The organism is Streptomyces sp. NPDC015125 (assembly GCF_043080045.1).
GTDB lineage: Bacteria > Actinomycetota > Actinomycetes > Streptomycetales > Streptomycetaceae > Streptomyces.
Genome location: NZ_JBIBVF010000026.1, coordinates 57,672 through 114,202 on the forward strand (window position 1 = coordinate 57,672; position 56,531 = coordinate 114,202).

At 71.4% G+C, this 56,531-nt stretch carries 45 protein-coding genes and 2 pseudogenes (2 of these 47 cut by a window edge); 29 read left to right on the plus strand and 18 right to left on the minus strand.

All coding sequences use genetic code 11. The features are described 5' to 3' along the window. Together ACF088_RS35660 and ACF088_RS35665 are read left to right on the plus strand one after the other, a co-directional pair. Nucleotides 1-920, plus strand: the 3' portion of a protein-coding gene (locus ACF088_RS35660) for a hypothetical protein (protein ID WP_392380052.1). Its footprint begins 58 nt before the window's first position; 920 of the gene's 978 nt are visible here — the last part of the coding sequence; its start codon lies beyond the left edge, outside the window; the stop codon is at nucleotides 918-920. Between the two features lie 72 nt (nucleotides 921-992). Continuing rightward, entirely contained in the window at nucleotides 993-2,033 is a 1,041-nt protein-coding gene (locus tag ACF088_RS35665) for a helix-turn-helix transcriptional regulator (protein WP_392380053.1), read from the plus strand. Here ACF088_RS35665 and ctaD read toward each other — a convergent pair. Further along, nucleotides 1,918-3,603, minus strand: coding sequence for a cytochrome c oxidase subunit I (ctaD, locus tag ACF088_RS35670; protein WP_392380054.1), 1,686 nt, complete (start codon nucleotides 3,601-3,603; stop codon nucleotides 1,918-1,920). The two genes, ACF088_RS35665 and ctaD, sit on opposite strands and share 116 nt — an antisense overlap. Before the next feature lie 510 nt (nucleotides 3,604-4,113). Here ctaD and ACF088_RS35675 point away from each other — a divergent pair. Then, nucleotides 4,114-4,329: an I78 family peptidase inhibitor gene (locus tag ACF088_RS35675; RefSeq protein ID WP_392380055.1), complete on the plus strand. Its 216-nt coding sequence runs from the start codon at nucleotides 4,114-4,116 to the stop codon at nucleotides 4,327-4,329. Nucleotides 4,330-4,432: 103 nt separating this feature from the next. Here the strand turns inward: ACF088_RS35675 and ACF088_RS35680 are convergent, their stop codons facing one another. Next, nucleotides 4,433-5,467 carry a phosphatase PAP2 family protein gene (locus ACF088_RS35680; protein WP_392380056.1) on the minus strand — a complete coding sequence of 345 codons (1,035 nt, stop codon included), beginning with the start codon at nucleotides 5,465-5,467 and terminating at the stop codon, nucleotides 4,433-4,435. Nucleotides 5,468-5,749: 282 nt separating this feature from the next. Beyond that, complete coding sequence (locus tag ACF088_RS35685; protein WP_392380058.1) at nucleotides 5,750-6,943, minus strand: hypothetical protein; 1,194 nt, start codon at nucleotides 6,941-6,943, stop codon at nucleotides 5,750-5,752. A gap of 211 nt (nucleotides 6,944-7,154) precedes the next feature. Here ACF088_RS35685 and ACF088_RS35690 point away from each other — a divergent pair, with 211 nt between their 5' ends. Together ACF088_RS35690 and ACF088_RS35695 are read left to right on the plus strand one after the other, a co-directional pair. Then, nucleotides 7,155-8,807 (plus strand): MFS transporter, encoded by a 1,653-nt coding sequence (locus tag ACF088_RS35690; protein WP_392380059.1) that lies wholly within the window; start codon nucleotides 7,155-7,157, stop codon nucleotides 8,805-8,807. A gap of 183 nt (nucleotides 8,808-8,990) precedes the next feature. Further along, on the plus strand, nucleotides 8,991-10,223 hold the full coding sequence (locus tag ACF088_RS35695) for an acyl-CoA dehydrogenase family protein (RefSeq protein WP_392380060.1): 1,233 nt from the start codon (nucleotides 8,991-8,993) through the stop codon (nucleotides 10,221-10,223). A gap of 106 nt (nucleotides 10,224-10,329) precedes the next feature. Here ACF088_RS35695 and ACF088_RS35700 read toward each other — a convergent pair whose 3' ends face one another. From ACF088_RS35700 to ACF088_RS35710, 3 genes are all read right to left on the minus strand, one after another. After that, nucleotides 10,330-10,779, minus strand: coding sequence for a cell division protein SepF (locus ACF088_RS35700; protein ID WP_392380061.1), 450 nt, complete (start codon nucleotides 10,777-10,779; stop codon nucleotides 10,330-10,332). 293 nt (nucleotides 10,780-11,072) lie between these two features. Further along, nucleotides 11,073-12,062 (minus strand): ABC transporter substrate-binding protein, encoded by a 990-nt coding sequence (locus tag ACF088_RS35705; protein WP_392380062.1) that lies wholly within the window; start codon nucleotides 12,060-12,062, stop codon nucleotides 11,073-11,075. Next, nucleotides 12,059-12,565 (minus strand): GNAT family N-acetyltransferase, encoded by a 507-nt coding sequence (locus ACF088_RS35710; RefSeq protein WP_392380063.1) that lies wholly within the window; start codon nucleotides 12,563-12,565, stop codon nucleotides 12,059-12,061. Before ACF088_RS35710 ends, ACF088_RS35705 begins: the two co-directional genes overlap by 4 nt. 650 nt (nucleotides 12,566-13,215) lie before the next feature. Between ACF088_RS35710 and ACF088_RS35715 the strand changes: the two genes are divergently transcribed. The 10 genes from ACF088_RS35715 to ACF088_RS35760 all read left to right on the plus strand — a co-directional run bounded on the left by ACF088_RS35715 (nucleotide 13,216) and on the right by ACF088_RS35760 (nucleotide 25,306). Next, on the plus strand, nucleotides 13,216-14,082 hold the full coding sequence (locus ACF088_RS35715) for an amino acid ABC transporter permease (protein WP_392380064.1): 867 nt from the start codon (nucleotides 13,216-13,218) through the stop codon (nucleotides 14,080-14,082). Then, nucleotides 14,079-16,085 (plus strand): FAD/NAD(P)-binding protein, encoded by a 2,007-nt coding sequence (locus ACF088_RS35720; RefSeq protein ID WP_392380065.1) that lies wholly within the window; start codon nucleotides 14,079-14,081, stop codon nucleotides 16,083-16,085. Before ACF088_RS35715 ends, ACF088_RS35720 begins: the two co-directional genes overlap by 4 nt. Further along, on the plus strand, nucleotides 16,069-16,998 hold the full coding sequence (locus ACF088_RS35725) for an ABC transporter permease subunit (protein ID WP_392380066.1): 930 nt from the start codon (nucleotides 16,069-16,071) through the stop codon (nucleotides 16,996-16,998). Before ACF088_RS35720 ends, ACF088_RS35725 begins: the two co-directional genes overlap by 17 nt. Beyond that, nucleotides 16,995-17,813: an amino acid ABC transporter ATP-binding protein gene (locus tag ACF088_RS35730; protein WP_392380067.1), complete on the plus strand. Its 819-nt coding sequence runs from the start codon at nucleotides 16,995-16,997 to the stop codon at nucleotides 17,811-17,813. Before ACF088_RS35725 ends, ACF088_RS35730 begins: the two co-directional genes overlap by 4 nt. A gap of 2 nt (nucleotides 17,814-17,815) precedes the next feature. Continuing rightward, complete coding sequence (locus tag ACF088_RS35735) at nucleotides 17,816-18,808, plus strand: ABC transporter substrate-binding protein (protein ID WP_392380068.1); 993 nt, start codon at nucleotides 17,816-17,818, stop codon at nucleotides 18,806-18,808. Between the two features lie 32 nt (nucleotides 18,809-18,840). Beyond that, nucleotides 18,841-19,905: an LLM class flavin-dependent oxidoreductase gene (locus tag ACF088_RS35740; protein ID WP_392380069.1), complete on the plus strand. Its 1,065-nt coding sequence runs from the start codon at nucleotides 18,841-18,843 to the stop codon at nucleotides 19,903-19,905. Further along, nucleotides 19,905-21,242: an NtaA/DmoA family FMN-dependent monooxygenase gene (locus tag ACF088_RS35745; RefSeq protein ID WP_392380070.1), complete on the plus strand. Its 1,338-nt coding sequence runs from the start codon at nucleotides 19,905-19,907 to the stop codon at nucleotides 21,240-21,242. The genes ACF088_RS35740 and ACF088_RS35745 overlap by 1 nt, the downstream gene beginning before the upstream one ends. A gap of 382 nt (nucleotides 21,243-21,624) precedes the next feature. Next, nucleotides 21,625-22,524 (plus strand): S1 family peptidase, encoded by a 900-nt coding sequence (locus tag ACF088_RS35750; RefSeq protein WP_392380071.1) that lies wholly within the window; start codon nucleotides 21,625-21,627, stop codon nucleotides 22,522-22,524. A 303-nt stretch (nucleotides 22,525-22,827) separates the two neighbouring features. Further along, on the plus strand, nucleotides 22,828-23,751 hold the full coding sequence (locus tag ACF088_RS35755) for a slipin family protein (RefSeq protein WP_392380072.1): 924 nt from the start codon (nucleotides 22,828-22,830) through the stop codon (nucleotides 23,749-23,751). Between the two features lie 478 nt (nucleotides 23,752-24,229). Then, nucleotides 24,230-25,306 (plus strand): S1 family peptidase, encoded by a 1,077-nt coding sequence (locus ACF088_RS35760; RefSeq protein WP_392380073.1) that lies wholly within the window; start codon nucleotides 24,230-24,232, stop codon nucleotides 25,304-25,306. 204 nt (nucleotides 25,307-25,510) lie between these two features. Here the strand turns inward: ACF088_RS35760 and ACF088_RS35765 are convergent, their stop codons facing one another. Further along, nucleotides 25,511-25,948 (minus strand): subtilase-type protease inhibitor, encoded by a 438-nt coding sequence (locus tag ACF088_RS35765; RefSeq protein ID WP_392380074.1) that lies wholly within the window; start codon nucleotides 25,946-25,948, stop codon nucleotides 25,511-25,513. 492 nt (nucleotides 25,949-26,440) lie between these two features. Continuing rightward, nucleotides 26,441-27,184, minus strand: coding sequence for a TetR/AcrR family transcriptional regulator (locus ACF088_RS35770; protein WP_392380075.1), 744 nt, complete (start codon nucleotides 27,182-27,184; stop codon nucleotides 26,441-26,443). A gap of 108 nt (nucleotides 27,185-27,292) precedes the next feature. Between ACF088_RS35770 and ACF088_RS35775 the strand changes: the two genes are divergently transcribed. After that, nucleotides 27,293-28,063: an SDR family NAD(P)-dependent oxidoreductase gene (locus ACF088_RS35775; RefSeq protein ID WP_392380076.1), complete on the plus strand. Its 771-nt coding sequence runs from the start codon at nucleotides 27,293-27,295 to the stop codon at nucleotides 28,061-28,063. Nucleotides 28,064-28,090: 27 nt separating this feature from the next. Here ACF088_RS35775 and ACF088_RS35780 read toward each other — a convergent pair whose 3' ends face one another. Next, the gene (locus tag ACF088_RS35780) at nucleotides 28,091-28,306 is read right to left on the minus strand and encodes a 4-oxalocrotonate tautomerase family protein (RefSeq protein ID WP_392380078.1); all 216 of its coding nucleotides are present in this window, start codon (nucleotides 28,304-28,306) and stop codon (nucleotides 28,091-28,093) included. A 542-nt stretch (nucleotides 28,307-28,848) separates the two neighbouring features. Here ACF088_RS35780 and ACF088_RS35785 point away from each other — a divergent pair. Then, complete coding sequence (locus ACF088_RS35785) at nucleotides 28,849-29,775, plus strand: phosphotransferase family protein (RefSeq protein ID WP_392380080.1); 927 nt, start codon at nucleotides 28,849-28,851, stop codon at nucleotides 29,773-29,775. An 8-nt stretch (nucleotides 29,776-29,783) separates the two neighbouring features. Here the strand turns inward: ACF088_RS35785 and ACF088_RS35790 are convergent. Continuing rightward, nucleotides 29,784-30,158 (minus strand): annotated as a pseudogene (locus tag ACF088_RS35790) (hypothetical protein); the annotation flags it as partial. Nucleotides 30,159-31,496: 1,338 nt separating this feature from the next. Between ACF088_RS35790 and ACF088_RS35795 the strand changes: the two are divergent. Continuing rightward, a complete protein-coding gene (locus tag ACF088_RS35795; protein WP_392380081.1) occupies nucleotides 31,497-31,682 on the plus strand; it encodes a hypothetical protein in 186 nt (61 codons plus the stop codon). A 981-nt stretch (nucleotides 31,683-32,663) separates the two neighbouring features. Here the strand turns inward: ACF088_RS35795 and ACF088_RS35800 are convergent. Beyond that, on the minus strand, nucleotides 32,664-32,987 hold the full coding sequence (locus ACF088_RS35800; RefSeq protein ID WP_392380082.1) for a nuclear transport factor 2 family protein: 324 nt from the start codon (nucleotides 32,985-32,987) through the stop codon (nucleotides 32,664-32,666). Next, nucleotides 32,984-34,019 (minus strand): annotated as a pseudogene (locus ACF088_RS35805) (DUF3533 domain-containing protein). Before ACF088_RS35805 ends, ACF088_RS35800 begins: the two are co-directional and overlap by 4 nt. 343 nt (nucleotides 34,020-34,362) lie before the next feature. Between ACF088_RS35805 and ACF088_RS35810 the strand changes: the two are divergent. Together ACF088_RS35810 and ACF088_RS35815 are read left to right on the plus strand one after the other, a co-directional pair. Next, a complete protein-coding gene (locus ACF088_RS35810; RefSeq protein ID WP_392380084.1) occupies nucleotides 34,363-37,998 on the plus strand; it encodes a DNA polymerase III subunit alpha in 3,636 nt (1,211 codons plus the stop codon). After that, nucleotides 37,995-39,149 carry a helix-hairpin-helix domain-containing protein gene (locus tag ACF088_RS35815; RefSeq protein ID WP_392380085.1) on the plus strand — a complete coding sequence of 385 codons (1,155 nt, stop codon included), beginning with the start codon at nucleotides 37,995-37,997 and terminating at the stop codon, nucleotides 39,147-39,149. The genes ACF088_RS35810 and ACF088_RS35815 overlap by 4 nt, the downstream gene beginning before the upstream one ends. A gap of 35 nt (nucleotides 39,150-39,184) precedes the next feature. Here ACF088_RS35815 and ACF088_RS35820 read toward each other — a convergent pair whose 3' ends face one another. Then, nucleotides 39,185-39,832, minus strand: coding sequence for a pyridoxamine 5'-phosphate oxidase family protein (locus ACF088_RS35820; RefSeq protein ID WP_392380086.1), 648 nt, complete (start codon nucleotides 39,830-39,832; stop codon nucleotides 39,185-39,187). Between the two features lie 308 nt (nucleotides 39,833-40,140). Here ACF088_RS35820 and ACF088_RS35825 point away from each other — a divergent pair, with 308 nt between their 5' ends. Beyond that, nucleotides 40,141-41,043: an esterase/lipase family protein gene (locus tag ACF088_RS35825; RefSeq protein ID WP_392380087.1), complete on the plus strand. Its 903-nt coding sequence runs from the start codon at nucleotides 40,141-40,143 to the stop codon at nucleotides 41,041-41,043. A 114-nt stretch (nucleotides 41,044-41,157) separates the two neighbouring features. Here the strand turns inward: ACF088_RS35825 and ACF088_RS35830 are convergent, their stop codons facing one another. The 3 genes from ACF088_RS35830 to ACF088_RS35840 form a co-directional block, all read right to left on the minus strand. Beyond that, nucleotides 41,158-41,745 carry a TetR/AcrR family transcriptional regulator gene (locus tag ACF088_RS35830; RefSeq protein WP_392380088.1) on the minus strand — a complete coding sequence of 196 codons (588 nt, stop codon included), beginning with the start codon at nucleotides 41,743-41,745 and terminating at the stop codon, nucleotides 41,158-41,160. Between the two features lie 160 nt (nucleotides 41,746-41,905). Beyond that, nucleotides 41,906-42,949 (minus strand): lytic polysaccharide monooxygenase, encoded by a 1,044-nt coding sequence (locus ACF088_RS35835; RefSeq protein ID WP_392380089.1) that lies wholly within the window; start codon nucleotides 42,947-42,949, stop codon nucleotides 41,906-41,908. Between the two features lie 305 nt (nucleotides 42,950-43,254). Beyond that, entirely contained in the window at nucleotides 43,255-45,771 is a 2,517-nt protein-coding gene (locus tag ACF088_RS35840; RefSeq protein WP_392380090.1) for a SpoIIE family protein phosphatase, read from the minus strand. A 195-nt stretch (nucleotides 45,772-45,966) separates the two neighbouring features. Here ACF088_RS35840 and ACF088_RS35845 point away from each other — a divergent pair, with 195 nt between their 5' ends. Further along, nucleotides 45,967-46,662 (plus strand): class I SAM-dependent methyltransferase, encoded by a 696-nt coding sequence (locus tag ACF088_RS35845; protein ID WP_392380091.1) that lies wholly within the window; start codon nucleotides 45,967-45,969, stop codon nucleotides 46,660-46,662. 27 nt (nucleotides 46,663-46,689) lie between these two features. Here ACF088_RS35845 and ACF088_RS35850 read toward each other — a convergent pair whose 3' ends face one another. Further along, nucleotides 46,690-47,619 (minus strand): GNAT family N-acetyltransferase, encoded by a 930-nt coding sequence (locus ACF088_RS35850; protein ID WP_392380092.1) that lies wholly within the window; start codon nucleotides 47,617-47,619, stop codon nucleotides 46,690-46,692. A 454-nt stretch (nucleotides 47,620-48,073) separates the two neighbouring features. Here ACF088_RS35850 and ACF088_RS35855 point away from each other — a divergent pair, with 454 nt between their 5' ends. From ACF088_RS35855 to ACF088_RS35885, 7 genes are all read left to right on the plus strand, one after another. Further along, nucleotides 48,074-48,460 carry a GntR family transcriptional regulator gene (locus ACF088_RS35855; RefSeq protein WP_392380093.1) on the plus strand — a complete coding sequence of 129 codons (387 nt, stop codon included), beginning with the start codon at nucleotides 48,074-48,076 and terminating at the stop codon, nucleotides 48,458-48,460. A gap of 35 nt (nucleotides 48,461-48,495) precedes the next feature. Further along, nucleotides 48,496-49,272 (plus strand): dimethylargininase, encoded by a 777-nt coding sequence (gene ddaH / locus ACF088_RS35860; RefSeq protein WP_392380094.1) that lies wholly within the window; start codon nucleotides 48,496-48,498, stop codon nucleotides 49,270-49,272. A 70-nt stretch (nucleotides 49,273-49,342) separates the two neighbouring features. Further along, nucleotides 49,343-50,305: a pirin family protein gene (locus ACF088_RS35865; protein ID WP_392380095.1), complete on the plus strand. Its 963-nt coding sequence runs from the start codon at nucleotides 49,343-49,345 to the stop codon at nucleotides 50,303-50,305. A 324-nt stretch (nucleotides 50,306-50,629) separates the two neighbouring features. Beyond that, nucleotides 50,630-52,087: a phage tail sheath family protein gene (locus ACF088_RS35870; RefSeq protein ID WP_392380096.1), complete on the plus strand. Its 1,458-nt coding sequence runs from the start codon at nucleotides 50,630-50,632 to the stop codon at nucleotides 52,085-52,087. 26 nt (nucleotides 52,088-52,113) lie between these two features. Further along, nucleotides 52,114-52,554, plus strand: coding sequence for a phage tail protein (locus ACF088_RS35875; RefSeq protein ID WP_392380097.1), 441 nt, complete (start codon nucleotides 52,114-52,116; stop codon nucleotides 52,552-52,554). A 36-nt stretch (nucleotides 52,555-52,590) separates the two neighbouring features. Further along, the gene (locus ACF088_RS35880; RefSeq protein WP_392380098.1) at nucleotides 52,591-53,916 is read left to right on the plus strand and encodes a phage tail sheath family protein; all 1,326 of its coding nucleotides are present in this window, start codon (nucleotides 52,591-52,593) and stop codon (nucleotides 53,914-53,916) included. Between the two features lie 6 nt (nucleotides 53,917-53,922). Further along, nucleotides 53,923-54,357, plus strand: a complete 435-nt coding sequence (locus ACF088_RS35885; protein WP_392380099.1) for a hypothetical protein — start codon at nucleotides 53,923-53,925, stop codon at nucleotides 54,355-54,357. 31 nt (nucleotides 54,358-54,388) lie between these two features. Here the strand turns inward: ACF088_RS35885 and ACF088_RS35890 are convergent, their stop codons facing one another. Beyond that, nucleotides 54,389-56,531: the 3' portion of an ATP-binding protein gene (locus ACF088_RS35890; protein WP_392380100.1), read on the minus strand. It continues 8 nt past the right edge of the window; the window shows 2,143 of its 2,151 coding nt (coding positions 9-2,151); its start codon lies off the right edge, out of view — the gene reads right to left on this strand; the stop codon is at nucleotides 54,389-54,391.

Genomic DNA, 56,531 nt, shown 5'->3' on the forward strand with positions numbered 1-56,531 from the left:
TCGACCAGGAACCCATGGTTCCGGCGAGCGCGGGAACCCACGGCCCCGAACGGACGGGGGAGCGGGAGACGGAGGCGGAGCCGGTGGAACTGCGTGCCGACTGCATCGCGGACTCCGCGGGCGGCCTCACCTTCGACCTGAACGTCCCCCAGGACACCCCCACCGCTTGGAGTGCGGCGCTGGTGCTGCGGCTGCGCGGCGGCGACGGTGCGGACGACGAGGTTCGGCTGCCGCTCGGCCCGAACGGCGCCGGGTGCCTGCGCGCCGTGCTGCCCAGCACCGTCCCCCTCGCCGAGGGCCGCTGGAACGCCTACGCCGACCTCGGCGACGGCCGGGACCCGCGACGCCTGCTGCCGGGCCTCAACGACCTGCGGTCACTGGTCGACCGCAGGCCGCTGGCGGGCATCGGCCGGCTCGGTGTGCGCATCCCGTACGCGACCAAGTTCGGCAACCTCGCGCTGCGCAGCTGGCTGCGCGGACCGCACGCCGAAGCCGGTGACATCCTTGTCACGCCCGACGGCATGACGGTCTCCGGCCGGCTCTACGGCACCTTGCCGGGCTCCGGTGCCCGTGCCGAGGCACGGTCGCGCCGCGCCCCGGTCTCCCCGGACGCCGCACCGGCCACGGTCACCGTCCCGCTGACCGTGGAGGGCCCCGAGTTCACCTTCACGCTGCCCTACGAGGAACTGGTCGGCCGGTGGCAGCAGGGCAGCGAGCCCTGGGATCTGTGGCTGTGCCCCGCCGAGGGCGCCCGGCCGGTGCGCATCGCCCGTCTCCTGGACGATGTCGCCGACAAGAAGCAGGTCTTCAGCTACCCCGCGCTGCCGGTGCCGACCGCGGCGGAACCGTTGCGGATCGGCCCGTATTACACGCTCGACAACGACCTGGCCGTCCGGGTCGCGGGACCTGCCGAGAACTGAGGGAGCGGCGGCTGCGGTCCCGGTGACGCATCGAGGACCGCGGCTGTCCGCAAAGGCTGCAAGACTCGGGCCATGTTGGAGACCTCGGCACGTCTGCTCCGCCTGCTCTCGCTGCTGCAGGCGCACCGGGAGTGGTCCGGCGCGGAGCTCGCCGACCGGCTCGACGTCACCCCGCGCACGGTGCGCCGGGACATCGACCGGCTGCGCGAGCTGGGCTACCCCGTCCACTCCGCGCCGGGGACGGCCGGCGGCTACCGGCTCGGCGCCGGTGCCGAACTCCCGCCGCTGCTGCTGGACGACGAGGAGGCGGTGGCGGTCGCGGTCGGGCTGCGTACCGCCGCGGTGGGCGGTGTCGAGGGCATCGAGGAGTCCTCCGTGCGCGCGCTGGCCAAGCTGGAGCAGGTGCTGCCGCACCGGCTGCAGCGCCAGGTCGGCGCGCTGAATGCCTTCACGGTCCCGCTGTCCGGCGGCGGCGGCCCCCGGGTGGACCCGACCCTCCTCACCGAGCTCGCGCACGCCTGCCGGGACTGCCGGCGGTTCCGCTTCGACTACACCACCCACGACGGCACTCCCTCCCGCCGCCTCGTGGAGCCGCACCGTCTCGTCTGCGCCCGGCGTCACTGGTATCTGGTCGCCTGGGACGTGGACCGCGCGGACTGGCGCACCTACCGGGTCGACCGCCTCACCCCCACCCCGCCGCACGGGCCGCGCTTCACGCCCCGCCCACCGCCGGCCCGGGACCTCGCCGCGTACGTCTCCCGGGGCATCTCCACCGGGGTCTACGCACGTCAGGCCACCGTGCTGCTGCACGCCCCGCTGGAGCGGGCCGCGGAGCGCATCGGCCCGGCCGCCGGGACGCTCGAAGCCGTCGACGAGCAGTCCTGTCTGCTGCGTACGGGGGCGCACAGCCTGGAGTTGATGGTGCTCCACATCGTGCTGACGGGTTTCGACTTCGAGGTCCGCGAGCCGCCGGAGCTGCAGAGCCGCATCCGGGAGATCAGGGACCGGCTCTCCCGGGCACTGGCGGCGGCGCCGCCACCGGCTGCTTCCCCACCTCCGGATGGTGCAGATCGAAGGCGGGGGACTCGGAACGGATCTTCGGAAGCGTCGTGAAGTTGTGCCGCGGCGGCGGCGAGGAGGTCGCCCACTCCAGGGAGCGGCCGAAGCCCCAGGGGTCGTCCGTGGTGATCCGGGAGCCGTGGCGGGTGGTCTTCCAGACGTTGTAGAGGAACGGCAGCGTGGACAGGCCGAGCAGGAAGGAGCCGATGGTGGAGAGGGTGTTCAGGGCCGTGAAGCCGTCGGCGGCCAGATAGTCGGCGTAGCGCCGCGGCATGCCTTCCACACCCAGCCAGTGCTGGACGAGAAAGGTGGTGTGGAAGCCGATGAACAATGTCCAGAAGTGGATCTTTCCCAGCCGCTCGTCGAGCATCTTGCCGGTGAATTTCGGCCACCAGAAGTAGAAGCCCGCATACGTGGCGAAGACGACCGTCCCGAAGACGACGTAGTGGAAGTGGCCGACGACGAAGTAGGAGTCGGTGACATGGAAGTCCATCGGCGGGGAGGCGAGGATGACGCCGGTCAGCCCGCCGAACAGAAAGCTCACCAGGAACCCGATCGACCACAGCATCGGCGTCTCGAAGGACACCGAGCCGCGCCACATGGTGCCGATCCAGTTGAAGAACTTCACCCCGGTCGGCGCCGCGATCAGGAACGACATGAGCGAGAAGAACGGCAGCAGCACCGCCCCCGTCACGAACATATGGTGCGCCCAGACCATCACCGACAGGGCCGTGATGGCCATCGTCGCGCCGACCAGCATGACGTAGCCGAAGATCGGCTTGCGGGAGAAGACCGGGATGATCTCCGTGATGATGCCGAAGAACGGCAGCGCGATGATGTAGACCTCGGGATGGCCGAAGAACCAGAACAGGTGCTGCCACAGCAGCGCACCGCCCCACTGCGCCTCGAACACCACCGACCCGAACTGCCGGTCCGCCTCCAGCACCAGCAGCGCCGCCGCCAGGACGGGGAACGCCATCAGCACCAGGATCGAGGTGAAGAGGATGTTCCAGGTGAACACCGGCATCCGGAACATCGTCATCCCGGGCGCCCGCAGCGCGATGATCGTGGTGATGAAGTTGACGGCACCGAGGATGGTGCCGAAGCCGGCCAGCGCCAGCCCCATGATCCACATATCGGCGCCGACGCCGGGGGAGCGGACCATCGAGTTCAGCGGGGCGTAGGCCGTCCACCCGAAGGCCGGGCCGCCGAACGGCGTGAGGAAGCTGCCCAGCACGATCAGGCCACCGAAGAGGAAGAGCCAGTACGAGAACATGTTCAGCCGCGGGAAGGCCACATCGGGCGAACCGATCTGCAACGGCATGATCTCGTTGGCGAAGCCGGCGAATGCGGGGGTGGCGAACAGCAGCAGCATGATCGTGCCGTGCATGGTCACCGCCTGGTTGAACTGCTCCGCGTCGATGATCTGCAGCCCCGGACGGGCCAGTTCGGCGCGCATCACCAGCGCCAGCAGACCGCCCACCAGGAAGAATCCGAACGCGGTGATCAGATAGAGGTGCCCGATCTTCTTGTGGTCGGTGGTCGTCAGCCAGTCGACCAGCACCGACCCGCGGCGCCGCGCCCTGGGGGGCCGGAGATCCGCCTGGCCGGTGTCCGTAACCATCCGCTGCACCTCGTTCGTCGAAGGTGTACTGGGCCCGGCACATGATGCTCGCGCGCGGGACGCAGAGCGAGGTGGCGCTCCGGTCCGTTCCGGTGGCATCAGGTGGGCCGGTGGTCGGGCCGGCGGACGGGGCCGGGGAGGGCGCGGGGGCGGCAAGCGGGGCGATGTGCGGGAAATGTGTGCGGAGTGTGTCTCGTTGGACAATTTCCCGGCGGCCGATAAAGGGCGTCGGATACCGGGAATCGGAAACTTGCGGGGATTATTTTCGGACGGCTTGCCGCGATGCGCCGAGTGAGCAATCCCGTTTCGCGTTTGATCAAGGCGGAATTCCGGCTGCTTAATTTTCCACCCGATTGCACCATCGCGCGGCGCGTACGGGTGACGGAAGTCCTGGCAAACGCACCAGTGTTCGCTGTGACACAAGTGTGACCAATGCCGGACCGGGAGGTCACCGAGGTGTGCGACGGCCGGGCCTTCCGCGGGCCGCCCCGGACGCCTACGGTGGCTGTCATGGCTGACGTACCGAATCTTCCGGACAACCCTCAGGACGACATCGAGGCGTATGTCGGCCTTGCCCGGCAGGACGCCGAAGAGCAGGCCGGAGAGCGCGGCTGGACGACAGTCCGGGCACTGCCCCCGGGCGCGATCATCACCATGGAGTACCTGGCCGGCCGGCTCAATTTCGAGGTCAAGGACGGCACGGTGCACCGCACCTGGCAGGGCTGAGCGCCGCACCTGCGACGAAGGCCCCGGCCGCTCCGTGGGGAGCGGCCGGGGCCTTCACTGCGGGGTGGGGGTGTGCGTACCGGCCCCGCTGCCTGCGCCGGGCTCAGCCGTTCGCGTTGCGGCCGCGCCCGGAGATCGGGCTGAGCGGCGTGGTGCGCGAACGGTCCGCGTGCGGGGGTCGCCGGCTGCCCGCCGGGGTGACCGGGGCGCGCTCCGAACGGATGGTGTACGGGCGCGACGGGTGGTGCGGCCAGCCGTCCGGGTTGTGGGCGGCGGACCGGCCGCCCGTACCGGCGGAGATCGTCTCGCGGACGAGCACCTCGCCATCGGGGGCGATGCGTTGCCGGGACACCCCGGGAGCCAGCGAGCCGACCGGCAGCGGGCCGCGCAGCGAATCGGGGCGCAGCCGCAGCCACAGCCGCAGCAGGATGCCCATGAGGCGGTCCTCGAACCAGGTGATCCCGGGCTCCAGCCAGGGCATCGCCAGCAGTACCAGCAGCCCCGCGGCCCAGCCGAGCAGCACATCGCTGACCCAGTGGGTGCCGAGGTAGACGGTGGTCATGCCGACACCCAGCGCGCCCAGCGCGGCGATCACCGACAGCGAGCGGCGGCGCAGCGAGGTGGTCGCCAGGTAGGCCAGCACACCCCAGGTGACCACGGCGTTCGCGGTGTGACCCGAGGGGAATATGTCGCCCCCGAGTCCCATCTCGTTGGCGCCGACCACGGTCGCGTAGTGCGGGCCGAGCCGCCCCATGCCGAGCTTGGCGGCGCCCACGGTGATGTTCAGCAGCAGCAGCGAGGCGCCGAGCACCAGCAGCGGGTGGAGGTTGCGCTGGCGCCAGCAGCGCCAGCCCAGCCACGCCGCCACCGCCACCGCGGTCGGTCCGCGCTGCCCCAGTACAACGAAGTAGTCGAGGAAGGCATGGATCTCAGGCCACTGCTTGTAGGGCCTGAAGAACATGACTTGCCAGTCGAACGTGACCAGCCATGAAGTGGCCAGCACCCCGGCCACGATCGCGAGGTACACCGCCAGCGTTCCCCAGAACAGCCACAGGCGGGTCCGGGTCATGCGGGGCGGTCGGACGCGATCGGTCGGGCGCTGCTCCTCCATCTGGTCGAGCTTGTCATCGGTACGCACTCAATCGACGTTACCGCGTGTGATGTAGGTGCTTGGTCAAACTGTGCGCTTTGTAATGACGATGTGATGTGGAATGTGTCTCAATCGAGGCTTCGGAGCTGGGATTTGGCGGGGAATTCCCGGCGATTCTCAATCGCATCCCGGGGCCCGCGTGTCGTCACCATGAGCGCCTTATCTGCTTTTCCCGGCAGAGTTTATCCGCCCGTCGCCCGGGGCGCGCGAAGTTCCCCCGGAAGAGGGGTCACGGAAGGTGTTCGTTCGATCGCGGGGAGTCTCCGGGGCTCACGGCGGGCCCGAACCGTTCAGCCAGCACGCCCCGTATGCCGCGGAGCCGGCCGCCACCAGGCCGACGACCAGCCAGGACCGGACCGGGTGCCGGTGCGCGAGCCCGGCCGCCAGCGGCAGCAGCAGCGGGTAGGCCGGCAGCATCAGCCGCGGCTTGGACCCGAAGTAGCCCTTGGCGGTCAGCGCGAGCAGCAGCACCGCTCCGCCGTAGACCGCCAGGGGCAGCGGCTGGCCCTGCCGTACACCGCACAGATACAGCCAGATCACCAGCCCGACCCCGAGGAGCAGCCCGATTCCGGCCGCGAACGAGGGCCCCGACAACCGGTCCCCGATGAAGGCGCCGAAGGCGATGCCCCCGTCGAAGCCGTTGCCCCAGCCCTCCTGGACGTCCAGATAACCGGTGAACGAGCCCTGGCGCCCCGCCACCCACAGGAAGTAGCCGCACCAGCCGAGCGGGGCGAGCAGCACACCGGGCAGCAGGCCCGGCTGCGCCCGCAGCGCCGCGCGCCCCCGTATGCCGCCGGCCCGCTGCCGCCACAGCGTCACCGCCGCGGTGACCCACACCGCCGCGACCACCGCCGCACCCACCGGCCGGGTCAGCCCGGCCAGCGAGGCCAGCACCCCCGCCCAGACCCAGCGCCCGGTCAGCACGGCATACAGGGCCCAGGCCGCGAGCGCGGTGAACAGCGACTCCGAGTACGCCATCGACTGCACGATCCCGACCGGCAGCGCGGCCCACAGCGCCGCCAGGGCGACCCCGGCCCGTTGCCCGTGCAGCCGCTCGCCGGTCGCGTACAGCGCCCAGGCGGCGGCCATCGAAGCCAGCCAGGACACCGCAAGTCCCGCGTCGGCGGGCGACAGCGGGGCAAGGGCCGACAGCCCCCGCTCCAGACACGGCAGCAGCGGGAAGAACGCCAGGTCGGAGTGCACAGCGCCGTGCGGCAGCTGCACGGTGTAGCCATAGCCCTGCTCGGCGACCCGGGTGTACCAGAGCGCATCCCAGCGGGCGGTCAGCAGCGTGTGCCAGTCCTTGCCGTTGGCCGTGGACCAGACCCCGAGGACGACGAGACCCAGCAGCCGGATCGCTGCGAAGGCCGCCAGCGCGGGCGCGGCCCGGCGCAGCGCGGCCCGTGCGGCGGGCACGTCGCACAGAGGCCGGCCGGGAACGGCCGCGGAGGCAAGATCGTTCATCCGGAAGATTATCCAGGTGGCCGAAGAACGATTGCCGACGGCGGGGTGGGGAACGCACGGCGCTGCGATGAGCGTCTCATCGTGAGGTGAGCCACGCGGCACCCACCGGGACTCGCGTAGTCTGACGTCTCTACTCGCTTGTGCCGCCGGTTCCACCGGGGCGTTTTCGCGCCCTGATCCATGGCCGCGAGAGCATGACTGGAGGTGCTGCATGTCCGGGACGACCGCGTCCGGCAGTGGACGGACGGCTGGTGTTCCCCGGCTCACAGGCGGCGGCGCGAACCGCTGGACCGTGCTGATCGTGCTCTGCGTCAGTTTGCTCTTCGTCGCACTGGACACCACGATCCTGTACGTCGCCGTGCCCTCCGTCACCGAGGACCTGCGACCGGGCCCGGTGGAACTCCTCTGGATCGTCGACGTCTACCCGCTGATGGCGGCCTCGCTGCTGATCCTCTTCGGCACCCTCGGCGACCGTGTCGGCCGCCGCCGCATCCTCCTTCTCGGCTACGGCCTCTTCGGCCTGGCCTCGGCCGCCGCCGCGCTCGCGCCCAACCCGCAGATCCTGATGGTGGCCCGCGCCCTGCTCGGTATCGGCGGCGCCATGATCATGCCGGCCACGCTGTCGATCCTGCGGCAGGTCTTCCCCGACCGGCGCGAGCGCGCGGTGGCCATCGGCGTGTGGAGCGCGGTGGCCGCGGTCGGCGCCGCGGTCGGTCCGGTCCTCGGCGGCTTCCTCGTCGAGAACTTCTGGTGGGGCTCGGTCTTCCTCATCAACATCCCGATGATGGCCGCGATGCTGCTGATAGGCCGGTGGCTGCTGCCGGAGTCGCGCGGGGAGCGCAACGGCCCCTGGGATGTGATCGGCGCGATCGTCGCGGCGCTCGGTGTGCTGGGCATCGTCCTCGGCGTCAAGCGGATCGGCAGCGGCGAGGCCGTGGTGGGGCTGACCACGCTCCTGCCCATCGTCCTCGGCGTGCTGCTGCTGGTGCTGTTCGTACGCCGCCAGCGCCGGCGGAAGCACCCGCTGATCGATATGCGGCTGTTCGCCAGGCCCGCTTTCGGCACCTCCGTCTGCTGCATCGTGCTGGCCATGCTGGCCCTGGTGGGCCTGCAGTTGATCGCCGTCCAGTACCTCCAGCTCGTCCTCGGACTGAGCCCGCTGCAGACCGGTCTGCGGATGCTGCCGCTGGTCTTCGCCGCGATGGCCGCCGGCCTGACCGGGTCGAAGATGCTGCAGGCCCTCGGCCCGCGCGCGATGGTGTCCCTCGGCTTCGTGCTGACCGCCGTCGCGGTGCTCTGTCTGACCGCGATGAGCAGTCAGGACCGCCCCTGGCTGCTGTCCACCGGCTTCGTCCTGCTCGGCTTCGGCTTCCAGTCCACGCTGTTCGGGGCGTACGAGTCGATGCTCAGCGAGGCGCCCGCCGAACAGTCGGGCGGGGCCGCCGCGATCGGGGAGACCTCCTACCAACTCGGCGCGGGTATCGGTGTCGCCCTGCTCGGCAGCGTCATGAACGCTGCCTACGCCCCCGGCCTGTCGCATGTGGAGGGCGTTCCCGGCCGGGCCTCCGCCTCGGCCGCGCACTCCCTCGGCGAGGCCTACAAGGTGGCCGCCGGTCTGGGCGAGGGCGCCAAGGCGGCGCTGCGTGAGGCGGCCCGGGAGTCCTTCGTCCGCGGGCTGCACGTCACCCTCGTCGCCAGCGCCGTGCTGCTGCTGGTCGGTGCGGGGATCGCGCTGCGGCTGCCGCGCCGGGCGGCGGACTCCACGGAGCGGGCGGAAGCGGACGGGGAGCCTGCTCCCGGCGACGGCACGGCCGGTGCCGGCCGCGGCAGTGGCGAGCCCGCCCCGGCGAGTTCCGGCCGCTGACCGGCGCCCCTCTCTTCCTGCGGGGCCCTGCCCCGTGCCTGTGGGTCCCTGCCCCGTCGTGTGGGTCACCCGCCCCGCCGCGCGGCGGGGACCCTTGCCGCGCGGCACCGCGGGCCGTACCGTCGGAAGCGAATAACTACCGCTGCTAGTTTTTCGCGCGCCGAACCCGTCGGAGGCCCCGCCATGCCCGCAAAGCCGCCCGCAGAGTCTGCAGAGTCCGCAGTGTCCTCGGCGGCTCCACCGTTCGACCCCGGCGACCCGCTGGGCCTCGACGATCTGCTGACCGACGAGGACCGTGCCGTCCGGGACACCGTCCGGGGATGGGCCGCCGACCGCGTCCTGCCGCAGATCGCCGACTGGTACGAGCGCGGCGAACTGCCCGGCATCCGTGAACTCGCCCGCGAGCTCGGCTCCCTCGGCGCCCTCGGGATGTCCCTGACCGGCTACGGCTGTGCGGGCGCCTCCGCCGTCCAATACGGCCTGACCTGCCTGGAGCTGGAGGCCGCCGACTCCGGTATCCGCTCCCTGGTCTCCGTCCAGGGCTCGCTCGCCATGTACGCGATCCGGCGTTTCGGCTCCGAGGAGCAGAAGCAGCAGTGGCTGCCCCCGATGGCGGCCGGCGAGATCATCGGCTGCTTCGGGCTGACCGAGCCGGACATCGGCTCCGACCCCGCCGCGATGCGGACGCACGCCAAGCGCGAGGGCGGGAGCGGCGGAGACTGGGTGCTCAACGGGCGCAAGATGTGGATCACCAATGGCTCGGTGGCCGGCGTCGCGGTGGTCTGGGCCCGTACCGACGACGGCATCCGCGGCTTCCTGGTCCCCACGGACACCCCGGGGTTCTCGGCCCCCGAGATCAAGCACAAGTGGTCCCTGCGGGCCTCGGTGACCAGCGAACTCGTCATGGACGACGTACGGCTGCCGGCCGGTGCGGTGCTCCCCGGCGCCACCGGGCTGCGCGGTCCGCTCGGCTGTCTCAGCCATGCCCGCTACGGCATCATCTGGGGCTCCATGGGGGCCGCCCGCACCAGCTTCGAGGCGGCGCTGGACTACGCGAAGACGCGGGAGCAGTTCGGCAAGCCCATCGGCGGCTTCCAGCTCACCCAGGCCAAGCTCGCCGACATGGCCGTCGAACTGCACAAGGGGATCCTGCTGGCCCATCATCTGGGGCGGCGGATGGATGCGGGGCGGCTGCGCCCCGAGCAGATCAGCTTCGGGAAGCTGAACAACGTACGGGAGGCGATCGAGATCTGCCGTACGGCCCGGACGATCCTCGGTGCCAACGGGATCTCGCTGGAGTACCCCGTCATGCGGCATGCGACCAACCTGGAATCGGTGCTCACCTACGAGGGCACCGTCGAGATGCACCAGCTGGTGCTCGGCAAGGCGCTCACCGGTCTGGACGCCTTCCGGTGAGCGGCCTCGCCCGTTGACGCCGGTCGCTGCGTGATCCGGGGGCCCGCACAACGGCGGCTGCCGCCGCGAGCCCCCGGACCCCCGGCCGGAAACACGCGGGTCGCGCTCAACTCTGGTTGAAGAAGCCGCCGTTGCGGTGGGCGCGGGCCTCGCCGCTGACGACCTGGTAGTCGGCGGGGGTCAGCAGGAACACCCGGGTGGCGACCCGCTCGATCGAACCGCGCAGACCGAACGTCAGGCCGGCCGCGAAGTCCACCACCCGCTTGGCGTCGGAGGGCTCCATGGCCGTCAGGTTGACGATCACCGGGACGCCGTCCCGGAAGAGTTCGCCGATGCCGCGGGCGTCCCGGAAGCTCTCCGGGGTGACCGTGGCGATGCGGGTGCCCTGGTCCTGGGCGGCCTCGTCGGCCACCCGGACCCGGGGGTCGGTGACCCAGGGGCTGTTGCCCGAGTCGCCGGCATCGGGTCCCTCGGCGTAGTCGTCGTCGTAGTAGCGCTCGTCATCACTGTCGTCGACGAGGCCAAGCCAGGCGCTCGCCTTGCGCACCGATCCCATTGACGCCTCCTCTCACCCGCGGTGTCTGTGTGTGTACCCCTATCGTCGTCCATCAGGCCGACAGTGTGCCAAGTGGATAGCCGCCGCACGGGGGGTTCGTGACACATCTGGTGCAAAGAGGGTGGCGCGTCATCACCTTATGCGCCCCGTAAGGAAACTGACAGTATGAAGAACCTCACGGTCGGTACCTGACCCTCCGTTGACGGGAAGCGGTCAGCGGAAGGCGGACCGGACCGGCGGGTAGGTTCATGCGCGGGACCAGCACACATGCCTCGTCGTGCGAAGGCCCCGGGTCAGCGGATCTCCGGCGGATTGATCCGCGATGCGGCCAGGGCCGAGGCCCCGGTGCCCCACTTCTTGAGGATCCGGTCGTAGGTGCCGTCCTTCTTCAGCCGGTTCACCGCGGCCCGGACGGCGGGTGTCAGCGGGGTGCCTTTCCTGAACGCGAAGCCGACGTCCAGCCGCTTGAACTCGTTGAGGAACCGCAGGCCCGGCTGCTGCCGTACGGCGTAGTGCAGCCCGTTGACGGTGCTCATCACCACATCGGTGCGGCCCTGCTGGAGCGAGATCCACAGTGCGCCCTGCTCGGCATAGGTCTTGACGTCGTAGGGCTTCTTGCCCGCCCGTGTGCACCGGTGCCGGTGCTCCTCCAGCGTCGCCTCGAAGGTGGTGCCGGCGCCGGTGGCGACCGTCAGCCCGCACAGCTGCTGCAGCGAGCCGACCTTCTTCAGCGGGCTGTCCTTGCGGACCGCGAAGCCCTGGCCGTCGTTGATGTACGTCACGAAGTCGATGGTCTTGCGGCGCTCGTCGGTCACGCCGAAGTTGCCGGTGCCCACGTCGTATTTGCCGCTGCCGAGGGCCGGCAGGATCGCCTCGAAGCTCGCCACCTCGCGGTCGATCTTCAGGCCGAGGACCTTGCCCACCGCGTCCGCGAAGTCGATGTCCTGGCCTGCCAGGGTCTTGCCGTCGGCCAGATAGGTCGCGCCGGGCAGGGTGCCGACGCTGGTGGCGAGGGAGAGGCTGCCCCGTGCGCGGACGTCCGGGGGGAGCAGTTTCGCCGCGGCCGGGTCCTTCCGTACGGCCGAGACCACGTCCGTGGTGGGGATCGTGTCGTCGGCGGCCGACGGACCCGCGGCCCCGGCCCCGGCCGCGCCGGGCGGGCCGCCCGCACCGCAGGCGGTGAGCGACAGGGCAGCGGCGGCCAGGACCGCGGCGGTGCGCAGTGCGGCGGTGCGCAGTGTGGTAGTGCGCAGTGGGGTGGTGCGGGGCGTGGCCAGGCTCATGGGTGCGGGCTCTCCAGGTGCTTTTCGAACGGCAGCGGGCCGATCGACTCCGGGGCGGCGGACAGATCGAACAGGGGGCGGTAACCCGCCGCGAGATAGAGGCCCTTGGCCTCCGGCTGGCGGGGGCCGGTCGTCAGGAAGATGCGGGTGTAGCCCCGGTCGGCGGCATCCCGCTCCAGGGCGTCCAGGACCCGCCGGGCCAGCCCGCGCCTGCGGTGCGCGGAGTGCGTCCAGATCCGTTTGAACTCGGCGGTGTGTGCGTCATAGCGGCGGTAGGCGCCCCCGGCGACCGGGCTGCCGTCCGCCAGGAGCAGCAGGAACGCGCCACCGGGCGGGGCGAACTCCTCGGCCGGGTACTCCAGGCTCAGATCGACGGGTTTCTCGTACCGGGTGCGGTATTCGTGGGTCAGCTCGTCCAGCAGGGGACGGGCCAGCGGATCGTGGACGGTGGTGTGCCGGACCGTCGGGCGGGTGGTCGGTGGCGGACCGGGGGCGGCGCTCACCGGGCCGCCGCCGTGCCGGGCCGTGGCACCGGGGTCGCGGCGGCGGACCGCGCGTCCGGGACGTGGTCGATCGGAGTCGTGACGCCGAAGCGCATACTGCGCCCTTCTTCGAGCATGCCGAAGGAACAACCGGACGGGGACAGGACAGGGGAACAGACAGGGGGCAGACAGGGGACAGGCGGCGGACAGGCGGCGGACAGGGCAGGGGAGGTGACAGGGGCTGCGGCGAAGGGGACTGCTGCGAAAGGGAATTGCGGGTGTGCGAGGGGAGGGGTGCGCCGGGCGGCGGCGCGAGGTGTGAAGGCGCGCGGTTGACGGAAGAGAAAGAACCGCGGAACGGCCCGGCCTTAGCGGCGACGGGCTTCAGGGCAGGGCGTCAGCTCAACAGGACGACGACCACACACGACCGAAGTCGATGTGGTCGCGGGTGACCAGCCGCTGCCAGAGATACATGCGAGTAAGTGGAACAGGCATCCGTTTCCGCGTCAACCATGAAGTGATCCACGGCTCACAGTCCGGACGGCCTTGACAGCGAGGCGTGTTCACCCCATAGCCTCAAGGGCCGGTCGTGCTGAGGGGCACGGCCCGTTTCCGCCTGTGTGAAGGCGCTCCACTCCCGTGCTCGCGCTCGGCATCCACGGAGCCTTCGCATGCCTTCTCGCACCCTTGCCACCCACTCCGGATCCACCACGGCTCCCCCCGATGGCCCGGACCGCCCCGACCCCCGGATCGTGCCGCGCCGCCGCACCGGCCAGTGGGTCGCGGCCGCCGCCGTCCTGGTCCTGCTGGCGCTGGCCCTCCGGTCCGTCGTACGCAACGACGCCTTCCAGTGGGCCGTCGTCGCCGACTACTTCCTGACCCCCGCCGTACTGCGCGGCCTGGGCCTCACCCTCTGGCTGACCGCAGCCGTCATGGCACTGGGCTTTGTGCTGGGCACCCTGCTCGCGACGATGCGGCTGTCCGCCAACCCCGTGCTGCGCGGCGTCAGTTGGGGATACGTCTGGCTCTTCCGGTCGATGCCGGTCCTGGTGCAACTGCTGTTCTGGTTCAACATCGGGGCGCTGTACCCGACGATCCTCGGCATCAAGACCGTCCAGCTCCTCGGCCCGCTCACCGTCGCCCTGATCGGCCTGACCCTGCACGAGGCCGCCTACGCCGCCGAGGTGGTCCGCGGCGGCATCCTCTCCGTCGACAAGGGGCAGTTGGAGGCGGCGCAGTCGCTGGGGCTCGGCGCCTGGCGGCGGCTGCGCCGCATCGTGCTGCCGCAGGCGATGCGCTCCATCGTGCCGCCGGCCGGCAACATGCTGATCGGCACCCTCAAGGGCACCTCCATCGTCAGCGTCCTCGCCGTCCAGGACCTGCTCTACTCCGTCCAGCTGGTCTACCACCGCACCTACCAGGTCATCCCGCTGCTGCTGGTCGCCACCCTCTGGTACATCGCGGTCACCTCCGTGCTCGGCGTCGGCCAGTACTACCTGGAGCGGCACTACGCCCGCGGTGCGGCCGGTGCCCGATGAGCCGGTCCGCGAACCCCTCCGTCCGGCCGTCCGTGGTGATCGTGGGAGCCGGGCCGCGCGGCACCGGGCTGATCGAGCGGATCGCCGCCAACGCCCCCGAGCTGTACGGCGACGCGGCCCTCGACCTGCATCTCGTCGATCCCCACCCGCCCGGCGGCGGCCGTATCTGGCGCGCCGACCAGTCGCCCCTGCTGTGGATGAACTCCACGGCCGAGGACGTCACCATGTTCACCGACGAGAGTGCCGAACTGGACGGGCCGGTGCGGCCGGGGCCCTCGCTCGCCGAGTGGGCCCGCGCGGTGCGCGACGGCGAGATCCCCGTCGCGCCCGGCCTGGCCGACGCCCTCGCGGCACTCGGGCCCCGCGACTTCGCCGGCCGGCGGCTGCAGAGCGCCTATCTGAGCTGGGTGTACGAGCGGTCGGTGGCCGCACTGCCGCCGTCCGTCGCCGTCCATGAGCACCGGCAGCGGGCGGTACGGGTCTCGGGCCCGCGCGACGGCCGGCAGCAGGTGCATCTGGCGGGCCGCCCCACACCGCTCCCGGCCGACCTCGTGGTGCTCACGCTAGGGCATCTGGAGTCCGAACTCGCGCCGGATGAACAGGAGTTGTCGGACTTCGCGGCCCGGCACGGTCTGACGTACCTGCCGCCGGCATTCACCGCGGACAGCGAGCCGAGTGCCCTCCGGCCCGGTGAACCGGTGCTCGTGCGCGGCTTCGGGCTGGCCTTCGTCGATCTGATGGTGCTGCTGACCGAGGGCCGCGGCGGCACCTACACGACCGGCGCCGACGGACAGCCGGTCTACCGGCCCTCGGGGCGTGAGCCCGTCCTGCACGTCGGGTCACGGCGCGGAGTGCCCTACCACTCCAAGATCGGTTACACGATGGACGGCGAACGGCCGCCGCTGCCCCGCTTCTTCGGGCCCGAGCAGGTCGACGCGCTGCTCGCCAGGACCGACGGGTTCGACTTCCGGCGGGACGTCCGGCCGCTGATCGACAAGGAACTGGGATTCGCCCACTACCACCGGCTGTTCACCGCCCATCCCGCCCGCACCCGGATGAACTGGCCGGACTTCGAGGAGAAGTACGCCGCCGCCGGCCCGGACGGCGCCGCCCTCCGGGCCCTGGTCGGCGCCGCGGTCCCGGACCCCGCCGACCGTCTCGACCTCGATGCCCTGGACCATCCGCTGGACGGCCTGCGCTACCCCGACGCCGAGGCGCTGCAAGACGGGCTGCGCCGCTGGATCGAGGCCGACCTGGCCCGCCGTCACGACCCCGCGCACAGCCCCGACCTGGCGGTTTTCCTTGCGCTGCTGTCGGTCTACGGCCAGCTGGTACGGATCGGCGACCACGGCCCCTGGTGGCACGGGTTCTTCAGCTATCTCGCCTCCGGCCCGCCCGGACCCCGGCTACGGCAGCTGCTCGCCCTCTCCCGGGCCGGGGTGGTGCGCTTCCTCGGCGCCGGCACCACCGTCACCGCCGATGCGCGGCGCGGGGTGTTCCGCGCCGAGAGCGCCAGTGTGCCGGGGGAGTCGGTCGAGGCCCGGGCACTGGTGGAGGCGCGGCTGCCGGAGGCGACCGTCGAGCGCACCCGGGACGCCCTGCTGCGTGCCCTGTACGCCGACGGCGCGGCCACGACTCCCACCGGGCTGCTGGCGGTGGACCCCGTCGACGGCCGGATCCTGGACCGGACCGGCCTCCCCCGAGTTCTCGCCTCCTCCCCCACTCCCGGCTTCGCTCGACCGGGGGGACCCCCATGCACAGGGGGGGACCCCCGTCACCCGCGCCGCTTCGCCCTCGGCCCGCACACCGACGCCCGCTCCGGCGGCGCCTTCGCCCGGCCCCGTACCAACGCACCCGCCTTCCGGCAGAACGACGCCACCGCACGGGCGCTGCTCACCTTCCTGCGGGACCGGGCCGCCCTGCCCCCGGCCGCGCCCCGGCCCGCCGTCGCCCTCGTCCGCCCCGCTCCCACCCCCGAGGACTCCCATGCCGCTGACCAGTGACCCACCCGTCGAACAGGCCGTACCCCAGCCGGCCGTACCCCAGCCGGCCGCTCCCCAGCAGGCCGGACCAGCGCCGGCGGACGACCCGGCGGCCCTGAAGGTCGTGCCCGTACGCCATCCCTGGCGCTGGGCGGCGATCGTGGTGACGGCGGTGCTGATCGCCCAGTTCGTGCACGGTCTGGTCACCAACCCCGCCTGGGAATGGGAGGTGTTCGCCCAGTTCTTCACCGCACGGACCGTGCTCAAGGCGGTCTGGGTCACCCTGCAGCTCACCGTCTACGGCACCGCCCTCGGCTTTGCGCTGGGCATCGTGCTGGCCTTCATGCGGCTGTCCGCGAGCACCTTCCTGCGCTGGGTCGCCTTCGGCTACATCTGGGCCTTCCGCTCCATCCCGCTGATCGTCCAGCTGCTGTTCTGGTTCAACCTCTCCTATCTCTACAAGCGCCTGGACTTCGGTATCCCCTTCGGTCCCGGCTTCGTCCACGTCGACACCATGGGACTGGTCGGGGCGATGGGCGCGGCGGTGCTCGGGCTGGCGCTGCACCAGGCCGCGTACGCCGCCGAGATCGTGCGCGGCGGGGTGCTGGCCGTGGACGGCGGGCAGTTGGAGGCGGCCGCCGCGCTCGGCATCCCCCGGCTGCGGCAGCTGCGCCGGATCGTGCTGCCGCAGGCGGCCCGCTCGATCCTGCCGAACGCCACCAACGAGGTCATCTCCCTCTTCAAGGGCACCTCGATCGTCTCGGTCATGGCGATCGGCGAACTCTTCTACCAGGTCCAGGTCATCTATGGACGCAACGGCCGGGTCGTGCCCCTGCTGATGGTCGCCACCGCCTGGTACGTCCTGTTGACCACGGTGCTCTCCGTCCTCCAGCACTACGTCGAACGCCACTTCGCCAAGGGAGCCACCCGATGAGCGTGCAGAGCGCCATGGTCGACATCCGCGCGGTCCACAAGAGCTTCGGCCCGCTCCAGGTGCTGAGCGGGGTGGACCTCCAGGTCCGGGCCGGCGAGGTCACCGTCATCCTCGGCCCGTCCGGTTCCGGGAAGTCCACCCTGCTGCGCACCATCAACCACCTGGAGAAGGTCGACAGCGGCTCGGTGAGTGTGAACGGCGCGCTGGTGGGCTACCGGCGCGATGACAGGGCGGCGGCCCGGAGGGCCTTCGGCAAGGGTGCGGGGCGACGGGCGGGCAGGCTCTACGAGCTGCGCGAACGCGAGATCCTCAAGCAGCGCACGGAGATCGGCTTCGTCTTCCAGAACTTCCACCTCTTCCCGCATCTGACCGTGCTGGAGAACATCACCGAGGCACCCGTCGCCGCGCTGGGCCGCCCGAAGAAGGAGGCCGCCGAGTCCGCACGGGCGCTGCTCGCCCGGGTCGGGCTCGCCGGCAAGGCGGACGCCTACCCCAGGACGCTCTCCGGCGGCCAGCAGCAGCGCGTCGCCATCGCCCGTGCGCTCGCCCTGGAGCCCAAGCTGCTGCTCTTCGACGAGCCGACCTCCGCGCTCGATCCGGAGCTGGTCGGCGAAGTCCTGGAGGTCATCAAGGACTTGGCGCACCAGGGCACCACGATGATCGTCGTCACCCATGAGATCGGCTTCGCCCGGGAGGTGGCCGACACCGTCGTCTTCATGGACGGCGGACGGATCGTCGAACAGGGCCCGCCCGGCGAGGTGCTCGACCGTCCGCGCCATGAGCGCACCACGTCCTTTCTCTCCAAGGTCCTTTGAGCATGAGGAGTCATCCGTTGACCCGCCGCCGTACCCTGACCGCAGCCCTGCTCGCCGCCGGCTCCGTAGCGCTCACCGCCTGCGGCGGCACCGCGGCGTCGGGCGACAACAGCGTGCCGGCCGCCGCCGGAGGCCGGGGACCGAAGATCAATATCGGCCCCGACCAGCACCGCATCCCTGGCGCCAAGGACCCGAAGAGCGCCGCACTGGTGCCCGCCCGGGTCCGGAAGGCCGGTGTCCTGCGGATCGGTGTGGGCGCCGAGTCCAGCCCGCCGCTGAGCTTCTACGCCACCGACGACCAGACCCTCATCGGCGTCGAGGAGGACATCGCCACCCTCGTCGCCGACACCCTCGGCCTCAAGCCCCGCTTCGACCCGCTGTCCTGGGAGAACCTCTTCGTGGGCCTGGACAGCGGCAAGCTCGACGCGGTCTTCGCCAATGTCACGGTCACCGAGGAGCGCAAGGAGAAGTACGACTTCGCCACCTACCGGCTCGACCAGCTGGCCATGGAGGCGAAGAAGGGCAGCGGCTGGAAGGTACGGGGCGCCAAGGACGTCGCGGGGAAGACCATCGCGGTGGGCACCGGCACCAACCAGGAGAAGATCCTGGTCGACTGGAGCAAGGAGAACGAGAAGGCCGGCCGCACACCGGTCGACATCAAGTACTTCCAGAAGCCCTCCGACACCTACCTCGCGCTCCAATCGGGCCGTATCGACGGCTTCTTCGGCCCGAATCCGACCGCGGCGTACCACGTGAACACGGCAGGGCAGACGGAGATCACCGGCACCTTCTCCGGTGGCGGCGACCGCGTCCAGGGCAAGATCGCCGCCACCACCAGGAAGGACAGCGGCCTGGTCAAGGCCTATGCCGCCGCACTGCAGAAGGTCATCGACAACGGCCGCTACGGCAAGGTGCTGGCGCGCTGGGGGCTGACCGGAGAGCACCTGAAGACCTCGCAGATCAATCCGCCCGGCCTGCCCAGGACCGCCAACTGACCGGCGCCCGGCGCAGAAAGGAAGCCCCGCCCATGTCCCCGCCCATGTCCCCGCCCCCACGCCCGCTGCAGCTGGCCGTCGCGCTGGACGCCCCGCAGCGGCCCGGTGCCCCGGCCCCCTACGACGCGGCGCACTTCGTGGCGCTCGCCCGGCTCGCCGAGCGCGGCGGCCTCGGCTTCGTCACCCTCGGCGACGGCTTCGCCCGTCCCGGACTCGACGCGCTCGCCGTACTGGCCCGCGTCGCGCCCGCCACCGAGCGGATCGGCCTGGTCCCCACCGTCACCACCACCCACACCGAGCCGTTCCATGTCTCCACGGCCGTGGCCACCCTGGACTGGGTCAGCCACGGCCGGGCCGGCTGGAGCGTCGAGGTGTCCACCACCGAGGCCGATGCCGCGCTCTTCGGCCGCCGCGGTGCGGCCCCGCCCGCCGAGGTCTGGCGCGAGGCCGGCGAAGTCGCCGATGCCGCCGCCCGGCTGTGGGACAGCTGGGAGGACGACGCCGAGATCCGCGACCGGGCGACCGGCCGGTTCGTCGACCGGGACAAGCTCCACCACGTCGACTTCACCGGCAGCTCCTTCTCCGTCCGCGGCCCCTCCATCGTGCCGCGGCCCCCGCAGGGCCGGCCGGTCGTCGTCGTGGAGCTGACCGCGGCGGGGGAGGACTTCGCGGCGCCGACGGATCCGGTCGTGGCGGAGGTGGCCGCCGCCCACGCCGATGTCGTGCTGGTCCGCGCGGAGGACCCGGGCACCGCCGGCGCCGCCCGCGCCGAACTGCGCGCCCGTGCCCGCGTACACGGCCGGGACCCCGACCGCCTGATCGTCCTCGCCTCGCTGCCGGTCGGGCTGGAGAGTCCGGCCGACGCCGCGGGGCTCGCCGAGCTGCTGTGCGACTGGCACGCCGACGGCGCCGCCGACGGCTTCCAGCTGCGGCCCGCCGACCCGGCCCGCGACCTCGCGCTGCTCGTCGACGGCACCGTCCCCGTGCTCCGGCACCGTGGTCTGCTGCCCGGCTTCCACTCCGGTGCCACGCTGCGCGAGCACCTCGGCCTGCCGCGCCCCGCCAGCCGCTACGCCCCCGCCCGGGAGGCCTCCTGATGTCCCCGACCGAACCGCGCTCTGCGGCCCGCACACAGATCCATCTGGCCGCGCACTTCCCCGGCGTCAACAACACCACGGTCTGGGCGGACGCCCGGTCACAGAGCCAGATCGCCTTCTCCTCCTTCGCCCAGCTCGCCCGCACCGCCGAACGCGGACTGTTCGACTTCTTCTTCCTGGCCGAGGGGTTGCGGCTGCGCGAGCACAAGGGCCGCATCCACGACCTCGATGTGGTCGGCCGGCCCGAGTCGATCACCCTGCTCAACGCGCTGGCGGCGGTCACCGACCGGCTGGGCCTGGCCGCCACCGTCAACGCCACCTTCAACGAACCGTATGAACTCGCCCGCCGTCTCGCCTCCCTCGACCACCTCAGCGGCGGCCGGGCCGCCTGGAACGTCGTGACCACCTCCGACGCCTTCACCGGCGAGAACTTCCGCCGCGGCGGCTACCTCGACCGCGCCGACCGCTACACCCGCGCCGCCGAATTCGTCGCCACCGCACGGGAGTGGTGGGACTCCTGGACGGAGGACGGACCGCCGCGCCCGGTCGATCACCGTGGGGAACACTTCACCGTCCGCGGCGAGTTCACCGTGCCGCGCAGCCCGCAGGGCCACCCCGTCGTCATCCAGGCGGGGGACTCGCCCGAAGGCCGGGAGTTCGCCGCCTCCGCCGCCGACGTGATCTTCACCCGGCACAGCGGCCCGGAGGCGGGCCGCGCCTTCTACGCCGACGTCAAGGGCCGGCTCGCGGCGTACGGCCGGCAGCCCGGCGACCTCAAGATCATGCCGGGGGTCACCGTCGTCCTCGGTGACACCGCGGCCGAGGCCCGGGAGCATGCCGCCGAGATCCGCCGGCAGCAGGTCTCCCCGCAGAACGCGCTGCTGGCGGCGGAGCAGATCTGGGGCGTCGACCTGTCCTCGTACGACCCCGACGGGCCGCTCCCGGACCTCGACCCGGTCCCCGGCAGCGAGCTGGCGCAGGGCCGGGTCAAGATCGCCGACCCGAAGGCCGTGGCCGACAAGTGGCGGGCGCTGTCGCAGGCCAAGGGGCTGTCCCTGCGCGAGACGGTCATCGAGACCACCGGCCGGCAGTCCTTCATCGGCACCCCACAGGCCGTCGCGGCAGAGATGGAAACCTACGTGCGCACCGGCGCCGCCGACGGCTTCATCCTGGTGCCCCATCTGACCCCCGGTGGGCTGGACGAGTTCGTCGACCGGGTCGTCCCGCTGCTCCAGGAGCGCGGTGTCCACCGCACGGAATACTCCGGCAGGACGCTGCGCTCTCACCTCGGGCTGCCGGAGCCCGTACATGCCGAAGGGGAGGGCCGACGGTCATGAGTACCCCCGACCACACCCTCTGCCTCTTCCCGCCGCCCGGCACCACCCTGTCCGTCGCCTGGCCGGCCGGGGAGCGGAACCGCAACGTCCGCTGATCCGTCCCATCCCCGACCGAGGGGGTCAGCGCCGCCCCGGCAGCCGTCAACGAGGCTGCCGGGGCGGAGTGTTGCGGGCGGTGTGGCGGGCGGTGCGGCCATGAAGCACGTGTATCCGGCACAAGACAATCGTGTGACCCTCTTGCGCTGCGGGGGTGGTGCGCCCGAAACTCCGCTCAGCGCTTGTCAGGGGCACGCTGAAAATGAACGTGCGGATTCTTGCGTGCCCTTCGGCTGCGCCTCACGGGCTGCCCACCGGCGGCCCCCGATCCCCCTCGGAGGAATCAGTGAGGAACGAGCGCACCACCCCCCGCAGTGGCGTAGGAAGACGCACCCGGCTGATCGCCGTGGCGTCCGGACTGGTGGCCGTCGGTGCCATCGCCATCCCCACCGCCACTGCACAAAGCCCCGCCCCCGCAAGGACGTTCAGCGCCACCCAGCTCACCGCCGTCGGCCAGGCGGTACGCGGCGCGGATGTCGCGGGCACCGCCTGGCGGATCGACGGCAAGAGCCACACCCTGGTCGTCACCGCCGACCGTACGGTCTCCCCGGACGGGATCGCCAGGATCGAGCGGGCCGCGGGCGGCAACGCCGCTGCGGTCCGCATCGACCGCATCGCGGGCACCTTCCGCAAGTTCATCTCCGGCGGCGACGCCATCTACGCCCCCAGCTGGCGCTGCTCGCTGGGCTTCAACGTCCGCAGCGGCAGCACCTACTACGCTCTGACCGCCGGTCACTGCACCGACGGCAACCCGCCGTGGACCACCGGCTCCGGTGCCGGCATCGGCCCGACCGCGGGCAGCAGCTTCCCCGGCAACGACTACGGCATCATCAAGTACACCGGCTCGGTCTCCCACGAGGGCACGGTCGGCAGTCAGGACATCACCAGCGCCGGCACCCCCTCCGTCGGCCAGACGGTCACCCGCCGGGGCTCCACCACCGGCATCCACAGCGGCAAGGTGACCGCGCTGAACGCCACCGTCAACTACGGCGGCGGCGACATCGTCTCCGGACTGATCCAGACCACCGTCTGCGCCGAACCCGGCGACAGCGGCGGCCCGCTCTACTCCGGGACCAAGGCACTCGGGCTCACCTCCGGCGGCAGCGGCGACTGCACGTCCGGCGGCACCACGTTCTTCCAGCCGGTCACCGAGGCGCTGAGCGCCTACGGGGTGAGCGTCTACTGACGCCGGCCGGCTGACTTCCGTACGGACCGGTCTGCGCGCGCACCGGGACCCGTACGGCCGGGACCCGTACGGCCGGGACCCGTACGGAGGGGCAGTCGGCAACCGGCAACCGTAGCGATCGCCGGACCCGGCTCCGGCTCCGGCAGCACAAGGGCCCCCGTCCGCCGGTGGACGGGGGCTCGGCCGCGCCCGGTAGCGCCCGGTGGCGCCTGGTGTGGGCCTCCTCGCCCGCCTTCCCTGACCGGGCATACCATGGTAAACAGCGCGATTCGGATGGCGTGCGGCACATGTCAGGGAGCCGTGATGGTCGAAGAACTGGTGACGGCCGGGGTGGCACTGGCCTCCGTGGGTGCCGTGTATCTCGTGGCCGCGGCCCGGGTGGTCAAGCAGTACGAGCGGGGTGTGGTGCTCCGGCTGGGGCGGCTGGCCTCCGAGGTGCGCGGGCCGGGGTTCACCATGATCGTTCCGGGCATCGACCGGATGCGCAAGGTCAATATGCAGATCGTCACGATGCCGGTGCCGGCCCAGGAGGGCATCACCCGGGACAATGTGACCGTCCGGGTCGACGCGGTCGTCTATTTCAAGGTCGTGGACGCCGCCGACGCGGTCATCCGGGTCGAGGACTACCGCTTCGCGGTCTCGCAGATGGCACAGACCTCACTGCGGTCGATCATCGGCAAGAGTGAACTGGACGACCTGCTGTCGAACCGGGAGAAGCTCAATCAGGGCCTGGAGCTGATGATGGACAGCCCGGCCATCGGCTGGGGTGTGACCGTCGACCGGGTGGAGATCAAGGACGTCTCGCTGCCGGAGACCATGAAGCGGTCGATGGCCCGCCAGGCGGAGGCGACCCGGGACCGGCGGGCCCGGGTGATCAACGCCGATGCCGAGCTGCAGGCGTCCAAGAAGCTGGCCGAGGCGGCCGAGGCGATGTCCGACCAGCCCGCGGCGCTGCAACTGCGGCTGCTGCAGACCGTGGTGGCGGTCGCCGCCGAGAAGAATTCCACCCTTGTCCTGCCTTTCCCGGTCGAACTGCTGCGGTTCCTGGAGCGCTCCGGGCTGCAGGCCCAGGCGGAGACCGCGGCGGCCGAAGCGGAGCGGGGGGCCGCGCGGCGGCCGGCCGGTCCGGCGAAGCCCGGGGTCTCGCGTGCGGCCGTCGAGACCGGCGAGGAGGGCGCACTGCCCCCGGAGCTGGAGGACCTCCCGGACGCCGAGGACCTGCCGTAGCGGCGGAGTGGGTGCTTCGGGGTGCTTCGGTGTGCTTAGGCGGCCTTCTGGGTCTTTCGTTAAGGCCTATCCCTGATGTCCGCCTGATCGGCGTATGTGCCTGCTTATGCGGGCACTTGCGGCATTCTCTGCCGGGCGGGGGCCGGTTCCCGGCCGCCGTTTTCCGGCCAGCTATAGTCCTCACACGTTGCCGTCCGCCGAGCGCCTCGTGTGCCTGCTGATGTCCGCACTCGGGTCGAGGTGTGCGGACATCGGTGTGACCTTCGTGTGGCGAAATGGTGAACTCCCGTATGTGGGACCGGAACCCGGTCTTGTGCGCGAGTGAGGCGGATGGCAATACTCGGCTCCGCACGTTGGCATGGACGCGCCTTCCGGGGCCTGCTCCTCGGGCAGATCCGTTCCTGCCCCGATTCCTCACTCTCCGGGTCCGGGTAACTCCCCACAGTTTCCGGGCTCTTCCCCCCACGGAGGCTCTGACTTGAAGCACCGTCGCATACCCAACCGGCGCGTCATCGTCGCAGGTGCGGGAGCCCTTGCGCTTGCCGCCACCGCCACTGTCACCCTCGCCAACGCCAACGCGTCCACGGCCCCCGCGCGCACTCCCGCGCTCGCCAAGCTGACCTCCACCGCGGCGGCGACCCTCGCCTCTCACCTCAAGACGGACACGGCCGGTTCCTTCTACGACGTCAAGGCCAAGAAGCTGGTCGTCAATGTGGTGAACAAGGCCCAGGCCCAGGCCGTGCGGGCGAAGGGGGCGGAAGCCAGACTCGTCAAGCACACCTTCGCCCAGCTCGACTCGGCCCGGCAGACGCTGAAGTCGAAGGCGACCATCCCCGGCACGTCCTGGGGTATCGACCCGGAGAGCAACAAGGTCGTGGTCACCGCCGACCGCACGGTCAAGGGCACCAAGCTGGACCGGCTCGCCAAGGTCGCCAAGGCTCTCGGCGACAAGGTCGAGGTGCGCCACAGCAAGGGTGAGTTCAAACCCTTCATCGGCGGCGGCGACGCGATCTGGGGCAGCGGGGCCCGCTGCTCGCTCGGCTTCAACGTCGTCAAGGACGGCAAGCCGTACTTCCTGACGGCCGGCCACTGCGGCAACGAGATCAAGAGCTGGTCCGACAAGCAGGGCGGCTCGGCGATCGCGACCACCGAGGACTCCAAGTTCCCGGGCGACGACTTCTCCCTCGCCAAGTACACGGGCGACACCCCGCACCCCAGCGAGGTCGACCTCTACAACGGCAGCACGCAGAAGATCACCAAGGCCGCGGAGGCCACCGTCGGTGAGAAGGTGCAGCGCAGCGGCAGCACCACCCAGGTCCACGACGGCACCGTCAAGGCGCTGAACGCCAGCGTCAACTACCAGGAGGGCACGGTCGAGGGTCTGATCCAGACCGATGTCTGCGCCGAGCCCGGCGACAGCGGCGGCGCCCTCTTCGACGGCGACGCCGCGATCGGCCTCACCTCCGGCGGCAGCGGCGACTGCTCCCAGGGCGGCGAAACCTTCTTCCAGCCCGTCCCGGAGGCCCTGAAGGCCTACGGCGCGCAGATCGGCTGACCCCCGCGCGGCAGCACACCTCCCGGCGCACGGCACCGGCTCCCGGACGCGCTCGACGTCCGGGAGCGGGCGCCGGCCCATGGTGCCCGCCGCACGCGATGATCCCCGGGCACCGCCGTCCGGCGCCCGGGGATCCGAAGCAGCTCAGCTCGGTTCAGTCCGGCTCAGCTCGGTTCGGTTCGGTTCAGCTCGATTCAGTTCAGCTCAGAACGCGAAAACCGCGTTGCTGTCGCCGCTCATCGCGCAGGGGTTGGCGAAGGTGTAGCTGTACGAGACCCGCTTGCCCTGCCACACGCCGTCCGCGGTGACCACGAAGGGGTTCCACTCCTTGGTGCACAGGCGGTCCGAGGTGGCGCCGGTTATCGCGTTGAAGTCGCCGGCCACCGCCCGCAGTTGGGTGCAGGCGGCCATCGGGTTCGGGTGGCTGCCCCTGGCCCCGGGCATACAGCTGAGCGTCACGGCGCGCTGCACCGTGGCGGTCGCACGGCTTTCGCCCTGGCCCACCGTCAGCACCAGTTCCGTCGGGGCGTACAGACCACCGGTCCGGGCCGGCTGCGCCGGGGCGGCGGCCTGCGCGGTGGTGGCCAGCGTGCCCAGAACCAGCGCCGCGCCGAGCGCGACCGCCCCAGTGATGTACCGCATGACGAACACTCCCTTGCTCGAAGGTGCAGATACCGGACGGGAGTCTGGCCCAACCGCACCCCGAAAGCATCCTGAGTGCGCATATGGCGATCGCTTTGAGTCATTAGGCGAAAGCTGAGAGTAATGGCGCGAACGTAACCGGAGGCGGTGCGCGGCGCCCGGAGGGAAGGGGGTTCGGCCAGCGGGGATGTGGTGCCGGTCATGCCCCTGGCAACGGCCGCCGGGACCCGGAAGGAAGGAATCCGGCCGCCGACCGGCCGTTCGGGCGGGTTTCGATCTCCGGCGATTGGCCGAAGAGGGGGGCCCGAGGTGCCCTCCGTGCCGCCTGGGGTGCCCGCTGAGGTAAGAACCGGCCACCGGTCGCTCGGCTTACCGGCCCGGGGTCCGGCGTCCTCCGGGGCCCGCCCCCCGCGTGGCCGGCCGAGGTGCCGCCGCCGGGGCCTCGCTGTGCCCCTCCCTCGCGCTACCGGCCCGGGTGTGCCCCTCCCCGTGCTACCGGCCCGAGTGCACCCTGCCCCGGCCCGCTTTCCCGCCGTCCTCCTGCATGTTCTCTCGGGTGTCCTCCCGGAGGTCCTCCCGGGCGTGCGCCCCGTCGAGCTGCGACAGCCCGGCCGTCAGCGCCCGCAGGCACGGCACCACCAGTTCCCCGGGCCCCTGCGGGCCGTCCGGCGCTCCGTCCCCCGCCGCCCACTCCTCCACCGCGACCCGCGTCGCGGTATTCGCGGCGGCCGCGGCCAGCCTTACCTCCAGCGGTCCCGCGCCGGTCAGTCGTGCCAGGAGCGGCACCAGCGCCTCCTCGGCGTCGTGGTGGACCCGGTGCCAGACCGCGCGCAGCGCGGGATCGCCCGGCATCGCCCGCAGCAGCCCGCGGGTCCAGCGCAGCGCCTCCGCGGCCGGTTCGTCGGCGGGGGTCAACGACCGGCGGGCCGACCGCTCCAGCACCTCGCGTACGGGAGGTGCGCCCGGCCCGGCCGGTGCGGCGGCCAGCTCGTCGGTCCACTGCCGCACCCCGTCGGCGAGCAACGGCGCCACCGCGTCCTCCTTGGTGCGGAAGTAGCGGTAGAAGGTGCGCAGCGCGACCCCCGAGGCGCGCGCGATGTCGTCGGCGGTGACGGCGGTGCCGCGCTCGGCGAAGAGCGCCGCCGCGGTGCGGGCGATCTCCAGCTGGGTCTCGGCCTTGCGCCGTTCGGTGAGCGAGGGGCGGGGGAGTGGAGCGGGGCGGGGTGAGGTCGGCATGGCGTCAGCCTACGGAGTTCCGTGCCGCAGTGGCGCGTAGAGCCGAAGTGGCACGGCATGCCATGTGCGCGTACCGTGCCAAGATACTTCGAAGAACGGAGCTGGACCATGAACCGCTTTGACGGCCGCCGCACCCTGATCACCGGAGCCGGCTCGGGCATCGGCCAGGCCACCGTCCACCGGATCCTCGCCGAGGGCGGCCGGGTGGTGGCGGCGGACGTCGACGCGGCGGGTCTGCAGGTCACCGCCGACCGTGCGGCCGCCGAGGGCGCCGCCGGACGGCTGGAGACCACGGTGCTGGACATCGCCGACGAGGCGGCGGTCCGCAGCGCCGTCCCCGCCGCGGTGGCCGGCCTCGGCGGCCTGGACGTCCTGGTCAACGCGGCCGGCATCCTGCGCGCCTCGCACACCCACGAGACCGCCCTGGCCGATTTCCAGCAGGTCATCTCGATCAACCTGACCGGCACGTTCCTGATGATCCGTGAGTCGCTGCCCGCGCTCCTGGAAGGCCGGGCGCCGGTCGTGGTCAACTTCAGCTCCACCTCCGCCTCGTTCGCGCACCCGTACATGTCGGCATACGCGGCGAGCAAGGGCGGCATCCAGTCCATGACGCACGCCATCGCGAGCGAGTACGGCAAGCAGGGACTGCGCGCGGTCTGTGTGGCACCGGGCTCCATCGCCAGCGGCATGACCAGCGGCGGCGTCCCGGGACTGCCCGAGGACGCCGATATGAGCCTGTTCGACAAGCTCACCCCGGCCCTCGGCGAGGGCTTCGCCGGCCCGGAAACCGTCGCGGGGGTCATCGCGATGCTCGCCTCGCAGGACGGCGCGTTCATCACCGGCACGGAGATCCGGATCGACGGCGGAACACATATGTGAGCTGGCCGCCCTCCCCGTCGAGCAGCTCTAGCCGGCCCTCTTGGCCTGAACGTCTTCGGCTGTCATGGCCTTACCGCCGATTGCCCATGCGCCACTGGGCGTCTCGGTGATCACTACATGCGTCACCGGTCGCAGTGCCTCACCTTCGATGGCGATCAACGCCTCGGAGACATCTTCGACCATCTTCTGCTTCTCTTCGGGGGTGAATACCCCTGCGATCACCTTGATGTCGATGAATGGCATCGGATGCCTCCCACGTGATGGTGAGATCCGGCCGTCGTGCCGCTCCGGTTCCAGGGCCGGCCGAATGCGGTGTGGGCCTGGTGTCCACTGAGGGGAAGAGGGGAGCCGGCAATCCGCCTGGCTTCTCGTGGCCTGCCCGAGCGGTGCTCGTAGCCGGCTTCCGGCCCTCGTCCGACTGGCTCGGTTGACCGTCGAGCCGTGACGGCGATGCCAACCGCTGCTTGCGCTGGCACGCTTCTCCCAGTGTCGCAGATCGACTCCGGTGACGTGTGGGAGCGCGGAAGCAGCCACATGCACGGGCCGCTCAAGAGGCGGCCTGGCCGTGAGCGACTGACCGTCGCAGTTGATGTCGGACCCTTCTGGATTGGTGCCCGGCAGGATACGAACCCGCGACACCCGCTTTAGGAGGGTGCTCCGGTGACCACGGCGCTGACCTGAGCTGGGCCCCAGCCTGCAAGATCACCATGCCGACCGTCCGCCGCTGTCCGACCGTGCTCCTGCGATCTGGCACGGATCTGGCACGGCCCGGTACGGTCGGTGGCATGATCTCGGACCCCGGCAAGAGTCCAGACACACTCCGGGAGTTCAGGGCGGAGGGTGTGGAGGCCGTGCTCCGCGAAGCATGTGCAGAGGCCCGGATCGATGCGTCCGGGGCGGAGCTGCTGCGACTCGGATCGAACGCCGTCTACCGACTGTCGTCCGTCCCGGTGATCGTTCGCATCGCACGTGATTTGGATGCAGCAACGGAGATGGCGCGGGCTGTCCAGGTAGCCCGCTGGCTTGAGTCGCAGGACTACCCGGCAACGAGAGTGCTGCCCCGCGTGCGTCAGCCGCTGTCGGCCGGCGGCAGGGTCGTCACGTTCTGGGAGAGCGCCCAGGACCGCGAAGAGTACGCGACGGTGACCGAGCTGGCAGATCTGCTGCGGCGGCTGCACTGGCTTGAGGAGCCGGAGTCGTTGCGTCTGCCGTACTTCGATCCGTTCGCCAAGGTGTGGTCCTCGTTCGAGGCACTCGACGGTGTCTCGGCGGACGACGCGGCGTTCCTGGAGCAGCGGGCTCGGCGACTGGGCAAGGAGTACGACCGGCTGGACTTCGTGCTGCCGTACGGCCTGATCCACGGCGACGCCAACATCGGCAACGTGCTGCGGGACCGCAGCGGCCAAGCCATCATGATCGACCTGGACGGCTTCTGCCTGGCACCGCGGGAGTGGGATCTGATCCTCACGGCGATCTACTACGACCGTTTCGGCTGGCATGGCCGGAGTGATTACGAGGGCTTTGTTCACCACTACGGATTCGACATCATGAACTGGCCCGGCTACTCGGTGCTTGCCGATGTCCGTGAGCTGATGATGGTGCTGTGGATGGGCCAGCAGGTCGGCAGCAGTGAGAAGTCTGCCGCCGAGTTCAGCCGCCGGATGCATGCGCTCCGTACCGGGGGCAGCCGCCGGGACTGGAGCCCCTTCTGACCTGACGGCTAAGAAGCCGTCAGCGCTTGCCCGCTTGCGATCCACAAACGGTGTTCCGCGGCCTGCTCATGGAACTCGCGGACGGCCGCGGCAGGCCCTGACACCGCGAGGTGTTGGCGGAACTCGGCAAGGTAGGCGACGCATCGGGCGGACCTGAGCTGTTCCCCGAGATCAAGGGCGTCCAGGGCGACGTTGCAAGCTTCCTCGGCGTCGCCGGCATGGAGGTGGGCGTCGGCCAGGACCATGGTGGCGAAGAAATCGCTGCGGACGTGGCTGCCGCTCATGGCGTTTTCCGCGTGGGAGACGGCCTGACGAGCGCTGCGCACGTCGCGGAAACAGTGGGCGGCCTCCGCCGCCAGTTCGGCAGCGTCGAAGTAGGGCAGCCCGGACGAGCCGAAGAGTATGTGGAAGCCGTGTGGGCCTTGATAGCTCACCTGTCGGAGAAACTTCTTGCCTTGGGTCTTGTCGGGGATCTTGGTGACCTGTGCTTTCCATGCTCAGGAGCGGTGGGCCTGGGCGCCCGGTGGTCATCCTTGGCCGTTGTCGAGCGACCTCGGACGGCCCATAGACGGCCCAGGGAGCTACGTCATGTGCGTCTACTTATGGCGTTACGCAGTGCCTCGAACCAGCTCATCAAGAGCCACCGCAGTCGCCACAACCGCCCTCTTCGCCTTCCTCGTGGTCCCGGCACCGGACGCGTCGGCCTACGCGGAGGTCGGGAAGCAGCGGAGACAAGTGAGCTGTGGCCTCGCCGACCTCCACCACCATGCAGATGGCAGTAGCCGTTCCATCCGGCCGGATTTCCGCATGCTCGCCCCTGCCGTGTCACACCAGCACAACGCCCCATGAGCGGAGTGTGACAGAGCTTGCGCAGACAGAAAGGGCGACTGAGGCATCCACTCGCGAGAGCTGCGAAATCCACCGCACGGAGCCATCACCTTGGGAACGGGGCGATCGACCGCCAATCGGTGCCCTGACCTGCCGGGATGCCACAGAAGCGCCATATTGCGCTGCCCCGTTGCGCACCCGCATTCCCCATGAGGGTTTACCGGTCCTTCGGGCACGCAGCGGGCACGACGGCCCATCGTTGCGAGCTACCGGCGAGGCGGTCACTGAGGTCTGCTCGGCTGGTAGCCAGTGGTCCTGTGGCCGGTGCCGGTCAGCTGGGATCGCCGTGGTTGCTGTACTTCGCTGCTGTACAGCCGGAGCCCAACAGCCGTGCCAAAAGGCGCATCGGCCGGCTTCGATCGCAGCCCTAACCAACACGACTGTTGAGGGTAGAGAGCGGCGAGGCGATTTCGTGTGCTGTCACTGCACGCCCCTTGACGGCCCCAAGGGCGGCCCGAAGTCGCTTCGTCGCACCTGGTGTCACTGCCGAGTCTTAGGCTGCTGACAGTCATGGGACGCGGCGAACGGTGAGGGGCACGCAGTTGGAGTCATGGCTTACGCCACTCCTGGGGGGCATCGGTGTTGTGGCGGCTGCCGCAGCGGGACCGTTGGTCACAGGCATTGTGCAGAACCGTCGCGATGCTCGACTCATCGCCGACCTCGAACGTAACTGGGAGTTGCTAGACAAGCTGAGAGCTGGGCCTCCGGATCAGTGGACTCACGAGATTGCTCAGCTGGACGTCCTGGTCAGGAGCCAGCTTGGGGCAGTCGCGTCCAGGCAAACCCGATACGTGGCGCATCGACGGAACTGGGCGAGTTTGGGTGCCGTGTGCATGATCGTGGTGATCGCATTTCCGCTGCTCTGGTTGCTGGTTCTTCCAGGTGTCTGGTGGTCATGGTCCCTGTTCATCGTCTTGCTGGTCCTTGTGGTGTGCCTCTGCATCATCGGCCTACAGCAGACGTTCAACCCGCCAGATGAACCTGCCCCGGAACGCTCTGCGACTGGTGGTCAGAGCTGAGTCGGTGGGCCCCGATGGGTGAGTCAAACGCTGAGCAACCTTGAACTGTCGTGGCGGCAACGTCACCGTGGGTTCAAATCCCACAGCCTCCCCAGGTGAACGGCCCTTGACCGGGGAATCTGGTCGGGGGCCGGCCCCGTTCTGCGTCCCTGGCAGTGCCCGGGATTCCCCGTGGTTTACCGACCGGTGGGGCACGGACGGGGCACAGTCCGAGGGATATCACGGAAGGGCACCACTCACCGACAGAGTCACTGGCTGCCGAAGGACAGATCGACGCCGCTCTCCAGTTCTTCACGTGTCTTGGTTAGTTCCGCACGGTTCCCGATGCGGAGCCCATATTGAGTCGCTCCGCCAGGGACCCCGTGCACTTCCAGCGGCCAGGTACAGCTGTTGCCGACAACCTTGCCCGCAGTGCCAGCCTTGAGGCGGCCTTGTGCAAGCTGGTTACCCGACGGATCGAACACCCTGACAGGCGTCCCCGGCCGAAGGTCCGTGAAGGCATCGCTACCCACACAGCCTTCGTCCGCCTGGCTGCCGACCCAAGAACCGAACACCGTTACTGTGCCGGTGGCTTCGAAAGGAGGGCCGGACGGGCGGCTGTTGTCCCCAGCGCTGACCCACCAAAAGCACCCGACCGCTCCGGCTCCTAGGACTGCGCCCGCTACGACGCACACTGCATAGGTCCATGGTCGAGCAGCAGACCGGCTTCCTTCGACTGCTGTCTCCACGTTGGGCCCCCTCCACCGCCGATAAGTCTGCTTGGAGCATCGCAGGGTGGCGCCGATGATCTGGCCGTCTAGCTGAGCCGTGGTGAGATCGTGACCGCCGACGGTGGAGAAGGTGAGAGGAGCGCCCACGACGGGCTGAGCCACATCGCGGCAGCAGGTGGCTTCCTGAAACGAGGCGCCGCGCCCTTCCCTTGTACCGGCGAGGCCCCTACGTCCTGTCGGGAACCCGGGCCCCTAAGCCCCCCGCCCGACCTCAAGCCTGCCCCGTTTCGAACCGGCTGACCTTTCCGTCGTCCACCGTGAACTGCCAGCGGGTGCGCATCTCGCCCCAGGTGTCGTTGCGGTAGTCGGCCACGAGGGACAGGCCCTGATGCGACTCGGACTGTACGTCCATGTGCCCTCGGGTGGTGAAGATCTCCCGTTCGCACCACTCGCGCAGATCCCGGTCGGAGCCGTCGTCGGACATGGTGGCGTCGGGGGTGAGGGCGGCGAAGAACGCCTGCTCGTCATTGCCGTTGAGGGCCGTGACCAGGGCACGTACCGCGGGGTGGGACAGCCGGTTGGCGGAGATGGTCATGAGGGGGTCTCGCCCTTCTTGCGGAAGATCGACAGTGCCAGGGTGATCAAGGTGCCGCCCACCGCCCAGGCGGACAGCACCAGGAGCGGGCAGGTGACCGCGTTGCCGCGGAAGTAGGCAAGGGAGCGTGCGGCCCAGGTGCCCGCCCCCGGGGGGGAGGGCGGGGCCGAGGGCGCGCCAGAACGGGGGCAGCATCGGATAGGGGTAGGCGCCGCCGGCGCTCGGGTTGCCGAGGATGACGATCAGCAGGATCGCCAGGCCGATGCCGATGATGCCCAGCAGGGCCTGGCAGGCCAGGGTGGTGGCGCCCACCGCGAAGACGACCAGGGCGCCCAGCCCCCACAGCCCGAAGAAGGCGCCGGGCAGGGCGCTGAGGACGGGGCCGACGATGATCGCTCCGGCCAGTCCGGCGGCGAGCGCGTACAGGGCGAGCGCGGCCAGCCGGATGACTGCCCGGTGCCCGTTGGAGGGGCGCGCCCCGGCGCTGATCGCGAGGATCGCGGCGCACAGATAGCCGCCGACGCACCAGCCGATGACCAGGTAGAAGGACGACAGGCTGCGGCTGTCGCCAGGAGCCGCCGGGATCACATCCACCGTGCGTACGGTGCGGCGCTCGGCCTTCTCCGCCGAGCGGACGACCAGCTCGACCGCCTGGGCGAGGGAGGCGCCGCCGCCACTGGCCACCAGCAGCCGGTCGGTGCGGCCGCGCGGGGCGACGAGCAGTGCGCCATCGATCGTCCGGTCCGCGAGCTGCTGTCGCGCGGCCCGCTCGGAGGGCACCGCGCGCGGGTTCAGGGGGGAGCCAGGCAGCCGGTCCAGTTTGCTCACCAGTTGCGCGCTGACCTGCGCGGGGGCGACGACGGCGAGTGGCACACCGGTCGGCTTGGGGTGGTGGAAGGCGCCGGTGTACGAGGTGATGAAGGCGATCATCAGCCCCAGCACGCCGAGCACCAGCAGCGAGGCATGGGGCGTCACCGCGCTCCTCACCTCCCTGAGGAAGGTGGTGCGGGGGGCGTCGTCCGTCGTGGCCATGCGGTTGCTCCTCGCCACACTTCCGGCTGCCGGTCCGGGCTGATGGTGCTTTGGCGCTCTGACGCTTTGGTGCTTTGGTGCTTTGGTGATGTGGGTGCTTTGGGTGTTACTGATGCTTTTGCTCAGCCATCTTCCGGTGGGGGGTGGGGGCGTGCAGATCGGGTGGGGCTGATCGGCGGAGGGGGAGGACGGGGGACGGGGGACGGAGGGCGGAGGGCGGGAGGCGGCCCTCGGGGAGCATCTTCGTACTAATGTTCGATGGGCGGGTTATGGTGGAGGGGAGGAACGAGGGACACGAGGGATACAAGGTCAGCCGGGGGCGGGTGAGGTGCAGGAGGTGCGGATGTCCGGGTTCACGCATCTGCACACCGCTTCGGGGTTCTCCCTGCGCTATGGCGCCTCCCATCCGGAGCGGCTCGCCGAGCGCGCCGCCGAACGCGGGATGGATGCCCTCGCACTGACCGACCGGGACGGGCTCTCCGGGGCCGTACGGTTCGCCAAGGCCGCCGCCGAGGCCGGAATCCGCCCGGTGTTCGGCGCCGAACTCGCCGTGGCGGAGCGCGAGGCGGAGCGCGGGGCGGGCCCCGTCGGCGCCGCTACCACGCGCCGCCGCACCCCGGTGCGCGGCGGCGCCTTCCTCGACGAGTCCGCCGCCCGTGCCGTCTTCCTGGCCCGCGACGGAGCGGCCGGCTGGGCCGCTCTGTGCCGGCTGGTCTCCGCCGCCCACGCCGGCCGGGCCGAGCGGCCCGTCCTCCCGTGGCGCGCCCTGGAATCCGCCGCGGACGGACTGACCGTGCTGCTCGGGCCGGACTCCGAGGTAGGCCGGGCGCTGGCCGCGGGCCGCCCGGACCGCGCCGCCCGGCTCCTCGCTCCCTGGCGGGAGCTGTACGGCGAGGCGCTGTGCCTGGAGGTCGTCGACCACGGGCGGTCCGGCAGCGGCCCCGGCTCCCCGCGGCTGGCCGCCCGCACCCTCGGCTTCGCCGTCGACCAGGGCGTCCGCGCCGTCCTGACCAACGCGGTCCGCTATGCCGACCCCGGCCAGGGGCCAGTCGCCGACGTCCTGGACTCCGCCCGCCGCCTGGTGCCGGTGGACCGGCACCGGCCCGAGGCCCGGGACAGCGGCGAGCGCTGGCTCAAGGACGCCGCCACGATGCGCCACACCGCCGAGCGGATCGCCGAGGCGGCCGGATTCCGGCGCGGGCCGGCCCACCGGCTGCTCACCATGACCGAGGAGACCGCCGGCGCGTGCCTGGTCGATCCGCAGGACGACATCGGGCTCGGCCGGGTCCACTTCCCCGAGCCCCGGCTGGTCGGGGCCGGCCACCGCACCGCTGCCCGGGTGCTGCGCTCGCGCTGCGCCGCCGGGATGGTGCTGCGCGGCTACGACCGCGACCGCGAGCGGTGGGCGCGGCTGCACGACGAGCTGCGCACGATCGAACGGCTCGGCTACCCCTCGTACTTCCTGACGGTTGCCCAAGTGGTGGACGACATAAGGGAGATGGGCATCCGGGTCGCGGCCCGCGGGTCCGGCGCCGGGTCCCTGGTCAACCACCTCCTCGGCATCGCCCACGCCGACCCGGTCGAGCACGGGCTGCTGATGGAGCGCTTCTTGTCCGAGCGCCGGGCGGCGCTGCCGGATATCGATATCGACGTCGAGTCCGCCCGCCGGCTGGAGGCCTACCGCGCGATCTTCGACCGCTTCGGCGCGGAGCGGGTCGCCACGCTCTCGATGCCCGAGACCTACCGCGTACGGCACGCCGTACGGGATGTGGGCGCCGCCCTGGGCATGGACCCGGCGCAGGTGGACCGCCTTGCCAAGGCCTTCCCGCACATCCGCGCCCGCGACGCACGGGCGGCGCTGGCCGAGCTGCCGGAGCTGCGCGGGGTCCGGGAAGCCGGCGACGAGCGATTGTGGCAGCTGGTCGAGGCGCTGGACGCGCTGCCGCGCGGGATCGCCATGCACCCGTGCGGGGTGCTGCTCTCCGACGCCACGCTGCTGGACCGTACGCCCACCGTGCCCACCAGCGGCGAAGGCTTCGCCATGTCCCAGTTCGACAAGGAGGACGTGGAGGACCTCGGGCTGCTCAAGCTCGATGTGCTGGGCGTGCGGATGCAGTCCGCGATGGCCCATGCGGTCGCCGAGATCGGCCGGGCCACCGGGCGCCGGATCGACCTCGACGACCCCGCGCAGGTGCCGCCCGGCGACGACGCGACCTACGAACTGATCCGCTCGACCGAGACGCTCGGCTGCTTCCAGATCGAGTCGCCGGGCCAGCGCGACCTGGTCGGCAGGCTGCAGCCCGCCACCTTCCACGATCTGGTCGTCGACATCTCCCTCTTCCGGCCGGGGCCGGTCGCCGCCGATATGGTGCGGCCCTTCATCGAGGCCCGGCACGGCCGCAAGCCGGTCCGCTATCCGCACCCCGACCTGGCGGAACCGCTCCGCGAGACCTACGGGGTGGTGGTGTTCCACGAGCAGATCATCGAGCTGCTGCGGATCATGACGGGCTGCGCACGGGACGAGGCGGACGAGAAGCGGCGCGCCCTGTCGCACCCCGAGCTGCAGGGCCGGCTCCGCGCCTGGTTCGCCCGGTGCGCCGAGCGGCGCGGCTATCCGCCCGACGTCGTCGCGCGCACCTGGGAGATCGTCGAGGCCTTCGGCTCGTACGGCTTCTGCAAGGCGCATGCGGTGGCCTTCGCGGTGCCCACCTACCAGTCCGCCTGGCTCAAGGCGCACCACCCCGCGGCCTTTTACGCCGGGCTGCTCACCCACGACCCCGGGATGTATCCGAAGCGGCTGCTGCTCGCGGATGCGCGGCGGCGCGGGGTGCCGGTGCTGCCGCTGGATGTGAACCGGTCGGCGGTCGCTCACCGGATCGAACTGGTGTCCGGTTCCGGTGGTGGCGAACCCCGCTCCGGTGCGGTCTGGGGTCTGCGGCTCGCGCTCTGTGATGTGCACGGCATGAGCGAGGCCGAGGCGCGGCGGATCGCGGCCGGGCAGCCCTACCACTCCCTCCAGGACCTGTGGCAGCGGGCCAGGCCGAGCCGCCCGGTGGCCGAACGCCTCGCCCGGGTGGGCGCGTTGGACGCCTTCGGCGCGAACCGGCGGGATCTGCTGCTGTACCTCGCCGAGCTGCACCACCACGGGCGGCAGGCGTCCGGTGGTCAGTTGACGCTGCCGTCCGGGGCCCTGGACGGCGCGGGCGCGGAGCGGGCGGCGCCGGCCGATCAGGTCGAGCCGGCGGGGCTGCCCGACCTCGGCGACATCGAACGGCTCAGCGCCGAGCTGGGCGCCCTCGGTATGGACACCTCCCGCCATCTGATGGCCGACCACCGGGAGTTCCTCGCCGAGCTGGGCGCGCTGCCGGCCCGGCTGCTGCGCAGCGCCCGGCACGGCGAGACGGTGCTGGTCGCCGGGGCCAAGGCGGCCACCCAGACGCCGCCGATCCGCTCCGGCCGCCGGGTCATCTTCACCACGCTCGACGACAGCACGGGACTGGTCGACTGCGCCTTCTTCGACGATCCCCCAGGCCCTGGGGGCCTGGGAGGTACCCCCACCCCCCTTGCGGCGTGCGCGCACACGGTCTTCCACTCCTGGCTGCTGTTGGTGCGCGGTACGGTCCAGCGGCGCGGCCCACGCAGCCTCAGCGTGGTCGGCGCCGCCGCCTGGAACCTCGCCGAGCTGGCCGAACTCCGCCGTGAGGGCGGCCTGGAGGCGGTCGCCGCCCGCCTCGCGTCGGGGCCGGAGGAGGCGGACGAGCCGGCGGCCGGGGCGGACCACGGGCCGGCCGGGGCGGGCAAGGGGCCGGGGGAGGGGTCCGAGGCGGACCGGGAACCCGCGCCGCCCGCCGCCCCGGGCCGCACCATCCGGCTGGAGACCGGCTATGAGCTGCACCCGTGGGCCGACCTCCAGCCCGCGGGCGAACGCGCCGCCACCGGACGCAAGTTGTGGCACTCCAGCCCGGGGAGCGCGGGATGACCCCCGCGCCGAGGCCGCCCGCCGCACCGCCGAGGCCGCCCGCCGCACCGCCGGAGCCGCCCGCCGCGCCGCCGGAGCCGTCCGGCACCCCGCGGCGGCCGGGCATGCTCCACATACGCTTCCGGGCCGCCGACGACACCCCCGTGAGCGCCGGGGTGTTCGAGCAACTGCTGCGGCTCCTGGCGCAGTTCACTCCGGTGATCGAGGCGCTGCCACCGGACGCCGCGCTGGCGGATGTGCGCGGTGCGCTGCGCTACTTCGACCGGGACGCGGCGGGCATCGCCGAGCTGGTGCGGCTGCGCGCGCTGGCCTGGCACGGCGTACGGTGCACGATCGGGATCGGCGTCAACCCGCTGCTCGCCCGGATGGCGGCCCAGGCGGCGGCAGCCGGGGAGATCCGGGCCGTCCCCGGGGACACCGAGGCCGTCGCCGCCTTCCTCGACCGCCGGCCTGCCTCGGCGCTGCACGGCGTCGGCCCGGCGACCGCGCGCGCCCTGTGCGCGTACGGGCTCGACAGCGTCGGCCGGATCGCCGCCGCACCGCCCGCGACCCTGCAGCGGATCCTCGGCGCGAAGACCGGCCGCATGGTGTACGAGCGGGCCCGCGGCATCGACCCGACGCCGGTGACGCCCAACGCCGCGGCCCGCTCGATGGGTGCGGAACACCGCTTCGTCCACGACGAACTGGACCCGGCCAGGCGCCGCCGGGCACTGCTCTCGCTCGCCGACGACCTCGGTGCCCGGATGCGCGCGAGCGGGCAGGTGGCCCGCGCGCTCACCCTCACCGTCCGCTACGCCGACCGCTCCACCACGACCCGCACCCGGCGGCTGGACGGGCCGACCGCGCACGGGCCCGCGCTGACCGGGGCGGCCTACGCGCTGCACGGCGCGCTCGGGCTGCAGCGGGCGCGGGTACGGTCCGTGGCGCTGCGCGCGGAGGATCTGTGCCGTGCCGAACTCGCCGCGCGGCAGCTGACCTTCGACCCGTCCGACGACAAGGCGCACCGCATCGAGGCGGCCGTCGACCGGGCCAGGGCGCGCTTCGGTGCCGGGAGCGTACGCCCCGCGGCGACGCTCGGCCCGCACGGCCGTACGCCCCCGCCCCCGCCCCCGGGCATCAAGCCCCTCGGCCCCGGGGCCGTCCGCCCGTAGGGGCTGTCTCCCCGAGGGCGTGTGCCCCCGGTGCCTCAGCCGTAGAGCTTCTTTGCATACTCCGGGCCATAGTGCTGCTCCAGTTCCTCCAGCGGCATGTCCTGGAGCTCGACGCCCTTGACGATCCGGGCCCGCGAGGGCAGGGCGTCCGGCTGCCAGGTCTCCGGGTTCCACAGCTCCGAGCGCAGGAACGCCTTGGAGCAGTGGTAGAAGACCTCCTCGACCTCCACCAGCAGCGCCAGTCGCGGGCGGTTGCCCTTCACCGTCAGCTCGTCGAAGAACGGGGCGTCGCGCAGCAGCCGGGCGCGGCCGTTGATCCGCAGGGTGTCACCGCGCCCCGGGACGAAGTAGTCCAGCCCGACATGCGGGTTGCCGAGGATGTTCACCATGCCGTCCAGGCGCTTGTTGCCGGGGCGGTCCGGGATCACCAGGGTGGTGTCGTCCAGAACATGGGTGAAGCCCGCCGGGTCGCCCTTGGGGGAGACATCGCACCGGCCCTGCGCATCCGCGGTGGCGATCACGCAGAACGGCGAGCGGGCCAGCCACCGGCGGTCCAGGTCGTGCAGCCGACGGCGGGTCTTGTTCGCCGCATGGGAGCTGGGCTCGCCGATCAGCTCGCGCAGCTCCCCCTCCGACGAAACCTCCACGATGCCGGTCAGATCCGCTGTCGCCGCCGTCCCCATCGGTGCCCCCTCATGTCATGTCACTGGTCAAGGCGTTCGACTGTACGGGACGGCTCCGGTGTACAGGGCGGCTCCGGCCCCTGGCCGGCCGCGACGCGCGGAACCGGGTACAGGCACACCCCCGGCGCTCTGTGCCCGGACGTCCGGTGAGGGTCGTGTGTGGCTTCCTTCACCGTCACGCCGCTGGCACTTCGTGCTTACCCAGCCGTAACTTACTTGCCAGTCAACTGCGTTGGCCCTTGCGATCCGGATCGCGTGAACGGCTCACCGAGCACTTCGGAGTCCCCTCACCCCGCAAGGAGCATCGTATGAAGCTGCGCTGGTCAAGAACGCTCACTCTCCTTCCCGCCCTCGCGCTGGCCCTCGGTCTCACCGCCGCCGCGCCCGCCGCAGCCCACCCGTCGCCCGCCACCACCCCGGCCGGAGACGCGGCGCGCCGCCCCTCTCATTCCACCGTCCGCAGCGGCTGGAACAACTACTCCTGCAAGCCCTCCGCCGACCACCCGCGGCCGGTCGTCCTGGTGCACGGCACCCTGGGCAACGCCATCGACAACTGGCTCGGCCTCGCGCCCTATCTGGTGGCCCGGGGCTACTGCGTCTTCTCCCTGGATTACGGGCAGCTGCCCGGCGTCCCGTTCTTCCACGGGCTGGGGCCGATCGATGCCTCCGCCCGGCAGCTCGCCGACTATGTCGACCGGGTGCTGGCCGCCACCGGCACCTCGAAGGTCGACCTCGTCGGTCACTCGCAGGGCGGCATGATGCCGCGGGTGTACATGAAGTTCCACGGTGGTGTGGGCAAGGTGAACGCGCTGGTCGGGCTGGCTCCCGACAACCACGGCACCGACCTGGACGGGCTGACCCGCCTGCTGCCCTATTTCCCCGGTGCCAAGCAGTACCTCGACAAGCTGACCCCGGGACTGTCCGACCAGATCGTCGGCTCGGACGTCCTCAACCGCCTCAACGCGGGCGGCGACACCGTCCCCGGAGTGCACTACACCGTGATCGCGACCAAGTACGACGAGGTCGTCACCCCCTATCGGACGCAGTTCCTCAACGGCCCCGATGTGCGCAACGTCGTGCTCCAGGACCTGTGTGCCGTCGATATCTCCGAGCATGTGGCCATCGGGCTCGCCGACCGCCTCGCCTTCCACGAGACGGCCAACGCCCTCGATCCGGCGCACGCCACCCCGACCACCTGCGTGTCGGGCTGACCGGGAGCCGGTCCGGCCCACCGCCCGTGCGCGGTGGGCCGCTGCCGTCAGCCGCCCCGTACGGGTGGTGGGCCGCTGGTGCCGGTCGGGCCGTACGGGGGGTGGGCCGCTGTGTCAGTCGCCCGCCAGCAGGGCGTCGGTGCACTGTTCCGCCAGGTCCTCGGCGTGCGCGGGCAGCGGGCACCCGCCGTGCAGATGGCGGCGCACCAGCGACAGCGGGAGATCGATGACGGCGAGTGTCACCCGGTCCAGGCCCGGTCTGCCGTGCAACCCCAGCGCCCCTGCGAGCGCCGCCATGGCCGCCCGCACCTGGATGTTCCCCTCCTCGGCGCGGAGCAGATGCTCGTCGGACCAGTCGTCCCACCCGAAGTCATGTTCCCCGTACAGGAGCAGCGAGGCCTTCGCCGGGTGGGTGCGGCTCCACGCCACGATGTGCCGGGCGGCCGCCCGGCCCCCGGCGCGCGGGTCCTCCGACGATTCAAGGGCCTCGAAGTAGCCCTCCTGGAAGTCCTCGACGGTGCGCAGCCACACCTCCGCGAGCAGCGCCGAGCGGCCGGCGAAGCGGTGGTAGAGCGAGCCGCTGGGAGCGCCGACGGCCGCCGCGACCGCGGACATGGTGACGCCCGACGGCCCGGACTCGGCTGCCAGCCGTACGGCGGCGTCGAGGAGCTGCGGGGTAGCGAAGCGGGAGGGCCTGGCCATGTTCTAGAGGGTACTCTCCACTATATTGGAGATGCCCCTCCAGAACGAGGGGGCAGCCCGGCGCAGGGCGACGCCGCACCCCCCGAGGCGAAGGAGGGGGCGGCGTCGTTTCCCGGCCGGCCGGTCGGCCGTGGTGCGGTCGTCAGGCGCGGTGCGGTCGTCAGCCGCGGTGCCGGGCGGCCCTGCGGCGGGTGGTGGCGAACAGCACCCCGGCGCCCATGGCCAGGACGGCGGCGCCGCCGATGGCCATCGGGGCGGTGGAGCCGTCACCACCGGTCTCCGCCAGCTGCTGCCCGCCGGCCGGCCTGCCGCCGCCCCGGGCCTGCGGGGCATTGCCGCCGGTCTTCGAACTGCCGCCCGGCGCCGGGGCATCGGCGCCCGCCGGGGTGCCGGCATCGGTAAGGGCGCCGGCATCGGTATGGGTGCCGGCATCGGTATGGGTGCCGGTGCCGCTCCCTTCGTGGTCGTGCCCGCTCATGTCCATCGAGGACTTGCCGGCGCCCGCCGCGAGCTGGCGGGCGGTCGGCGCCGAGGCGGTCGGCGCGGGCTGCGCCGCCACCTGGCCGCCGCCCTTGCCGAAGACGACGTCCGAGCAGGTGTAGAACGCCTCCGGGCTGTCCGACCGCTGCCAGATGCTGTAGATCAGATGGCGCCCGGACCGGGCCGGCACCTTCCCGGTGAAGACGTACTCCCCGTTGGTCAGCTTCGGGTCGGTGACCTTCGCGAACGGCTTCGACTCCAGGTCGGACCACTTCAACGGCTTGGCGGGGTCGTAGCTGCTCTTGGTGAGGTACAGCTCGAACGACCCCTTGTGGGGCGCGGTGGCCTTGTAGTGGAAGGTGTGGCTGCCCGCCCGCATCCTGGAGGAGGGCCAGTCGGCGCGGGGCAGGTCCAGGCCCTTGTACTCGGGACCGTTGGCGCTGCACAGCTTGCCGTCCGGGATACGGGCCTTGGACCGGCCGCCCGCGTCGCCGTCCCGTACGCCGTTCCAGTCGTAGAGCGCCTGGGTGCCGCCGGCCCGCACGGCCGCCTTGCACGCCGCGGACTTCGGGCTCTCCGGCCCCTCCGCGAAGCACGCCGACACCCGGCTGACCGGGTCCGTCATCGAACCGTGCGCGGCGGCCGGGCTCGCGGTGAGCACGGTGAGCGCGAGCGGGCCGATACCGGCCAGCGCGATCCCGGTGGCCTTGCGACGAGCGGTCATCGTGGGGGTCTCCTTCATCCGTTGCCTCGGGCGGGGCACGAGGCGGCACAGCGGTGGGGGGTCGGGACACGGGCCCGGCGCCGTCCCCCGGTGAGCGGCGCCGACGGCCCGCAGCGCCGCCTTACGAGAAGCACGCTAGCCCCGCTGAACAGCGGATTTGCCCCTGGAGAGCGGTTCCTGAGGATCTTTATGGCGGGCTTAAGGAGACGCTAAGCGGGGCCTCAGGCAGGCGGGGAGGAAACGGGAATCCGAGGAAATGGGCATCCGAGGAAACGGGCATCCGGCGCCGGGTGGTCCGTGCGCTCTCAGTGGCCCTCGGCGCCCGTGAAGTCCGCCTCGTCGTCGAGGTCTTCGAGGAGAGTGCCGAGGTCGGCCGGCGGGGCGGTCCCGGTGGTGGGGCCGAGCGGCAATTCGGCCCAGATGATCTTTCCTTGGGCGGTGTAGCGGGTGCCCCACCGCTGGGCGTAGCGGGCGATGAGGAACAGTCCGCGGCCCCCCTCGTCGGTGGTCCGCGCATGGCGCAGGTGCGGGGTGGTGCTGCTGGCGTCCGAGACCTCGCAGATCAGTTCCCCCGCGCGGATCATCCGCAGGCCGATCGGCCCGGAAGCGTGCCGGATGGCATTGGTGACCAGTTCACTGACGATCAGCTCGGTGGAGAAGCCGAGTTCCTCCAGACCCCATTCCCGCAGCCGTCGGGCCGCGGTCCTGCGGGCCTCGCCGACCGCGGACGGGTCGGCGGGGATCTCCCAGGTGGCCAGCCGGGTCCGGGGCAGGGCCCGGGTACGTGCCAGCAGCAGCGCCACATCGTCGACCGGCCGCCCGCCCGGCAGACCGCCGATCACCGTCTCGCAGATCTCCTCCAGCGGAGCCTGCGGATCGGCCAGCGCATCACGCAGCCTGGTGATCCCCCCGTCGAGATCGAGGGCCTTCCCCAGCAGCAGTCCGTTGGTGTAAAGGGCCAGCAGACTCCCTTCCCGCAACGGCAGTTCGACGGATTCGAAGGGCATACCGCCCAGCCCCAGCGGCGGGCCGGTCGGTAGATCCAGCAGCCGGCCGGTGCCGTCGGGACCGACGAGCAGCGGTGCGGGGTGGCCGGCGCGGGCCAGCGTGCAGCGGCAGCTGACGGGGTCGTAGACCGCGTACAGACAGGTGGCTCCGATGACTCCGTCGTCGGCGTTCGCGTCGTGGGCGACCCGGTTGAGCATGTCGTCCAGATGCGCCAGCACCTCTTCCGGGGACAGATCCAGGTCCGCGAGCGCCTGCACCGCGGCGCGCAGCCGCCCCATCGTGGCCGCGGCATGCACCCCGTGACCGACCACGTCACCGACCACCAGCGCGACCCGGGCCCCGGACAGCGGGATCACATCGAACCAGTCGCCGCCGACCCCGCTGAGCGAATCGGCCGGCAGATAGCGGTAGGCGGCCTCCACCGCGCACTGCTCGGGCAGATCGTGTGGCAGCAGGCTGTGCTGGAGGGTGAGGGCCGCGGTGTGCTCACGGGTGTACCGGCGGGCGTTGTCGATGGATATCGCCGCGCGGGTGACGAATTCCTCGGCGAGCACCAGGTCGTCGGGCTGGAAAGGTCCGGTGGCCTGCCAGCGGGCGAACGAGGCCGCTCCCAGGAAGACGCCCCGCGCCCGCAGCGGCACCACCATCAGCGAGTGGAAGCCCAGAGCCCGCAGCTCCGCCGCCCGGACCGGGTCCTCGGCCGACCGGTCACCGTCGGCGAGGTCCAGCGTCTGGAGCAACGTGGAATTGCCCTCGGTGAGGCTCAGAACGACGGGCGCCGACGGGGGATAGGCGACCGGCTCCCCGATGGCGACCACCGCCTCGGGGCAGCCCGCACGGACGGACTGCGCTCCCGCCCGGCGCATGGTCAGCAGATCCGCCGCATCCAGCGGGCCGGGCGCCGTCTCCTCCGCGGTGAGCAGCGCATCGAGCAGATCGACGGTGACGAAGTCGGCGAGGTCCGGCACCGCCGCATCGGCGAGTTCCTGTGCGGTCTGCCAGACGTCCAGTGAGCTGCCGATGCGTTCACCTGCCTTGTTCAGCAGCGCCATCCGCTGCCGGGCCCGGTAACTTTCCGTGACATCGAGGACCATGTAGCAGATGCCGAGCACCTGCCCTGCCTCGTCCTCCAGCCGGAAGAACGACGTGGAGTAGGCATGCTCGCGCTGTGGATCGGACTGCGGGCGCCCCAGGTATTCGTAGCCGACCGAGGGGGTGCCGGTACGCAGCACCCGGCGCATCTCCGCCTCGATGGCCTCCACGGCCAGGCCCGGCTGCACCTCCGCCAGGCGCTTCCCGAGGCGCTGCTCGCGGCTGGTACCGCCCATCCGCTCCAGGGCGTCGTTCAGCCAGATGAACTGCAGATCGGCGTTCACCATGGCCACACCGATCGGCGACATGCCGAGAATGCCCTCCAGGAACGACCGGCTCGCCCCTGACCACGGCGTCCGTGTCATCTCAGCGGCAAGGACCAGACGCGAGAAGCCCTTTTGGGCATCCATGACCGGCAGCACGCGGAACTCCAGGTCGAGTCGGTGCCCGTCCTTGTGGCGTACGGTCTCCAGCCCGCTCCAGCCGTCCGCCGACGCCAGCCGGGACTCCCATCTGCTGTCCTGCTCCGAGCCGGCGCCCACCCTGGCGAAAAGGTCCGCCAGCGGCCGGCCGACGGCCTCGGACACCGGATAGCCCAGAAGCCGCTCGGCGCCCTCGGTCCAGCCCTGCGCCACCCCTGCGCGATCGGCCATCACCACGGCCGTCCGTGTGAGGTCGAAGACCCCGTCTCCGGAGAGACGGCTGCTCTGGGAGGCACTCATCTGACCGGTCCAATGCCGGTCCCACCATGCGGCAGACGCTCTGTCCGGGGCGGCGCCGCCGCATTCGACCGGCCCCTACAACGGTACTCCCTCACCCTGTGCGGGCGCTCTTCCCGGCGCCCGGTGCAGGGCGTCCCGGGCCCGGCCGAAACGCGTCCACCCGCCGTTGTCAGTGGTCCCTGGCACCATCGGCGTATGAGTACCGACGCGCCCGCCGACCCGGCTCCTCAGCCCTCCGCCGAACTCCCCAACCCCCTTGCCGGCCAGGGGGAATCGGCCCTGCCGACCGCCGACGCCGCCTACTGGGAAGGGGCTGCCGCCTCCTTCGACGACGAGCCGGACCACGGCCTTCGCGACCCCGCCGTCCGCTCCGCCTGGGCCGCCCGGCTGCGCTCCTGGCTCCCGTCCGCGCCCGCCACCGTCCTCGACCTGGGATGCGGCACGGGAAGCCTGGCCCTGCTCGCCGCCGAGCAGGGCCACCGGGTCACGGGCGTCGACCGCTCACCGCGCATGATCGCGCAGGCCCGTGGCAAGCTCGCGGGCCACGACGCCGCTTTTCTGGTCGGGGACGCCGCCGAACCAGCCGTGGGGGAACGGCGGTTCGATGTCGTCCTGGTGCGCCATCTCCTGTGGGCGCTGCCCGACCCTTCGGCCGCCCTGTGCCGCTGGGCCGGGCTGCTCGCTCCCGGCGGCCGGCTGGTGCTGGTCGAGGGCCGCTGGGGCGAGGCGGCGCAGATCGGTATCCCGGCCGGCGAACTCACCGCCCTGGTCGAGCCGTTGGCGGCACACACCCGCGTCGAGGACCTCTCGCACGATCCGGTGCTGTGGGGCAAGGAGGTGGCCGACGAGCGGTATGCGCTGATCGCCGAGCTCCCGCGCCGGCACAGGTGAAGCGGGTGAGCGGCGGGTCAGGGCGCGTCAGTCCCCCGCCCTGTCCCGCACATACCGCCACCTCGCGGCGAACGGCCGGTAGCCGAGGGCGTGGTTGACGGCGAGCATGGGGGCGTTGCCGGCGTCGTTGTGGGTGAAGGCCTCGGCGCAGCCCGCGTCGTGGGCGCGGTGGAGGGAGAAGGTCTTGGCCAGCCGGGCCAGGCCCCGGCCGCGGAAGGCTTGGCGGGTGCCGGTCATGGCGGAGGAGTAGCGGGTGTCACCATCCGTTGCGGCCAGGGCGAAGGAGGCGATCTCCCCGTCCACGGTCACCACCGAGGTCAGGTCCAGATCGAGATGGGGGTGTTCCCAGATGTGCAGCAGCCAGTCCTCGTAGGCCATGGCGTCGAGGGTCACCTCGCCCGGTTCGTCGGCGGTGACCTCGGTATCCGCGGCATACAGCAGGCGCGGGTCGGCCTCGAAGTCCGCGCCGGTGTGCAGCCGGACGCCGGAGGGCAGTGCGGAGGGGAGTGGTGGCAGGCCGCCGGCCGTGAGGTCGAGGCGCAGGTGGTGGGCCGGGCGGGTACGGCGGTAGCCGTGGCGTTGTGCGAAGGCCGCTGTGCCGGGCTCGTCGGCCGCCCAGACGAAGAGCCGGTCGGCACCGGCCGCGAAGAGGTGTTCCTCGGCCGAGGTCAGCAGGGCATGACCGATACCCCGGCCGCGGTGTCCGGGATGGACCTGAAGGGTCACGGTGGCCTGGCCGGGGATATCGGCGTCGTGCAGCAACCCGGCCTGGACCGCGCCGACGATCCTGCCGTCCAGCTGCGCGACGAACAGCCGCAGACACTGCGCCGCGGGGGCCGTGGTGACCTCCCAGGCGATGCCCTGGGGGGTGGACAGCCGGTGGGGCAGAACGGCCCGCCGCAGGTCGGCGACGGCCTTGGCATCGGCGGGGCGGTAGTCGCGCACGGTAGGTGTCATGACGGCGGACGGTACGCGCCGGTGCGCCGTCGCGCCGCTCCTTTTCCCGCGCACGGGGTGTCCGCACGGGGCGCCCGCACGCTGTGCCTGCACGGGGTGCCATGTGCCGCGGCTCTTCCGCATGGTGATGCGTGCCGGGATCGTTCCGGAGCCCCGCCGAAGGACGCAGTGGCTCCCGCAGTGGCTCCCGCGGCAGCGCCCTCGTCCCTCGGTGGCTCCCCGGATCGGTGCCATCACCGACCGGTGTCACCCCCCGATCGGTGTCACCCCCCGACCGATGACACCCCCCGAGGGGTGACACCTTCCCGCACGGTGCGCACTCCTGACGCACAATGGATGCGACAAAACCGCGCACCGACGGGTACGAGCACCTCACGTATCCCGGGGCCGAGGCCCCAGGGGTACGGGCCGCCACGCATCCGCCCGCCCCACCGACCGCACCAGGAGCGCCACCGTGTCCCCGCAGACCTTGACCCTCACCATCGATCCGGCGGCGGCCGCCGCGCCGTTCGAGCAGGTACGCACCCAGATCGCGGACCAGGCCAGGGACGGTGGCCTCCCGGTCGGCTACAAGCTCCCCACCGTCCGCGGCCTGGCCGAAGACCTCGGCCTGGCCGCCAACACCGTCGCCAAGGCCTACCGTGCCCTGGAGACCGACGGCGTGATCGAGACCCGGGGCCGCAACGGCAGCTTCATCGCGGCGGCCGGCGAGGCCGCGGACAAGGAAGCCGCCGCTGCCGCCGAGAGCTACGCCCACCGCGTCCGGCGCCTCGGCCTGGACCACCGTGCCGCCCTCGCCGCCGTCGAGAACGCCCTGCGCGCCACCTACCCCGACGCCTGAGCGCGGCCACCGCGCTCACGTCCGAAAGGATCCGCATGCCCAGCAAGCACGCGCTCGTCCGCCGTCCCGGCCCCCGCCTCGCCGAGGGCCTGGTCACCCATATCGAACGGCATCCGGTCGACCCCGTGCTCGCCCTGCGCCAGTGGGAAGCCTATGTCCAGGTGCTGCGCGACCACGGCTGGCACACCGTCGAGACCGGCCCCGCCGACGACTGCCCCGATGCGGTCTTCGTCGAGGACACCATGGTGATGTTCCGCAATGTGGCGCTGCTCGCCCGCCCCGGCGCCGGCGTCCGCAGGGCCGAGGTGCCCGGCGCCCGCGCGGCCGTGGAGGCGCTCGGCTGCTCCGTCAACGAGATCCGGGAGCCCGGAACACTGGACGGCGGTGACGTCCTGAAGGTCGGCGACACCCTCTACGTCGGCCGCGGCGGCCGCACCAACGCCGAGGGCATACGCCAACTCCGCGCCGTCTTCGAGCCGTTGGGCGCCCGCGTGGTCGCCGTACCGGTGAGCCGGGTGCTGCACCTCAAATCCGCCGTGACCGCACTCCCGGACGGCACCGTCATCGGTCATCCGCCCCTGGTCGACGACCCCGCCGCGTTCACCCGTTTCCTGCCCGTCCCCGAGGAATCCGGCGCCCATGTCGTGCTGCTCGGCGGCGGCGCACTGCTGATGGCCGCCTCCGCGCCCAGGAGCGCGGAGCTCTTCGCCGACCTGGGGTATCGGCCGGCCGTCGTGGACATCAGCGAGTTCGAGAAGCTGGAGGGGTGTGTGACCTGCCTGTCCGTACGGCTGCGCGAGCTGTATGCATGACGGGGCATCACCCCCGGGCAGCTCGTGTGCCTGCCCGGGCCGTGCCCCCGGCCGTGCCTATCGTGGCGCCATGAGCAACCTCGAACTCAGACCCGCGCCCCATCCGTGCGGCGGCAACGGCCGTACGGGCCCGGTCCGCGACGTCCAGCCCGGCAAGCAGGTACCCCTCGGGGAGAGCACCGTCGTCCGCAGACTGCTGCCGAACCTCGGCCGGCGGATGGTCGGCGCCTGGTGCTTCGTCGACCACTACGGTCCCGACGACATCGCCGGTGAGCCCGGGATGCAGGTGCCACCGCACCCGCACATGGGCCTGCAGACCGTCAGCTGGCTGCGCGAGGGCGAGGTGCTGCACCGCGACAGCCTCGGCAGCCTGCAGACCGTACGGCCGAGGGAGCTGGGCCTGATGACCTCGGGCCGGGCCATCGCCCACTCCGAGGAGTCACCGCCCGGCCACGGCCGCATCCTGCACGGCGCCCAGCTGTGGGTGGCCCTGCCCGGCGAACACCGCGACACCGCCCCGGCCTTCGAGCACCACACCGAGCTGCCGGTGATCACCGGCGGTGGCGGACTGTCCGCCACCGTCATCCTGGGCGAGCTGGCCGGCGCCACCTCACCGGGCACCACCTACTCCCCGCTGGCCGGCGCCGACCTCGCTCTCGCCGCCGGCACGGACGCCCGCCTGCCGGTCGACCCCGACTTCGAGTACGCGGCGCTGGCCATCTCCGGCGAGAGCGAGGTCGACGGGGTGCGCCTCGCCCCCGGCGCCCTCCTCTACCTCGGTTGCGGACGCAGCGAACTGCCCCTGCGGGCCGACTCCGACAGCAGCCTGATGCTGCTCGGCGGCGAGCCGTTCGAGGAGAAGATCCTCATGTGGTGGAACTTCGTGGGGCGCTCGCAGGAGGACATCGAGGAGGCCCGCGACGCCTGGACGACGGGCTCCCGCTTCGGTGAGGTGCACGGCTACGACGGGGAGCGGCTGGTTGCGCCGGAACTTCCCCCGGTGGCCCTGAAACCGCGGGGGCGGGTGCGCTGACCTTGTGTGATGTGCCTTGAGTCGATCGGCTGAGTGCGGCCACTTCCACCTGGCGCGTGCCGATCCGGGGGACTGGCCGCGCGTCCGAGTGGCCGCGCCGGGGGTCCGCCGCGGGAAGCGGAGATCTCCCCTGGCGGGGTGAGGGAAACCCCGCTACGTCAACTGTCGTACCTTCCTCCGTTTGCGTGCGCGTACCCCGAGGGAATTGGTTGGCTGAAGGGTCGCATTCCCGATGAGAGGGGCAAACAGGGCATGGTTTCAGGTCCGTTGGCACCCGGAGTGTTCATCAAGGAGCGTTCGAGCGGAGTCCGTACGATCACCGGCGTGGGGACGTCCACGCCCGCATTCCTCGGCTACACCGTGCGCGGCCCGCAGGCGCCCACGCCGCCGGTGCGGATCAGCAGCTGGTCCGAGTTCGTGGACACCTTCCACTTCCGCTCCCCGATAGGGGCAAAGGAGTTGGGGCGGGAGCTGGAGAGGCTGTCCGGGGCCGTCGCGGAGGGCACTGCGGAGCTTGAGCGTCTGGGAACGGACCTCGCAGAGAAGGCCACCACCGGCGGGTCCCCCGTCCTCACCGAGCAAGAAATGACCATCCTCGTCCTGGTACAGGCCGCCGACTGGGCCGGCGAAGCCGTCGACGATGAGGACAGGCACGAGGCCGAAGCCGCAGCACAGAAGGTGACGGAAGCCCTTCCCGGGCCGTACGGGCTCTGGATCGCGGCCGGGAACGACCTGGCCGGCCTCAAGCAGCGTCGGGGAGAGCTGACCGTCCTCGCCGGACACTTCGAGCAGTCCGGCAGGATCCAGCTGCCCGAAGCGGTCTACGGTTTCTTCGCCAACGGAGGGACATCCTGCTACGTCCTCCGGCTCGACCCCGACAAGCCCCTCGCCGGCGAGGTCGACGGCAATCCCGACCGACGCACGGGTCTGGCCGGACTGAAGACGGTGCCGGACGTCGCCATGGTCGCCGTCCCGGACCTGTGGCGCGAGCACACCACGCCGGAGACCGGCGCCGCCATCATGGGCAAGGTGGTCGGCCACTGCGTGACCATGCGCAACCGGCTCGCCCTCCTCGAACCACCGCCCGGCACCGCACCGGCCGAAGTGCCGCAGTTCTTCAGGCATCTGGCGAGCCCGGACGAAGAGGCTGCGGCGTTCACGGCGCTGTACTACCCCTGGGTCACGGTGCCCGGCGTGGACGGCACCCCGCGCACCGTCGTCCCGTCCGGTCATCTGGCCGGTGTGTGGGCCCGTACCGATGCCGAGCGAGGGGTCTTCAAGGCTCCCGCCAACCAGAACCTGCGCGGTGTGCTGTCGCTCCCCACGCTGCTCACCGACCAACGCCACGGCGAGCTGAACGACAAGGGGGTCAACTGCCTCCGTGCCTTCCCCGACCGGGGGCTGCTGGTGTGGGGTGCGCGTACGCGCTCCGGCAGTCGTGACTGGCGCTACCTCAATGTGCGGCGTCTGGTGTCGTTCCTGTCGGATTCCATCCGCCAGTCCTCCACCTGGGCGGTCTTCGAGCCCAATGACGACCGTCTGTGGGCCACCCTTCGGCATTCGGTCAGTGGCTTCCTGACCGATCAGTGGCGTCAGGGTGCGCTTTTGGGACGTACGCCCGACGAGGCCTTCTATGTGATCTGTGACCGTACGAACAACACCTCGGCGACGATCGACGCAGGTCAGGTGATCTGCGACATCGGTATCGCGCCGGTGCGTCCGGCCGAGTTCGTCCAGTTCAGCATCACCCAGATCGCCGGCCAGCCCGGCGCCAGCAGCTGACGCCCGGAACCCAGGAGGCAACGCACATGTTGACCGGTAACACCTTCAGCAGCAGTACCTTCGCCATCGAACTGGGCAAGTTCCAGGTCGAGACCGTCCAGGACGTGTCCGGACTGACCCTGGATCAGGACGTCGTCGAAGTACGGCAGATGTCCGCGACCGGCGAGCTGATCGTGCGCAAACAGCCTGGTGCTCGCAAGAGCGGTGAGATCACGATCACCCGTGGCATGGACAAGAGCACCGCGTTCACCGACTGGGTCAAGACCACACTGGTCAACGCCGACCTCGACAGCGCCCGGCAGAACATCACCATCGCCCTGAAGGACGCGCAGAAGCAGACCGTCCGCCGCATCCACCTCACCAACGCCTGGGCATCCCGCTGGGAAGGACCCCAGCTCGGCGCGGCCAACTCCGGGACCGCGACGGAACAGGTGACGATCACCTACGAGGACATCACCGTCGAATAGCCCGGAGCCGAACAGCGCGAGAGGGGAACGACAGCGATGACGACGAAGCCTCCGGGTGTCTACGTCACGGAGAAGTCCAGCGGCGTACGCATGATCGTTGGAGTGGGCACCTCCACCCCGGCCTTCCTCGGATACACCACCACACCGACCGAGACTCCCGGTGAGACGGGGACCCCTCCGTTCACACCGGACGAACGCAGGGTCCCCCAGCCGGTCCGCGGCTGGCAGGAGTTCGCCGATCGCTACAGCATTCCGGCGCTGGGGACGGAGCTGGCGGCTCTCCGGAAGAAGACAACGCCCGCATCCGGGGACTTGAAGCGGATCCAGGTACTCCAGCGATGCTTCACCCTGGCGGAAGCGGTCTACGGCTTCTTCGCCAATGGCGGCACGTCCTGTTATGTCGTCGGCTTCCTGAATCCCGGGGCGGCCGTGCCGGAAGGAGACCTCGGCGGAAACGCGGAGGACCGCACGGGACTCGGCGGGCTGGAGACGGTGCCGGAAGTGACCATGGTCGCCGTGCCCAGTCTCTGGGACATGACCGTCGCGGCCACCGACGCCGAGGAGCCGCCGGACCCGCATCTGCCGACCGGAAAGTCGCTCATCGGCAAGGTACTCGCCCACTGCACCGCCCGGCGCAACCGTCTCGCGGTGGTCGATGCGCCACCCAAGCAACTCGTCGAGCCGCTCAAGGCGTTCGTCGGCACGCTCGACTCGCCGGACTCGGACGCCGCAGCGTTCACGGCGCTGTACTACCCCTGGGTCACGGTGCCCGGTGTGGACGGTGTTCCGCGTACGGTGCCGCCGTCCGGTCATCTGGCCGGTGTGTGGGCCCGTACGGACGCCGAGCGAGGGGTCTTCAAGGCTCCCGCCAACCAGAACCTGCGCGGTGTGCTCGACCTTCCCACCCTGCTGACCGACGACCAGAACGGGGAACTCAACGACAGGGGTGTCAACTGCCTGCGGGTATTCCCCGGCCGGGGGCTGTTGGTGTGGGGTGCGCGTACGCGCTCCGGCAGTCGTGACTGGCGCTACCTCAATGTGCGGCGTCTGGTGTCGTTCCTGTCGGATTCCATCCGCCAGTCCTCCACCTGGGCGGTCTTCGAGCCCAATGACGACCGTCTGTGGGCCACCCTTCGGCATTCGGTCAGTAGTTTCCTGACCGATCAGTGGCGTCAGGGTGCGCTTTTGGGACGTACGCCCGACGAGGCCTTCTATGTGATCTGTGACCGTACGAACAACACCTCGGCGACGATCGACGCAGGTCAGGTGATCTGCGACATCGGTATCGCGCCGGTGCGTCCGGCCGAGTTCGTCCAGTTCAGCATCACCCAGATCGCCGGCCAGCCCGGACAGGGGGGCTGAGACCCCGTGCAGAAGATCGTGGTGCGGCAGGGCGATACGGTCACGCTCACCCTGAATCCTCCCGCGGTGCTGACACCACCGCCTCCCCCTACCCCCCTGCCGCTGGGAACGGCGGGCTTTCGGATCGAACAGTACGTCGCCTGTGTGCCCGACGACATCGAGTCGTGGGTCATCCCGCCCGTCGGCTATTCGACACCGGCCTTTCCGACTCCGGGAACGGTGGGCGTCGAGTTGAAGGTTCCCTCGGCGAACCGCGCCAAGTACGCCAGGGCGAGTCAGGGCGAGACGGAAGCCGTCGTCAACGGCGGCCCGTTCGACGTGATCTGCACCGTGGTGTCCCCGGCGAGCAACTCCGCCGGCGCCACGGACACCCCAGGGGCCACGTACCGGGGCAAGGCGGCCCTCACCTGCCCCCGTGTACGACCCGTGACGGCCGGCTGACCCGGTCGGAGCCCTTGAACCCGCAAAGGGTTCAAGGGCTCCGACGCGGGGGGCACGGCCGTTCTCCGGTGAAGAAGCGGGACTCGTCCACATAGCGGCCGAGTTTGGCGTACTCCTCGCGGACGGCCGCCAGCAGATCCGCCATGGTGAGCGGGCGGTCCTCGTCGGCGGCCCGGTAGGCGGCGGTGACGACGCAGCAGCGGATCGCGCCGCCGGGAAGGTCGAAGGCCGAGGCGAGGGTCGCCAGAGCGGCCTGGTCGACATCGTCGGCCCGGGGCACGGCGGGGCCCAGGCAGCGGTCCCACAGGGCTTGGCGCCGGGCATCGTCGGGCGCGGGGAAGTGGACGACGAGGTCGAGACGGCGCAGAAACGCCGGGTCGATGTTGGCGTGCATATTGGTGGTCAGCAGGGCCAGGCCGTCGAAGGACTCCAGGCGCTGGAGGAGGTACGAGGTCCCCGTGTTGGCGTAGCGGTCGTGGGCGTCGTGGGTGGCCGTGCGCTTGCCGAAGACGGCGTCCGCCTCGTCGAAGAGGAGGACGGCGTCGACGGCGTCGGCCTCGGTGAAGATCCGTTCGAGGTGCTTCTCGGTCTCACCGATGTACTTGTCGACCACCGTGGCGAGGTCGACGACATACAGGTCGAGGCCGAGATCGGCGGCCACCACCTCCGCTGCCAGGGTCTTCCCGGTCCCGGAGCCGCCGCTGAACAGGGCGGTGACGCCACGTCCGCGTCCTCCGCCCGGCCGCATCCGCCACTCTCCCAGGACCCGGCCGCGGTGGCGTACGCGCCGGGCGAGATCCCGCAGTTGCTCGTGCGTCCGCTCGGGCAGCACCAGATCGTCCCAGTCGACAGCCGGGCGTACGGGCCGGGCGAGGCGGCCGAGCGCGCCGCCGTTCCACGAGCGGGCCGCGTCCCGGACTGCGGCGGCGTCGACGGGGGTGCCGTGCGCGGCGGCCTGCCGGCCGGCCGCCGCGGCCACTGCGCGAATCCGGTGGGGACCGAGCCGGTACCGGGCGCCGACGGTGGCCGCCCCGTCGCTCACCGTGCCGGCGTGGGCGCCGAGTTCGTACCGCCACAGCGCGGTGCGTTCCGGCTCCGTCAGGGGCGGGCAGTCGGCGAGCACCGGGGGAGCGGCCGTCCAGCGGGCGTCCCACGGCTGTCGTCCGGTGAGGATCAGGGGAACCGGGGCCTCGGCGAGCGGGGCGAGCAGCTCGCGGAGGTGCCGGGTGTCGGGGGAGTCGACGGGCCCGGCGATCAGCCCGTGGTGGCGCAGCCGTGCTTCGAGGAGCGCCGCGCGAACGGACCCGGCCGGGTCCGGCTCGTGGGCCAGGCCCGCGAGGTCCAGATGGAGCGCCGGCCGGCCGCACGCGCGCAGTGCCGCTTCGGCGACGGCTTCGGCCGTACCGTCCGGGCTGTCGCGCAGGTGGACCGGGTGCCGGTGGGCGAGCAGCCGGGACAGGTGACGCACGGCTTCGGCCAGTGGGCCTTCGCTCAACGGCCGGCCGGGTTCCGGCAGGGCCAGCAGGTGACGCAGACAGGACGGCAGGGTGTCGTCGCCCAGCAGGTGCGCGGTGACCCGGTCCGGGACGCGTAGGGCCCGGGTCAGAAAGGGACGGGAGACATCGGGGGTCTCCACGAGGCCACCGGCGCGCAGGGGCGCGTCGGCCGCGAAGACCCGGCGGGCGGTCGCCGAGGCGCTCGGGACGCCACACAGAGCGAGGGCCAGGCCGGTGGTCGCGTGACGGCAGGTGATGTCGTCGTTGAGGTAGCCGTAGCAGCGCTCGAAGCGGGCATCGACGTCGGGGGCGAGCGCGATCACCACCATGTCGAGGGCGAGCGGGTCCAGCCCGAACTCCTCGGCGAGGCGGCGCGGGGGCGGCGCGGCCCCGGCCGCCGCGGCCGCGTCCTCCCGGGCGCGCAGAGCGGCGGCGAGGGCGTCGTCCGCGGTGGCGGGGGTCAGGGGACCGGCCGGTGCGTCCAGGAGGTGCGAGGCCATGCCGTCGGAGATGTAGAGCCCTTGGAAGGGGTCGAAGGGCGGCTCCAGGAGCTCCGCGGGTACGGACTCCTCGCCCGTACGCAGTGCGATCGCGCGCCGCACCCGGGCCTCGATGACGGTCAGCCGGGCCAGGAGCCAGTCCGCGGCCGTGGCGGTGGGCGCTCCGGGGTGCGCGGCG

What these genes read in the sequence shown, in the direction of transcription:
- ACF088_RS35815 (WP_392380085.1), top strand. Translation starts at nt 37,995, where the DNA reads ATGACCCCCGCGCCGAGGCCGCCCGCCGCACCGCCGAGGCCGCCCGCC.
- ACF088_RS35840 (WP_392380090.1), bottom strand. Translation starts at nt 45,771, where the DNA reads ATGAGTGCCTCCCAGAGCAGCCGTCTCTCCGGAGACGGGGTCTTCGAC.
- ACF088_RS35690 (WP_392380059.1), top strand. Translation starts at nt 7,155, where the DNA reads ATGTCCGGGACGACCGCGTCCGGCAGTGGACGGACGGCTGGTGTTCCC.
- ACF088_RS35765 (WP_392380074.1), bottom strand. Translation starts at nt 25,948, where the DNA reads ATGCGGTACATCACTGGGGCGGTCGCGCTCGGCGCGGCGCTGGTTCTG.
- ACF088_RS35720 (WP_392380065.1), top strand. Translation starts at nt 14,079, where the DNA reads ATGAGCCGGTCCGCGAACCCCTCCGTCCGGCCGTCCGTGGTGATCGTG.
- ACF088_RS35725 (WP_392380066.1), top strand. Translation starts at nt 16,069, where the DNA reads ATGCCGCTGACCAGTGACCCACCCGTCGAACAGGCCGTACCCCAGCCG.
- ACF088_RS35825 (WP_392380087.1), top strand. Translation starts at nt 40,141, where the DNA reads ATGAAGCTGCGCTGGTCAAGAACGCTCACTCTCCTTCCCGCCCTCGCG.
- ACF088_RS35675 (WP_392380055.1), top strand. Translation starts at nt 4,114, where the DNA reads ATGGCTGACGTACCGAATCTTCCGGACAACCCTCAGGACGACATCGAG.
- ACF088_RS35875 (WP_392380097.1), top strand. Translation starts at nt 52,114, where the DNA reads ATGTTGACCGGTAACACCTTCAGCAGCAGTACCTTCGCCATCGAACTG.
- ACF088_RS35785 (WP_392380080.1), top strand. Translation starts at nt 28,849, where the DNA reads ATGATCTCGGACCCCGGCAAGAGTCCAGACACACTCCGGGAGTTCAGG.
- ACF088_RS35685 (WP_392380058.1), bottom strand. Translation starts at nt 6,943, where the DNA reads ATGAACGATCTTGCCTCCGCGGCCGTTCCCGGCCGGCCTCTGTGCGAC.
- ACF088_RS35715 (WP_392380064.1), top strand. Translation starts at nt 13,216, where the DNA reads ATGCCTTCTCGCACCCTTGCCACCCACTCCGGATCCACCACGGCTCCC.
- ACF088_RS35850 (WP_392380092.1), bottom strand. Translation starts at nt 47,619, where the DNA reads ATGACACCTACCGTGCGCGACTACCGCCCCGCCGATGCCAAGGCCGTC.
- ACF088_RS35830 (WP_392380088.1), bottom strand. Translation starts at nt 41,745, where the DNA reads ATGGCCAGGCCCTCCCGCTTCGCTACCCCGCAGCTCCTCGACGCCGCC.
- ACF088_RS35820 (WP_392380086.1), bottom strand. Translation starts at nt 39,832, where the DNA reads ATGGGGACGGCGGCGACAGCGGATCTGACCGGCATCGTGGAGGTTTCG.
- ACF088_RS35755 (WP_392380072.1), top strand. Translation starts at nt 22,828, where the DNA reads ATGGTCGAAGAACTGGTGACGGCCGGGGTGGCACTGGCCTCCGTGGGT.
- ACF088_RS35745 (WP_392380070.1), top strand. Translation starts at nt 19,905, where the DNA reads ATGTCCCCGACCGAACCGCGCTCTGCGGCCCGCACACAGATCCATCTG.
- ACF088_RS35740 (WP_392380069.1), top strand. Translation starts at nt 18,841, where the DNA reads ATGTCCCCGCCCATGTCCCCGCCCCCACGCCCGCTGCAGCTGGCCGTC.
- ACF088_RS35835 (WP_392380089.1), bottom strand. Translation starts at nt 42,949, where the DNA reads ATGACCGCTCGTCGCAAGGCCACCGGGATCGCGCTGGCCGGTATCGGC.
- ACF088_RS35845 (WP_392380091.1), top strand. Translation starts at nt 45,967, where the DNA reads ATGAGTACCGACGCGCCCGCCGACCCGGCTCCTCAGCCCTCCGCCGAA.
- ACF088_RS35795 (WP_392380081.1), top strand. Translation starts at nt 31,497, where the DNA reads ATGATCGTGGTGATCGCATTTCCGCTGCTCTGGTTGCTGGTTCTTCCA.
- ACF088_RS35770 (WP_392380075.1), bottom strand. Translation starts at nt 27,184, where the DNA reads ATGCCGACCTCACCCCGCCCCGCTCCACTCCCCCGCCCCTCGCTCACC.
- ACF088_RS35780 (WP_392380078.1), bottom strand. Translation starts at nt 28,306, where the DNA reads ATGCCATTCATCGACATCAAGGTGATCGCAGGGGTATTCACCCCCGAA.
- ddaH (WP_392380094.1), top strand. Translation starts at nt 48,496, where the DNA reads ATGCCCAGCAAGCACGCGCTCGTCCGCCGTCCCGGCCCCCGCCTCGCC.
- ACF088_RS35810 (WP_392380084.1), top strand. Translation starts at nt 34,363, where the DNA reads ATGTCCGGGTTCACGCATCTGCACACCGCTTCGGGGTTCTCCCTGCGC.
- ACF088_RS35700 (WP_392380061.1), bottom strand. Translation starts at nt 10,779, where the DNA reads ATGGGATCGGTGCGCAAGGCGAGCGCCTGGCTTGGCCTCGTCGACGAC.
- ACF088_RS35730 (WP_392380067.1), top strand. Translation starts at nt 16,995, where the DNA reads ATGAGCGTGCAGAGCGCCATGGTCGACATCCGCGCGGTCCACAAGAGC.
- ACF088_RS35865 (WP_392380095.1), top strand. Translation starts at nt 49,343, where the DNA reads ATGAGCAACCTCGAACTCAGACCCGCGCCCCATCCGTGCGGCGGCAAC.
- ACF088_RS35705 (WP_392380062.1), bottom strand. Translation starts at nt 12,062, where the DNA reads ATGAGCCTGGCCACGCCCCGCACCACCCCACTGCGCACTACCACACTG.
- ACF088_RS35775 (WP_392380076.1), top strand. Translation starts at nt 27,293, where the DNA reads ATGAACCGCTTTGACGGCCGCCGCACCCTGATCACCGGAGCCGGCTCG.
- ACF088_RS35735 (WP_392380068.1), top strand. Translation starts at nt 17,816, where the DNA reads ATGAGGAGTCATCCGTTGACCCGCCGCCGTACCCTGACCGCAGCCCTG.
- ACF088_RS35800 (WP_392380082.1), bottom strand. Translation starts at nt 32,987, where the DNA reads ATGACCATCTCCGCCAACCGGCTGTCCCACCCCGCGGTACGTGCCCTG.
- ctaD (WP_392380054.1), bottom strand. Translation starts at nt 3,603, where the DNA reads ATGGTTACGGACACCGGCCAGGCGGATCTCCGGCCCCCCAGGGCGCGG.
- ACF088_RS35880 (WP_392380098.1), top strand. Translation starts at nt 52,591, where the DNA reads ATGACGACGAAGCCTCCGGGTGTCTACGTCACGGAGAAGTCCAGCGGC.
- ACF088_RS35665 (WP_392380053.1), top strand. Translation starts at nt 993, where the DNA reads ATGTTGGAGACCTCGGCACGTCTGCTCCGCCTGCTCTCGCTGCTGCAG.
- ACF088_RS35695 (WP_392380060.1), top strand. Translation starts at nt 8,991, where the DNA reads ATGCCCGCAAAGCCGCCCGCAGAGTCTGCAGAGTCCGCAGTGTCCTCG.